We start from the raw sequence: 55,569 nt of genomic DNA, 5'->3' as shown, positions 1-55,569 counted from the left end.
GACCAGGCGCTCGTCCCGCTCGATGTTCTGGACGTACACCTCCAGCTCCGGGCAGACCCGGCTGTCGATGACGAACTGGGTGGAGACGCCGATGAAGGAGGAGTCGGCGATCCTGCCCGTGACCTTGTTGCGGCCGGCGGCGACGGTGTGCTCCTCGGCCGCCGGGACCAGGGAGATCTTCTCGGGGCGCACGCCGACGAGCAGCTGTCCGCCCGCGCGGGGCGTGGTCGAACATCGGGCGGCGGGCAGCCGGAGGGCGGTGCCGGACGCCGAGACGGTCACGTCGGAGCCGGTGGACTCCACGGAGGCCGCGATCAGGTTCGAGGTGCCGAGGAAGTTGGCGACGAAGGTGGTGCGCGGGTTCTCGTACAGCTCGGCGGGGGCGCCCAGCTGCTCGACGCGGCCGCCGTTCATCACCGCGACCGTGTCGGCCATCGTCATGGCCTCCTCCTGGTCGTGCGTGACGTGGACGAAGGTGATGCCGACCTCGGTCTGGATGCGCTTCAGCTCCAGCTGCATCTGGCGGCGCAGCTTGAGGTCGAGGGCGCCCAGCGGCTCGTCGAGCAGCAGCACCTGGGGGTGGTTGATCAGGGCGCGGGCGACGGCCACGCGCTGCTGCTGGCCGCCGGAGAGCTGGTGCGGCTTGCGCTGGGCGAACTGGCCGAGCTGGACCAGCTCCAGCATGTCGTCGACCTGCTTCTTGACGGACTTGACGCCGCGGCGGCGCAGCCCGAAGGCGACGTTCTCGTAGATGCTCAGGTGCGGGAACAGCGCGTAGCTCTGGAAGACGGTGTTGACCGGGCGCTTGTACGGCGGCAGGTGGGTCACCTCGCGGTCGCCGAGGCTGACCGTGCCGGTGGAGGGCTCCTCCAGGCCGGCGATCATGCGCAGGGTGGTGGTCTTCCCGCAGCCCGAGGCGCCGAGCAGGGCGAAGAAGGAGCCCTGGGGGATGGTGAGGTCCAGCGGGTGCACCGCGGTGAAGGAGCCGTAGTGCTTGCTGATCCCGGCGAGGCGGACGTCGCCGCTCGCGGTCTTGTCGGTCATGGGCCTGGGCCTTCGGTGGTGGTGTCGTGGAAGGGGGCGGGGCGCGGGTGGGGGCGCCGGTACGTCGGTCCGGTCAGGCGCCGATGAGCTTGGCGAACTTCTCCTCGTACGCCGTCTCTTCCTCGCTGGTGAGGGAGCGGAAGGCGCGGGCCTTGGAGGCCATCTCCTTGTCCGGGACGATCAGCGGGTTGTCCGCGAGCGCCGGGTCGATCTTGGCGAGCTCTTCCCTGACGCCGTCGACGGGGCAGACGTAGCTGATGAACGCGGCCAGCTGCGCCGCGACCTCCGGCTCGTAGTAGTAGTCGATGAGCTTCTCGGCGTTGGCCTTGTGCCGGGCCTTGACGGGGACCAGCAGGTTGTCGCTGGAGGTGATGTATCCGGCCGCCGGGATCGCGTACTTGATGTCGGGGTTGCCGGCCTGGAGCTGGATGACGTCGCCCGCCCAGGCGAGACAGGCCGCCAGGTCCCCCTTGTCGAGGTCGGCGGTGTAGTCGTTGCCGGTGAAGCGGCGGATCTGCTTGGTGTCGACGCCCTTCTGGAGCCGGCCGATCGCCGCGTCGTAGTCGGCGGTGGTGAAGTGCGCCGGGTCCTTGCCCTGGTCGAGCAGGGTCATGCCGACGGAGTCGCGCATCTCGGTGAGGAAGCCGACGCGGCCCTTGAGGGAGGGGTCGTCGAGGAGCTGGGTGACGGAGTCGACCTTCTTGCCGTCGGTGGCCTTGGAGTTGTAGGCGATGACGGTGTCGATGCCGGTCCAGGGGTAGCTGTGGGCGCGGCCCGGGTCCCAGTCGGGGTTGCGGAACTGCGGGATGAGGTTGGCGTAGGCGTGCGGGAGGTGGGAGGGGTCGAGCTTCTGCGCCCAGCCGAGGCGGATGATGCGGGCGGCGAGCCAGTCGGTGACGACGATCAGGTCGCGGCCGGTGTCCTGGCCGGCGGCGAGCTGCGGGCGGATCTTGCCGAAGAACTCGACGTTGTCGTTGATGTCCTCGGTGTACTTGACCTGGATCCCGGTGCGCTTGGTGAACTCCTCCAGCGTGGGACGGGTCTTCTCGTCGTCGCTGGTGTCCATGTACTCGGTCCAGTTGGAGAAGGTGATCTCCTTCTCCTGGTCCGAGTGGTCGTCGGACGCCACCGCGCCGCCCTCGCGCCTGGCGGGCGGGATGCCGCAGGCGGTGAGGGCGGAGAGGCCGCCCAGGGTGAGCGCCCCGACTCCGGAGGCGCGCAGCAGGGAGCGGCGGGTGAGGGCGCCGCGCCCGCTGGTGAGGCTGCGCCGCATCGCGGCGAGTTGCGCCGCCGAGAGACGGTCGGGCTCGAACTGCTCCATGCGCGTTGCCCTTTCGGGATTCGTGGCCGCGGGTCGGGCGGCAGGCTTCTATCGGTCCCCGAAGACGGTGCGGTGCCAGTCCTTCGCGGCGACCGCAGTATTGTCGAACATCACATGCTTGACCTGCGTGTACTCATCGAACGAGTAGGCGCTCATGTCCTTCCCGTAGCCACTCGCCTTGTAGCCGCCGTGCGGCATCTCGCTGATGATCGGGATGTGGTCGTTGACCCAGACGCAGCCCGCCTTGAGCTCGCGGGTGGCGCGGTTCGCCCGGTAGAGGTCCCGTGTCCAGGCGGAGGCCGCGAGGCCGTACGGGGTGTCGTTGGCCAGGGCCAGGCCCTCGTCGTCGGTGTCGAAGGGCAGGACGACCAGGACCGGACCGAAGATCTCCGACTGGACGGCCTCGCTGTCCTGGGCCGCGCCGGAGATCAGGGTCGGCCGGTAGTACGCGCCTTCGGCGAGGCTGCCGCCCCCTTCGCCGGCCTGCGGGATCTCGCCGCCGGTGACGACGGTGGCGTACGCGCGGGCGCGCTCGACGAACGCGGCGACCCGGTCGCGCTGGGCGTGCGAGACGAGCGGGCCGAGGTCGGTGCCGGGGGCGAAGGGGTCGCCGAGGCGGACGCCCTCCATCAGCTCGGCGACGCGGGCCGTGAAGGCGTCGTGGAGGGGGCGCTGGACGTAGGCGCGGGTGGCGGCGGTGCAGTCCTGGCCGGTGTTGATCAGCGAGGCGGCGACCGCGCCCTGGGCGGCGGCCTCCAGGTCGGCGTCGTCGAACACGACGAACGGCGCCTTGCCGCCCAGCTCCAGGTGGAGCCGCTTGACGGTGGCGGTCGCGATCTCGGCGACGCGCTTGCCGACCGCGGTGGAGCCCGTGAAGGAGGTCATGACCACGTCCGGGTGGCCGACCAGGTGCTCGCCGGCGTCCCGTCCGGCGCCGGTGACGATGTTGACCACGCCGTCGGGGATGCCCGCCTCCTGGGCGGCCTGGGCGAACATCAGCGAGGTGAGCGGGGTGAGCTCGGCCGGCTTGAGGACGATGGTGTTGCCCGCGGCGATCGCCGGGAGGATCTTCCAGGCGGCCATCTGGAGGGGGTAGTTCCAGGGGGCGATGGAGCCGACGACCCCGATGGCCTCGCGGCGTACGTAGGAGGTGTGGTCCCCCGAGTACTCGGCGGCCGCCTGGCCCTGGAGGTGGCGGGCCGCACCCGCGAAGAAGGCGGTGTTGTCGATGGTCCCCGGCACGTCGAACTCCGTCGACAGCTTGAGGGGCTTGCCGCACTGGAGTGACTCGGCGTACGCGAAGTCCTCCGCCTGCGCGGCCAGTACGGCGGCCAGCCGGTGCAGGGCGTCCGAGCGCTCGCCGGGGGTGGCGCCGGACCAGGCGGGGAAGGCCCGCTTCGCGGCGGCCACGGCCTCGTCCACGTCCGCCGGGCCGGCCAGCTCGTAGGTGAGCACCTCCTGGCCGGTGGCGGGATCGACGACGGTGTGCGACCGCCCCGAGGTGCCCGACCGGAGCCTGCCGTCGATGTACTGCGCGCCGTCTGCGAAGCGGTCCTTGACCTGGAAGCGGTTACCCATCGCTCTCACGCTCTCCGTAGCTACAGCTCGAATTGAGTGCCGATCCTGACAGAGGCGCCCTCCCCCGCCAAGTGATTCCGTTGTTGCCTTTTGATTACGCGACGGAATCGGTCGACCATATGTCGAGGCATCCCCGAAATCCCGTACGAAGTGTCAGTGGTGACTGCCAGACTCGCGTGCATGGAGATGATCGACGACTTGATCCGGCAGGTCAGCCGGGGTGAGCGGGTGAAGTACCTGCCCTTCTGGGGCCACCGGCCGCAGCCGGACGGGAAGCTCGGGCGGAGCTGCCTCAGCCAGTGGTGGCCGTCTCCCTTCACTGTGGGTGACGTCCGGTACGCGACGGCCGAGCACTGGATGATGGCCGGCAAGGCGCGCCTGTTCGGGGACGCGGAGGCCGGGCGAGCCGCGCTGGAGGCGCGCAGTCCGGCAGCGGCGAAGAAGGCCGGGCGGCTGGTGCGGGGCTTCGACGAACAGGTCTGGCAGCGGGAGCGGTTCGCGCTGGTCGTCGAGGGCAGCGTGCACAAGTTCGGCTCCGACCCGGCGCTGCGCTCCTACCTGCTGGGCACGGGGTCGCGGGTGCTGGTCGAGGCGAGCCCGGTGGACCGGATCTGGGGCATCGGGCTGGCGCCCGACGACGAGCGGGCCCTCCAGCCGGCCCGCTGGCGCGGCCTGAACCTGCTGGGCTTCGCCCTGATGGAGGCGCGGGAGCGGCTGCGCTCGCAGGCCGCGTGACGGGCCGGCTCCGGGTGGCGGCCGTCATCGTGCGCGAGGGCCGCGTCCTGATGGTGCGCGAGCGGGGACGGGGGCCGTCCGGGCGGCACGACGGGGCGCAGTACTGGACGCTGCCGGGGGGCGGTGTGGAGCCCGGCGAGGATCTGGAGGCGGCGGTCCGGCGGGAGGTGGCCGAGGAGACGGGGCTGCGCCCCCTGGAGGTGCGGTTCGCGTACGAGGCGCCCTACCCCTCCGGGTGGACCACCTGCTTCCGGGTGGAGGTCGCCCCCGGCGAGCCGGTGCTGGGGGTCGACGGCGACCTGGACTGCGCCTGCCCGCGGATGGTGGGGCTGACCTGGGTCCCGCTCCCCCGCGCCGCCCCGGACGGGCCGTACATGGTCCCGACCCTGCTGTCGGCCGTCCCGCGGTGACCGGGGCCGGGCCGGGCCGTCCGGGCGGGCGGATCAGACCCGTTCGCGGGCCCGGGTGTCGACCTGCGAGACCGAGGACGGGGCGTCGCCGCCGTCGTCGGAGTCGCCGACCTCGGGCAGGACGAAGACGAGCAGCGTCATGCCTATGCCCAGCACGATGCCGACCGCGCCGAGGATGAGGCCGGCCAGGGCCACGCCCCCGTTGGTCGCCTCACCGCGGGCGGCCTTGCCCCGGCCCAGCGCCCCGAAGACCACGGCCGCGATGCCGAGGGCGATCGGCCCGATCATGGTGGCGCAGGCCATCACGGAGATGATGCCGAGCACGAGGGAGGCGACCCCGAAGCCGTTGCTCGCGGGCGGCGCGGCGTAGGGGTACGGGTACCCGGGGACTCCCGGCCCGCCCGGGTATCCGGGGTACCCGGGGTGGCCCGGCTGCACCGGCCCGCCGGGGTAGGCGTACGCTCCGGGGCCCGGCTGGGCCGGGTACCCGTACGCCGGCCCGGGAGCCGGCGGCTGCGGGTACCCGGGGTGCGGGGCGGGCGAGGGCGAGGGGTACGCGGAAGGCGCCGGCGCGGGCGGCGGGTACGCCGAGGGGGCGGCGGCGGGCGGCACTCCCGGCATCCCCGCCATCGTGGGCTGCTCGTGCACCGGCGGCACCGGCCGGTCCGCCGGGCGCCCGCCGGGATCGGCCGCGGGTCGCTCGGGCGGCGCCCACGGGTCGCTCGGTTCAGGGCTGTGGTCGGTCATACGGCGCCCCCCTCTCGTACGGCCATGCTAAGCGCTGCCACCGACACCGCCGGGGCCTGCCTACGATGAACCCGACCTGCCCGCACGCGTGTCCTCCCGGAGGCCTCCATGTCCGACCTGCACCCCTTCATCGCGGGGCTGCCCAAGGCCGAACTCCACGTCCACCACGTCGGTTCCGCGTCCCCCCGCATCGTGGCCGAACTCGCCTCCCGCCACCCCGACTCGAAGGTCCCCACCGACCCCGAAGCGCTGGCCGACTACTTCACCTTCACCGACTTCGCCCACTTCGTCGAGGTCTACCTGTCGGTCGTGGACCTGGTCCGCACCCCGGAGGACGTGCGCACCCTCACCTTCGAGGTGGCCCGCGACATGGCGCGGCAGAACATCCGCTACGCCGAACTCACCATCACCCCCTACTCCTCCACCCGCCGCGGCATCGACGAGCAGGCCTTCATGGAGGCCATCGAGGACGCCCGCAAGGCCGCCGAGGCCGAACTCGGCGTCGTCCTGCGCTGGTGCTTCGACATCCCCGGCGAGGCCGGCCTGGAGGCCGCCGCCGAGACCCTCCGCCTCGCCGTCGACCTGCGCCCCGAGGGCCTGGTCTCCTTCGGCCTGGGCGGACCCGAGATCGGCGTCCCGCGTCCGCAGTTCAAGCCGTACTTCGACCGGGCGCGCGCCGCCGGCCTGCACAGCGTGCCGCACGCCGGCGAGACCACCGGCCCGGAGACCGTCTGGGACGCCATCCGCGAGCTGGGCGCCGTGCGCATCGGCCACGGCACCAGCTCCACCCGGGACCCGGAGCTGCTGAAGTACCTCGCGGAGCACCGCATCGCCCTGGAGGTCTGCCCCACCTCCAACATCGCCACCCGCGCCGTGACCGACCTGGACCGGCACCCGGTCAAGGAGATGGTGGCGGCGGGCGTGCTCGTCACCGTCAACAGCGACGACCCGCCGATGTTCGGCACCGACCTCAACAACGAGTACGCGGTCGCCGCACGCCTCCTCGACCTCGACGAGCGCGGCCTCGCCCAGCTCGCCAAGAACGCCGTCGAGGCCTCCTTCCTGGACGCGGCCGGCAAGGCGGAGCTCATCGCGGAGATCGACGCGTACACCGCCGAATGGCTCGCCCGCTGAGTCCACTTGACCGCCGGCGCCCCTGAGAATGGGGGCATGAGCACCCTGACTGCCGTCGGCCACCGCGGCGATCCCTACCGTTTCCGTGAGAACACCCTCGCCTCCGTCCGCTCCGCCTTCGCGCGCGGAGCGGACGCGGTGGAGATCGACGTACGGCTCACCCGCGACGGCGTGCCGGTCCTGCTGCACGACGAGACGCTGGAGCGGCTGTGGGGGCACGACGTGCGCCTGGACGCCGTCACGGCCCCGCAGTTGAAGGAGCTCGCGCAGGGCGGGATCCCGACCCTGCGGGAGGCGCTGGCGGAGGCCGCGGCCGGGGACGGCCGGCTGATGATCGATCTGCCGGGTGCCACGTACGAGGCGGTGAAGACCGTCGTCGACCTGGTGCGCGAGTGCGGGGCGCGCGACCGTACGTACTACTGCGCCGGGCCGAACACCATGCTCGCGGTCCGCGCCGCCGACCCGGGCGCGGAGATCGCACTGACCTGGACCACCCTCTCGCCGCCGCGCCGGGTGCTGATCGACGCCGTGGCCCCGCGGTGGCTCAACTACCGCTTCGGGCTGGTCGGTCCGGAGCTGACGCGGGCCCTGCACCGCGACGGGCTGCTGGTGTCGGCCTGGACCGCGGACACCAAGCGCTCGATGCGGGCCCTGCTGCGGGCCGGGGTGGACTCCGTCACCACCAACAGGGTGGACGTGCTGGCCGCCGTGCGGGCCGAGTCCGGCCGGTGATACGCGGCCTCGGCGGCCTCGGCGACCGGATCCGGCGGGCCGATCCGCGCCGGCAGGACCTGGGCCTGACCCTGCTGGTGCAGCTGGCCGTGACGATGCCGTTCGTCGTGCCCCGGCCGCCCGGGCTGCCGGCCGTGACCTGGACCTCGTACGCGCTGACCACGCTCGCCGTGCTGCCCCTGATCTGGCGGCGCCGGGCACCGGTGGGCGTGCTGGCGGCGGTCATCGTCATCGGCGGGATCTACAACGTCGCCGTCGACGGGCCCGGCCAGCCGCTGCCGTACGCGGGTCTCATCGCCTTCTACACGGTCGCCCTGCTGTGCACGCCCCCGGTCCGCGCGGCCGTGGGGCTGGCCACGGTGGTGGCGGTCGCGCTGTCGGTGGGCTGGGAGACGGGGACGGCGCGGGAGCTGCTCTTCACCCTCTTCGTCTCGGCGGCGGCCTACGCCCTCGGCCGGCTCCAGCACACCCGGCAGGCCTACACCGCGGCCGTCGAGGCCCGCGCCGCCGAGCTGGAGCGGGCCAACCGGATCGAGGCGGAGCAGGCCGCGGCACGTGAGCGGGCCAGGATCGCACGGGAGATGCACGACGTCCTCTCGCACGCGGTCAGCCTGATGATCGTGCAGGCGGAGGCCGGCCCGGTGGCCGTGCGCAGGGCCCCGGAACGGGCCGAGGCGGCGTTCGAGGCCATAGCCGAGACGGGGCGCGACGCGATGGCGCAGCTGCGGACGATGCTCGGTGTGCTGCGCACGGACGAGGCCCCGCCGAGGAGCCCGCAGCCGGGGATCGCGGGGCTGGCGGAGTTGGTGGACCGGGTCCGGGCCGGCGGCCTGAGGGTGTCGTACGAGCGGACGGGCGCGGTGCGCGAGCTGCCGGCCGCGCTGGAGGCGACGGTGCACCGGGTGGTGCAGGAGGCGCTGACCAACGTGGTCAGGCACGCGGGGGCCGCGGCGGTGGAGGTGCGGCTGGAGTACGGGCCGAGGGAGCTCACGGTGACGGTCGCCGACGACGGCCGGGGGCCGGTTCCCTCCCCGGGCGGCGGGCACGGACTGATCGGCATCCGCGAGCGGGCGGCGGCGCACGGCGGGACCGCGCAGGCCGGCCCGGGGCCGGGCGGGCGCGGCTTCGCGGTGCGGGTGGTCCTCGCGTCGTCGGTACCCTCGCCGCTGGAGGTGGGGACGTGACGATCCGTGTGGTGGTGGCCGACGACCAGGAACTGGTGCGCAGCGGCTTCGCGATGATCCTGGACGCCCAGGAGGACATCGAGGTGGTCGCGGAGGCGGGCGACGGCGCCGCGGCGGCCGCGGCGGTGGAGCGGCTGGCGCCGGACGTGGCGCTGCTGGACATCCGGATGCCGGTGCTGGACGGGATCGAGGCCTGCCGGGCGATCACGGCGCGCGGTGGCTGCCGGGTGGTGATGCTGACGACCTTCGACTCGGACGAGTACGTGTACGAGGCGCTGCACGCGGGGGCGAGCGGGTTCCTGCTGAAGGACGTGCGGCGGGACGACCTGGTGCACGCGGTGCGGGTGGTGGCGGCGGGCGAGTCCCTGCTGGCGCCGTCGGTGGCGCGGCGGCTGATCGAGGAGTACACGGCGGCGACGGCCCGGCCCGCCGCGCCCGCCCTGGCCGCCGGCCGGCTGGAGGTGCTGACGGCCCGGGAGCGGGAGACGCTGCTGCACCTGGGGCGGGGGCTGTCGAATGCCGAGATCGCGTCGGCGCTGGTGGTGAGCGAGCACACGGTGAAGTCGCACGTGGGGAACGTGCTGGCGAAGCTGGGGCTGCGCGACCGGATCCAGGCGGTGATCTGCGCGTACGAGACGGGGCTGATCGCGGCGGGTACTCCCTCTGGGGAGTGAGGGACGGCGTGTCGCCTCCCTCGCGCCGGTGAGTTGTCGTACCGCTGAAGACCCCTCTCGGTGGTGATCCGCACCTACCCGTGTGAGCGGCAGCATTGAGGTCATCGGGGGGCAGCGGGCCCCGCGGATCGCACACAGGGGGACCGTCATGAAGGCACGTACGCGCACACTGCTCGCCGCCGCTCTGGTTCTGGGCGTCGCCGCCGGGCCGGTGGCCGGCGCGCAGGCCGCTCCCGCACCGGCTCCGGTCTCGGCGCCCGCGCCCTCGCCCGTGTTCAGCACGCCGCCGGATGCGGCGGCGCTGTGGAAGGCCATCACGGGTCTGGGCGCGGGGCACCGGGAAGCGACGGCCGCCCTGGTCCGGGTGGGTGGTACGAGCGGCAGCTGGCGCGGGAGCTCGGGCGTCGCGGACGTCCGCAGCGGGCGCCCGGCGATCGAGGACGCCCGGTTCCGGGCCGGTTCGGTGACGAAGACCTTCACGGCGGCGGTGGTGCTCCAGCTGGCCGCCGAGGGCAGGGTGGGCCTGGACCGGCCGGTGCAGGAGTACCTCCCCGGCCTGCTCCCGGGCGGCCCCAAGGGCTTCAAGCCGGTCACCGTGCGGCAGTTGCTGAACTACACCAGCGGCCTGCGGTCCGCCGACGGTCCCGGTGACACCTTCGAGGACGAGTACGCCCACCGGTTCGACGTGGTCGACCCGCGGGCGCTGATCGCGGGGGCGGTGGCCAAGGGGCCCGAGTACGACCCGGGGACGAAGCAGCGCTACAGCAACATCCACTACACGGTGCTGGGCGTGCTGATCGAGAAGCTGACGGGGTCGGCGTACGAGAAGGCCGTCTCCGACCGGATCCTCAAGCCGCTTGGCCTGCGCCACACCTCGTTCCCGTCCCGCACCCAGAACCGCATACCGGGCCCCCACCACCACGGCTACCAGGCGGTGGAACGGCCCGACGGGAGCCGCGCGCTGGTCGACGTGTCGGAGTGGAACTCCTCGGCCAACTGGGCCGCGGGGGACCTGATATCGACCACCGCGGACCTGGAGCGCTTCACGGTGGCGCTGTTCGGCGGGGCGGTCGTACCGAAGGCGCAGCTGGAGGAGATGTTCACGGTGCCGGACGTGCCGGACGCGGCCGGCGAAAAGGGCGAACACGCCGTGCACACGGCAGGGATGGCGGAGTTCGTCCTGCCGGACGGCACGAAGGCCTACGGCAAGACGGGCTCCCGGCACGGCTACAGCACGGTCATCGGCGGCACCCGGGACCTGTCCCGGACCCTGGTGTTCTCGGTGAACTCCACCGATGCCAAGGGGCGTGACCTGAACGGGACGACCTACGGCATCGTCGCGGCGGCCTTCTCCAAGTAGCCGGAGCCGCAGTCTCCTTGAAGCGCCTCCAGGCGCTTGATCAGCCGGCGCAGGACCAGCAGGGGCAGGATCCCGAACACGCCGAACGACATGTCGATCACCGACCACCAGAAGGGGATCCCCCGGATCGGCGCGCAGATCACGGCGAGCGGGATGATGCCGACGCAGGCGACCATGGCCGCCTCGACGATCCAGATGTTGCGGACCGGGTCCCGGAGGACTCCGTAGAAGAACACCGCGATCACCAGGTGGGCGAAGGCGAGCCAGTCGGTGCCGTAGAGCAGGAAGGGGTACTCGGCGTCGGCCCGGTCCAGCCCCTCCCCGACCCGGCTCAGCCAGTCGTTGGATATCAGGGCGTTCGCCCAGTGGAGTTCGGTGACCAGGGGGAAGGCGGTGATGCCGCTGAGGGCCAGGCAGATGACGAACAGCACAAGCCAGGCACGGATCCGCCGCTCGAGGGCGTTTCTCTCACTCATGGAAGGGAGCCTACACACAGAATTGAACATGTTCAGCCAATGTGCTGAACATGTTCAGTTCCGCCAGGCCGTGATCACAGTCCGACGATGGCGTTCCAGCGCTTGGCGAGGGCGGGGCGCTCGGCCGAGGAGATGTCCCGGGCCACGGCGAGGCGGGAGCGCATCGCCTCGTCGGGGAAGATCAGCGGGTTCTCGGCGAGCCGGGCGGTCTCCTCGTCCGGGGAGGCGGCCAGGACCTCGCGGGCGGCGGGCACGGGACAGACGTAGTTGACGGCCGCCGCGAGCTCCGCCGCCACCGCCGGGTCGTAGTAGTGGTCGACGAGCGCCTCGGCATTGGCCTTGTGCCGGGCGAGGTTGGGGACGAGCAGGCTCTCGGCCCACAGCTCGGCGCCCTCCTCGGGAACCACGAACTCGATGTCGGGGTTGTCGGCCCGGAGCTGGATGACGTCGCCCGAGTAGGCCTGGCAGGCCAGGACGTCGCCCTTGCCGAGATCGGAGGTGTAGTCGTTGCCGGTGAAGCGGCGGATGTGCTTCTTGTCCACCATGGTTTCGACCTGGTCGCACATCCGGTGGAAGTCGGCTTCGGTCCAGCGGGTGACATCGGTGCCGTTGCCCTGCATCAGCAGGGCGAAGGACTCGTCGAGCCCGGAGAAGAGGGTCACCTTGCCGGCCAGGTCGGGCTGCCAGAGGTCCCGGACGGACTTGATCTCCCGGCCGAGCGCCTTGCGGTTGTAGGCGATGCCGGTGATCCCGGACTGCCAGGGGACGGTGTGCAGGCGGCCCTCGTCGAAGGCGGGGGAACGCAGCTGCGGGTCCAGGTACCGGGTGACGTTGGCCTGGGCCGCACGGTCCATCTTCTGGGCCCAGCCCAGGTGGACGAAGCGGGCGGCCATCCAGTCGCTGACCACCACCAGGTCGTGGCCGGTCGGCTGGTGGTTCATCAGCGACGGGCTGACCTTGCCGAAGAACTCGTCGTTGTCGTTGATCTCCTCGCTGTAGCGGACCTCGATGCCGGTCTTCCGGGAGAAGGACTCCAGCGTCGGGCGGCTCTCCTCGTCCTGGTGGTCGGTGTCGATGTAGAGCGGCCAGTTGGAGAAGGAAAGGGCGCGGTCGCGGTCCGAGAGGTCCCGGCCCCGGCGCCGGTCCTCCGGGACGTAGGCCGCGGGCACGCCGCAGCCGGCGAGGGCGGCGAGCAGGCCCGCGGCACCGAGGCCGCGCAGCGCCGCGCGACGGGAGACGAGTTCAGGCATGGCCTCAGCCTCGGCCAGCGCGAAGGGGCGGGCAATAGACATGATGTCTACTGCCCGCCCCGTCAGGACCCTTCGGTGATCAGTGCGCCGCCGACCGCGCGCGGCGGCCGCGGATCAGCCGTCGAGCGAGGTCATGACGTGCTTGATGCGCGTGTAGTCCTCGAAGCCGTAGGCGGAGAGGTCCTTGCCGTAGCCGGACTTCTTGAAGCCGCCGTGGGGCATCTCGGCGACGAGCGGGATGTGGGTGTTGATCCACACGCAGCCGAAGTCGAGGTTCTTGGACATGCGCATCGCGCGGCCGTGGTCCTTGGTCCACACGGAGGAGGCGAGGGCGAACTCGACGCCGTTGGCGTACTCCAGGGCCTGGGCCTCGTCGGTGAAGGACTGGACGGTGATGACGGGGCCGAAGACCTCGTTCTGGATGATCTCGTCGTCCTGCTTCAGGCCGGAGACGACGGTCGGGGCGTAGAAGTAGCCCTTCTCGCCGACCTGGTGGCCGCCCGCCTCGACCTTGGCGTGCGCGGGGAGGCGCTCGATGAAGCCCGCGACCTGCTTGAGCTGGTTCGGGTTGTTCAGCGGGCCGTAGAGCACGTCCTCGTCGTCCGGCTGGCCGGTCTTGGTCTCGGCGGCGGCCTTGGCGAGCGCGGAGACGAACTCGTCATGGATGGACTCGTGCACCAGCACGCGGGTGGCGGCGGTGCAGTCCTGGCCGGCGTTGAAGTAGCCCGCGACGGCGATGTCCTCGACGGCCTTGGCGATGTCGGCGTCCTGGAAGACCACGACGGGGGCCTTGCCGCCGAGCTCCAGGTGGACGCGCTTGACGTCCTTGGAGGCGCTCTCGGCGACCTGCATGCCGGCGCGCACCGAGCCGGTGATGGAGGCCATCGCCGGGGTGGAGTGCTCGACCATGGCCTTGCCGGTCTCGCGGTCGCCGCAGACGACGTTGAAGACGCCCTTGGGAAGGATGGAGTCGATGATCTCGGCCATCAGGACGGTCGAGGCCGGGGTGGTGTCCGAGGGCTTGAGGACGACGGTGTTGCCCGCCGCGATGGCCGGGGCGAACTTCCACACGGCCATCATCATCGGGTAGTTCCACGGCGCGACCTGGGCACAGACGCCGACCGGCTCACGGCGGATGATCGAGGTCATGCCGTCCATGTACTCGCCGGCCGAGCGGCCCTCGAGCAGGCGCGCGGCGCCCGCGAAGAAGCGGATCTGGTCCACCATCGGGGGCAGTTCCTCGCTGGCCGTGAGCGCCAGCGGCTTTCCGGTGTTCTGCGACTCGGCGGCCACCAGCTCCTCGGCGCGGGCCTCGAAGGCGTCCGCGATCTTCAGCAGGGCCTTCTGGCGCTCCGAGGGCGTGGTGTCGCGCCAGCCCGGGAAGGCGGCGGCGGCGGCCGCCATGGCGGCGTCGACGTCGGCCTGGCCCGAGAGCGGGGCGGTGGCGTACACCTCGCCGGTCGCGGGGTTGACCACGTCGGTGGTCCGCCCGTCGGCGGCGTCCTTGAACTCCCCGCCGATGTAGTTGCGCAGACGACGCAGTTCGGTGGTCACTACAGCCACTCTCCTGATCACATGTCCAATGATTGAGACGACTCTCCAAGCCTAGCCCCTCGGCCGACGCTTTCGACAGAGCCAGACCTCACCAACTACGAAATCCGTTCATTCAGAGATCGCACACAACGGATTTCATCGATTACGGGTTGCGGAACAGACGACTCCTCGTGCACAGTGAGGTCGTGGTCAGTCGAAGCGCAGATTCCAGGAACAGACAACCGTCCCCTTCGGTCGATGCTGTGTCCCTGGCGATCATCGAGCAACTGCAGGAGGACGGCCGCCGTCCCTATGCATCGATCGGCAAGGCCGTGGGCCTCTCCGAAGCGGCGGTGCGCCAGCGCGTGCAGAAGCTGCTCGACCAGGGCGTGATGCAGATCGTCGCCGTCACCGACCCGCTCACCGTGGGCCTGCGACGCCAGGCCATGGTCGGCATCAACGTCGAGGGAGATCTCGACCCGGTGGCCGATGCTCTGACCGCCATGGCCGAGTGCGAGTACGTCGTGATGACCGCGGGGTCGTTCGACCTGATGGTGGAGATCGTCTGCGAGGACGACGACCACCTGCTCGAAACGATCAACAAGAAGATCCGCACGCTCCCCGGCGTGCGATCAACCGAAAGCTTCGTTTACCTGAAGCTGAAGAAGCAGACCTACATGTGGGGAACCCGATAGCCCGTGAGCCAAGACCTCTCCAAGACCGCGTACGACCACCTGTGGATGCACTTCACCCGCATGTCGTCGTACGAGAACGCACCCGTCCCCACCATCGTGCGGGGTGAAGGCACCTACATCTTCGACGACAAGGGCAAGCGCTACCTGGACGGTCTCGCCGGACTGTTCGTGGTCAACGCCGGTCACGGCCGCAAGGAACTGGCCGAGGTCGCCTACAAGCAGGCCCAGGAGCTCGCGTTCTTCCCCGTGTGGTCGTACGCGCACCCCAAGGCCGTGGAGCTCGCCGAGCGCCTCGCCGACTACGCCCCGGGCGACCTGAACAAGGTCTTCTTCACCACCGGTGGCGGCGAGGCCGTCGAGACCGCCTGGAAGCTCGCCAAGCAGTACTTCAAGCTGCAGGGCAAGCACACCAAGTACAAGGTCATCTCGCGTGCGGTCGCCTACCACGGCACCCCGCAGGGCGCGCTGTCCATCACCGGCCTGCCGGCCCTGAAGGCCCCCTTCGAGCCGCTGGTCCCCGGCGCGCACAAGGTGCCGAACACCAACATCTACCGCGCCCCGATCCACGGCGACGACCCCGAGGCCTTCGGCCGCTGGGCCGCCGACCAGATCGAGCAGCAGATCCTCTTCGAGGGCCCCGACACCGTCGCCGCCGTCTTCCTGGAGCCCGTGCAGAACGCCGGCGGCTGCTTCCCGCCCCCGCCCGGCTACTTCCAGCGGGTCCGCGAGATCTGCGACACCTACGACGTGCTGCTCGTCTCCGACGAGACCATCTGCGCGTTCGGCCGCCTCGGCACGATGTTCGCCTGTGACAAGTTCGGCTACGTGCCGGACATGATCACCTGCGCCAAGGGCATGACCTCGGGCTACTCCCCGATCGGCGCCTGCATCGTCTCCGACCGCATCGCGGAGCCGTTCTACAAGGGCGACAACACCTTCCTGCACGGCTACACCTTCGGCGGACACCCGGTGTCCTCCGCGGTGGCCATCGCCAACCTCGACATCTTCGACAAGGAAGGCCTGAACCAGCACGTGCTGGACCAGGAGGGCAACTTCTTCGACACCCTGAAGAAGCTGCACGACCTTCCGATCGTCGGCGACGTCCGCGGCAACGGCTTCTTCTACGGCATCGAGCTCGTCAAGGACAAGGTCACCAAGGAGTCCTTCACGGACGAGGAGACCGAGCGCGTGCTCTACGGCTTCCTCTCCAAGGCGCTCTTCGACAACGGCCTGTACTGCCGCGCCGACGACCGCGGGGACCCGGTCATCCAGCTGGCCCCGCCGCTGATCGCCGACCAGGGCACCTTCGACGAGATCGAAGGCATCCTGCGCTCGGTGCTCACCGAGGCGTGGACCAAGCTCTAGCCGGCCCCGGCCCCACCGGCCCGCCCACACGGCCCGGATCCTCCGTTCGAGTAGAACGCGGGGGTCCGGGCCGTGTGCTGTCACCATTCAAGACGTTCATCTCTTTACATCTCATTGCGGCGCCAGTGACCGAACGGGCTCCGCTTCGTTCCCCGGACGGAGGTGTACGCCATGGTGGCTCCACCGGACACAGCCCGACCCCCCGACCCTGCCCCGCCGCAGGACGACCTGGTCTGGGCACGGTCCCTGCACTACTCCCACAGCGGTACGCCCGGCCTGATCGGGGTCTCCGCCGGAGCCCGCCAGGGTGAGATCCTCGCCGTGACCGGCCCCCGCGGCAGCGGCAAGAGCACGCTGCTGCGCTGTCTGGCCGGGCAGCTGGTGCCCGAACAGGGCGAGGTCTGGTTCGACGGCGTCCCGGTCCACACCCTGAACGCCTCGGCCCGCGAGCGCCTGCGCCGCGACCGGTTCGCCTGCATCGGGCCGGAACCGCAACTGCTGCCCGAGCTCAAGGTGTGGGAGAACGCCGCCCTGCCCCTGCTGATCCGCGGCGCCTCCCACCGCACCGCCCGGCGCGCCGCCCGCGCATGGCTGGAGCGCCTCGACATCGACGGCTTCGCCGGCAAACGCCCCAGCGCCCTCAACCGCGCCGAGTCCCAGCGGGTCGCGCTGGCCCGCGCCCTGGTCGCGCAGCCCGCGGTGCTCTTCGCCGACGATCCGACCGCCCCGCTGCACAGCGCCGAGCGCGCGCTGCTGCTGCGTACGCTGACCACGGCCGCCCGCTCGCACGGCATCACCGTCCTGCTGGCCGGCCACGACGAGGAGACCGCGGCCGCCGCCGACCGCACCCTGGAGCTGCTCGACGGCCGCCCGGCCGGCGCCGCGGCCGACGGCTCCCCCGGGACGACGGAGGACCAGGCCGCGTGCTCGCTCTCCGCCTAGTCCGCGGCTCCCGCCCGGTGGTCCAGCTGCGCCGGCTGCTGGTCGCGGCCGCCGCCGCCGGGAGCGGGTTCCTGCTGCTGTACGTCCTGGAGGAGGCGGCCGTCTCCGGACCGGCCGGATCCGCCGCGTCGTCCGCCCGCCTGCTGTGGGCGCTGGTACCGCTCGCCGCCACCGTGCAGCTCGCGGTGGCCGTGGCCCGCACCGACCCGGCGGCGCGGCCCCGCGAGGGGCTCGACGCCGCCGGGCTCGGCCCCGTACGGCTCGCGCTGGTCGCGGCGGTCTCCAGTGCCGTCGCGTGCGCCCTGGGCAGCGCCCTGGCCCTCGCCGCCTTCCTCCACCTGCGGGGCGACCTCGCCGGGCTGCCCTTCGACGGCGCCGGTGCCGGGCTGCTGCACGCCGGACGGCCGCTGCCGGTGGCCGCCGCCCTCACGCTGCTGGCCCTGGCCCCGCTGACCTCCGCCGCCGCGACGGCCCTCGCGCTGCGGCCCCGGCCGGCGCACGCCGGACTGGCCCCGCAGACCGGCGTGCCCTGGGGGGTGGGGATCGCCGCCTGCGGGCTCGCCGTCCTGGCGTACTCCCCGGCCACCGGAGCCGCCGTCCCGGCCGGCGGGATGCTGGTCGCGGCCGGACTCGCCCTCGCCGGTCCGGGGCTGGCCTACGCGTGCGGGACCCTGGTGCAGGCCCTGCGGCCCGGGCTGCTGCGGCTGCTGGCCGGGCGCGGCCTCCAGGAGGACGCGCCCCGGCTGGGACGGCCCCTGGGCGTGCTCGCCGCCGTCGGCGCGGCCGCCCTCACCGCCCTCGCCCTGCGCGGCCGGGGCGAGCCCCTCGCCCCGCTGGGACCGCTGACCGGGCCCGCCGCCGCCCTGGTGGCCCTGTGTGCGGCCGCGACCCTGCTCACCTCCGCGATCGAGTCGCGCCAGGCCCGCTCGCCCGCCCGGGAGGCGCTGGCCGGCCTCGGCACGCCGGGCGCGGTGCTGCGCAGCGCCGTGGTGCTGCGGGCGGCGGCGCTGCTCGGGGCCGCCGCGGCGCTCGGCTGGGGTGTGGCGGAGCTGACGGTGCCGGCGCTGACCCGCTGAGGCGGCCTGCCCTTAGGGTGGGCCGAATGGCCCACGCAGACATCGAGATCGAGACGCTCGCCGAGTTCGACCGGGTCGTCGCCCGGGGCTCGCTGAGCGGCTACCGCGTCCAGTCGCTCAACCTCCTGGAGCGGACCTTCGCGCTGCTGTCCGCCGACACCTCCGCGGCCGTGTTCCTGGGCTGCGCGATGGAGCCCGACGCCTCGGTGAAGGTCCGCGCGGACGGCGCGCTCGTCTTCCCGCCGGTACCGGACCTGCCGTTCAACCCGTACCGGGGTCTGCTCTACACGGCCGAGGAGCTGTTCGCCGGCCTGGAGGGGGGCTACGAGGCCACCCCGGACGCGCAGGCCTACGCCTGGTTCCAGGAGACCGGCTCGGACGGCGACGTCTTCTCCTCGATGCTCCGCTCCCTCCACGACGACGCCGTCTCCGACGCCCTCGGCGAGCACCTCGCGGGCGCCCGCGTCGTCGGCGTGATGGGCGGCCACGCCATGGTCCGCGGCGCGGCGGACTACCGCGGCGCCGCGGAACTCGGCCGGGCGCTCTCCCGCTCCGGGCTGACGGTCGCCACGGGCGGCGGCCCCGGCGCGATGGAGGCCGCCAACCTCGGCGCCTACCTGGCTCCCGCCCCCGACGAGGCCCTGCCGCAGGCGCTGGAGCTGCTGGCGGAGGTCCCCTCTTTCACCCCGTCCGTCTCCGACTGGGCGCGCGCGGCCTTCGCCGTGCGCGAGCGCTGGCCCCGGGGCGGCGACTCGGTCGGGATCCCCACCTGGTTCTACGGGCACGAGCCCCCGAACGCCTTCGCGGCGCAGATCGCCAAGTACTTCGCGAACGCCACCCGCGAGGACGGGCTGCTCTCCCGGTGCAACGCGGGCGTGGTGTTCCTGCCGGGCGCGGCCGGCACCGTGCAGGAGGTCTTCGACAACGCGACCCCGAACTACTACCGGTCGCGGTCCGAGCCGACTCCGATGGTCCTGGTCGACCGGGCCCACTGGACCGGGCACCTGCCGGTCTGGCCGCTGCTGCGGGCGCTGGCGCGGGGACGGGAGATGGAGTCCCGGATCGCCCTGGTGGACTCGGTGGACGAGGTCCCGGACGCGCTCGCGGCCATGGCCTGAACGGCGGCCGGGCAAAGAACCGGTCAACGCGTTCTCTTGCGGAGGCAACTTCCGGACGCGTTCCGACGTCTGGCAGAGGTACCGCCTTACCTGCCAGACGTTGAACGGAGCCCTCTGTGCTCATAGGCCTGCTGACCGCCGTCGCGGCGTCCATCTGCTACGGGACGGGCTCTGTCCTGCAAGCCGTCGGCTCCCGCCGCGCCGCCCGGACGTCCCCGGCGGCCGCCGGGGTGACCGCCCACGGTGGACCGAACCTGACCTCCACCGCCAAGGCCGCGATGACCTGGGAGTTCATCGTCGGCACCGTCCTGGACTTCGTGGGCTTCGCCCTGGGCGCGCTGGCGGCCCGCCTGCTGCCCCTGTTCCTCTCCCAGACGGTGATCAGCGCCAACCTGGTCATCACGGCCGTGCTCAGCGTGAAGATGCTGGGGATCCGGCTGAGCCGCAAGGAGTGGACCTCGATCGGAGTCGTCTGCGCCGCGCTGGTGCTGCTCGCGACCGCCGCCGGCCACGAGGGCGACCACCACGCCCCGATGGCCACGCACTGGTGGCTGCTGGCCGTGACCCTGCTGATCATCGTCGGCGGCACGGTGGCCGTACGCCTCCTCGGTGCCCGCGCCGCGATCCTGGCGGGCCTGCTGTCGGGGCTCGCCTTCGGCGCGCTGGGCGTGGGCGTGCGCATCCTCGACGGCGTGGACCCCTTCGACCCGGTGACCTTCCTGACGGACCCGGCCCTCTACGCCATCCTGGTGGCCGGCATCGGCGGCATGTACCTGCACACCGTGGCCCTCCAGATCGGCTCGGTGAACGGCGCCACCGCCGCCCTCGTCGTGGGCGAGACCGTGCTGCCGGGCGCGATCGGCGTCCTGTGGCTCGGCGACGCCTCCCGCCCGGGCCTGGCGTGGCTCGCGGTGACCGGCTTCGTCCTCGCGGTCGCGGGCGCCGTCGCTGTGGCCTGGTACGGCAACCACGACGGGGCCGAGGAGCCCGCCGGAGAGCCGGCTTCCGTTCCGGTGGCCTGACGCCCCGGGCCCGGCATCCGCGCCCGGATTCACTCCCGTGGGGCCGCCCGGGTGGCGGGGGCCCGGCGGGTACCGCCTGCTGGAGGCATGGAGTCGACCACCAGGCGGATGCGCACCCCACGGGCCGCCGGGGCGGCCGGGCTCGTCTTCGCCGTGCTGCTCGCGGCGGCGATCGTCCTGATGCGCATCGCCGTCCCCTCCGGGAGCCCGGCCGACTCCCCCGTCGCCGAGGACGACCGCTGGGCGGTCCGCCTCGCGCTGGAGATCGTCCCCTTCGCCGGGATCTTCTTCCTGTGGTTCATGGGAGCCCTGCGCGAGCACGCGGGCGAGGGCGAGGACCGGTTCGTCTCGACGGTGTTCCTCGGCAGCGGCTGCCTCTTCGTCGCCACCCTGTTCGTCGCGGCCGCCGCGGCCGGGACCGTGCTCCAGGAGCCCGTTCCGCCGTCCGGGTTCGGCCGCCCCTTCGCGTACACCGTGCTGACGACGTACGCGATGCGCATGGCGGCCGTCTTCGTCTTCGTCACCTCGACCATCGGGCACCGGCTCGGCGTCTTCCCCCGTCCGCTGGTCGTGCTGGGCCTCGCCACCGGGCTGGTGCTGCTCGCCCTCGGCTCCGGTGTGCCCTGGGTGGAGCTGGTCTTCCCCTTCTGGGTGCTCGTGGTCAGCCTGCACCTGCTGCGCACCCAGCTGCGGCGGCCGGCCTGATGGCCGGGTGGTCCTGGTCCCCTCCGGCGGGCGGCGGCCGGGGCGCGCGCGCATGCTGGAGGTCGGGAGGGCGTCGGGGGCAGCGGGGGTCAACAGGTCACGGAAGGGCTGATGCCTCATGAGGCTTGTCGTCGACCTCAACCGGTGCCAGGGCTACGCCCAGTGCGCGTTCCTCGCACCGGACGTCTTCGCCATGCACGGTGAGGAGTCCCTGCTCTACGACCCGCAGCCCGACGAGGAGCACCGCGACGACGTCGTCCGCGCCGTGCACGCCTGCCCCGTCAGGGCCATCCTGCTGGACGCGGTGAACGGGTCCCTGTCGACGGCGGAGGCGCGCGGTGAGCGGTGACGCAGCCCTGGAGCGGCTCAAGCGCGAAGGCCGCATCGTCGTCGTGGGGGCGTCCCTCGCGGGGCTGCGGGCCGCCGAGACGATGCGCGAGAAGGGGTTCGCCGGTTCCCTGACGATGATCGGCGACGAACCCCACGAACCGTACGACCGGCCCCCGCTGTCCAAGCAGGTGCTGCTGGGCAGGACGACGCCCGACCGGACGCTGCTGCCGCGCACCCGGGACATCGACGCCAAGTGGCGCCTCGGCGTGCCCGCCACGGGCCTGGACATGGCGGCCAGACGGGTGAGGCTCGCCGACGGCGACGAGGTCGAGTACGACCGGCTCCTCATCGCCACCGGCGTCCGGGCCCGGCGCTGGCCGAACGAGGAGGAAGCCGCCCTGGAGGGCGTCCTCACCCTGCGCACCCGCGACGACGGGCTCGCCCTGGAGCGCCGGCTCGCCGCCGGTCCGCGCCGGGTGCTGGTCATCGGCGCCGGGTTCACCGGCTCCGAGATCGCCTCCGCCTGCCGCGAGCGCGGCCTGGAGGTCACCGTCGCCGAGCGCGGCGCCGCACCGCTGGTGGGCGCGCTGGGCGGGGTGATCGGCGAGGTCGCGGCGGAGATGCACCGCGAGCACGGCGTCGACCTGCGGACCGGGATCATGGTGACCGCCCTGGAGGGCGACTCCTCCGGGCAGGTGCGCGCCGCCCACCTGTCGGACGGCACCGTCCTGGAGACGGACACCGTGATCGTCGGCCTCGGCGCGCAGCGCAACACGGAGTGGCTCGCCGGGTCAGGGCTCGGCGCGGGGCCCCGGGGCATCGCCTGCGACGCGGGCTGCCGGGCCTTCGACATCCGCGGCATCGTCACCGACGACATCTACGTGGCGGGTGACGTGGCCCGTTCCCCGCACGCCCTGTTCGGATACCAGTTCCTGTCGCTGGAGCACTGGGGCAACGCCGTGGAGCAGGCCCGCACGGCCGCGCACAACATGCTGAGCGAGAGCTCCGACCGGCGCCCGCACCTGTGGGTCCCGGCCTTCTGGTCCTCCCAGTTCGGCGTGAACATCAAGTCGGTCGGGGTGCCGTCGATGGGCACCGAGATCCTCTTCACCCAGGGATCGCGCGCCGAGCGCCGCTTCGCCGCGGTCTACGGCTACCAGGGGCGCGTCATCGGCGCCGTCACCTTCGACAACTGCCGCTGGCTGCCCTTCTACCAGGAGCAGATCGAGCGGACCGCGCCGTTCCCGCCGCCGTTCGCGACGGTCGACCGCAGGCCCGAGGGCAACAAGCCGGTCCCGGCCGACTTCCCCGACCCGTCGGTGCCCACGCACGGCCCGACCATCACCCTCAGCGGCTACTCACCGGCCGACCGGAGGATCACCTTCAACCCGGCGCGCCCCTGAGCACGAGGACCCCAGATGACTCAAGAACTCCTGCGGCAGATCATCGACTACTCCAGCCGGGCCAATCCGTACCCGCTGTACGAGGAACTCCGCAAGACGCCCGTCTCGCACGACGGGAGCGGGCCCTACGTGGTCAGCGGCTACTACGAGATCCGGAGCCTGCTGCACGACCCGCGGATCAGTTCCGACGCGCGGAACCTGAAGTCGGCGGACGGTGACCCGCTGGCCGATCCGGAGCAGGAGGAGGAGGCGGTGCTGCCCCCGGCCTTCCTGCGGCTCGACCCGCCCGAGCACGACCGGCTGCGCCGGATGACCAACCGGCCCTTCGGCCCTCCGCACTCCCCGCACCGCGTGCACGACATGCGCGGGGAGCTGGGCGGCATCGTCAAGGGGCTGATCGACGGCATCGCGGAGTCCGGCCACCTGGACCGGATCGACCTGGTCGAGCAGTTCTCGTACCCGTTCCCGGTGACCGTCATCTGCCGGCTGCTGGGCGTGCCCCCCGAGGACGAGGCCAGGTTCCACGTGTGGGCCGACACCCTCGCCGCCAGCCTCGACCCCGATCCGGACGCCCCCGACCCCAAGGGCCGGGCCAAGAAGTCCAAGGACGCCCGCATGGAGCTCGGCATGTACCTGGCCGGGCTGATCGAGGAGCGCCGCAAGCACCCCACCGACGACATGCTCTCGGAGCTGGCCACGGCGCAGGGCCCGGACGGCGCCATGACCACCATGGAGCTGCTGAGCACCTCGGCGCTGCTGCTGATCGCCGGGCACGAGACCACGGTCAACCTCATCACCAACGGCATGCTGACCCTGCTGCGCCACCCCGAGGCGCTCGAACGGCTGCGCTCGGACCCGGCGCTGGCGGTGCCGATCGTCGAGGAGCTGCTGCGCTACGAGCCGCCGGTCCAGCTGGTCCCGCAGCGCACCGCCCTCGCGGACATCGAGATCGGCGGTGTGACCATCCCGCAGGGGGCGTCCATCTGGCTGGTGCTGGCCTCGGGCAACCGCGACCCCAAGCGGTTCCCGGATCCGGACCGGTTCGACCCGGACCGGGAGGACGTCCAGCACCTGGGCCTGGGCAGCGGGATCCACAGCTGTTTCGGGGCGCCGCTGGCCCGGCTGGAGGCCGCACTGGCCCTGAGCGAGCTGGCCCGCCGGCTGGAGAACCCGCGGCTGCTGGAGGACCCGCCCCCGTACCGGCAGAACGCGGTCCTGCGCGGCCCGCGCCACCTGCCGATCGCCTGCGACGGCATCCGGGCCTGACGGGTCTGCTCCGGTCCGGCGTCGGGTACCGGGTCAGGACGACGGGAGGACGACCACCTCGGACGGTCCGAAGGCCACCGCGACCCGGTCCCCCACGGCCGGCGCGGCGGCCAGCTCGCACTCGGCCTCCAGCACCGGCCCCGACTCGGGCAGCAGCCGCAGGGCCACGTGGGTGCCGCGGAAGGTACGGGACTCCACCCGGCAGTTCAGCCCGGCCGCGCACAGCACCACGCCGGCCGGGCGGACCAGCAGCCGCCGCTCCCCGTCGGGCGTGCCGGCCGGCACCGGGATCCTGCCCCAGGGGGTGGCGGCGACGCCCTGGACCACCGTCCCCGGGACCACGTTCTCGAAGCCGAGGAACCGCGCCACGAACTCGGACGCGGGCCGCTGCCACACCTCCAGCGGGGTACCGGCCTGCGCGATGCGCCCGTCCCGCATCACCACCACCCGGTCGGCCAGCGCGAAGGCCTCGCCCTGGTCGTGGGTGACGGCCAGGACGGTGGTGCCCAGGCGGGAGAACAGCCCCTGCAACTCGACCACCAGCCGCTCGCGCAGCCCCCGGTCCAGCTGGCCGAGCGGCTCGTCCAGCATCAGCAGCCGGGGCGAGGGTGCCAGGGCCCGGGCCAGGGCCACCCGCTGCTGCTCGCCGCCTGACAGGGAGGCGACCGCCCGGCGCTGGGCGCCCGGGAGCCCGACCAGCTCGAGCAGCTGCGCGACCTGGGCCCCGTACGATCCGCCGGCCGAGCCCCGCATGCGCAGTCCGAAGGCGACGTTCCCGCCGACGTCCCGGTGCGGGAACAGCTGGTGGTCCTGGAACATCAGGCCCACTCCGCGCCGGTGCACCGGCACCCCGGCCTGGTCGGCGCCGCCGAGCAGCACCCGCCCCCCGGACACGGGCTGGAGCCCGGCCACCACCCGCAGCAGGGTGGACTTCCCGCTGCCGCTCGGCCCGAGCACGCACACGGTCTCGTGCTCGGCGACCTCCAGGTCGACCGCGTCGACGACCGCCCGGTCACCGAAACGGACCGAGACCCCTTCGAGCTGGAGCAGGGTCATCAGAACTCTCCCGAGGTCTTGTCGGGTCGCAGTCGCTCCAGCACCAGCAGGGACACCGCGCACACCAGCATCAGAATCGTGCTCAGGGCCATGGCCTGCCCGTAGTTCATCTCCCCGGCCCGCCCCAGCAGCCGCGCGACGGCCACCGGCAGCGTCGGGCGGTCCGGCCGGGCGATGAAGACGGTCGCGCCGAACTCGCCCAGCGAGACCGCGAAGGCGAAGCCGGCCGCGATCAGCAGCGCCCGCCGCACCAGCGGTAGGTCCACCTCCCGCCAGGCCCGCAGCGGCGAGGCCCCGAGCACGGCCGCGGCCTCCCGCAGCCGGACGTCGACGGCTCGCAGCACCGGCAGCATGGTCCGTACGACGAACGGCACCCCGACCAGCGCCTGAGCCAGCGGCACCAGGATCCACGAGGTCCTGAGGTCCAGCGGCGGCTCGTCCAGGGTGATCAGGAACCCGAAGCCCACCGTCACCGCCGACACCCCGAGCGGCAGCATCAGCAGCGCGTCGAAGCCCCGTACGAAGCGCCCTCCGCGCCGGGTCAGGGCGGCGGCCGCGAGCCCGCCGACGGCCAGGGCGACGGCGGTGGCGGCGAGCGCGTACCGGAGGGAGTTCCAGACGGCCTCCAGCGGCGGCACCAGAAACGTTCCGCCGCCGGCGCCCGTCTCCTGCAGCGCCCGGTAGAAGCCGAATCCGTACCCGCCGGGCGCGTCGAAGGACCGCTCCACGAGCACGGCCAGCGGCGCCACGATCAGCAGCACCACCGACAGCAGCACCCCGCCGAGCAGGGCGCGCTGCGCCCGGCCGTGCGGCGGGCGCGCGGTGCGGGCCGGATCCACGAGCCGCAGCGCGGTCTCCCGCCGGCGCACGGTCCGGGCGTGGACGGCGAGGACGCCGGCGATGGCCGCGAACTGGACCATCGTCAGCACGGCGGCCGTCGGCAGGTCCAGCAGCTGCGCCGTCTGCCGGTAGACCTCCACCTCCAGGGTGGAGTACGAGGGGCCGCCCAGGATCTGCACGACGCCGAAGGAGCTGAAGGTGAACAGGAACACCATCAGCGAGGCGGCGGCCACCGCCGGCGCGAGCGCGGGCAGCGTCACCCGCCGCCATGCCGCGAACCGCCCGGCGCCCAGTACCCGGGCGGCCTCCTCCTGGCGCGGGTCCAACTGGGCCCACAGCCCGCCGACCGTCCGTACGACGACGGCGTAGTTGAAGAAGACGTGGGCGAGCAGGATCGCCCAGACGGTGGTGTCCAGCCGGACGCCCCACAGCTCGTCGAGCAGCCCGCCCCGGCCGGCCAGCGCCAGGAAGGCGCTGCCGACGACCACCGTCGGGAGCACGAACGGGACGGTGACCAGGGCCCGCAGCAGCTGCTTGCCCGGGAACTCCAGACGGGCGAAGACGTAGGCGCCGGGCAGCGCCAGCAGCAGGGTGAGGGCGGTCGAGGCGAGCGCCTGCCAGGTGGTGAACCACAGCACACCGGCGATGTCGGGCCGGGCGAGGACCTCGCCGATCCGGCCGAACTGCCAGCCCTCGGCGGTCTTGAGCCCGCGGCCGACGATCGCGGCGACGGGATAGGCGAAGAACAGCCCGAAGAAGGCGAGCGGCACGGCCATCAGAGCGAGTCTGACGGCCGTGGCGCGCCCGCCTTCCCGGTGGCGCTCGCGTCCTACTTCACGACGAGCGAGGACCACGTCTTGACCCACTGCTCACGGTTCTTGGCGATGGCGTCGGGGGCGACCGTCTCCGGCTTCTCGACGACCACGCCGTGCTTCGTGAACAGATCCGGCAGCTTCGCGTCCTTGAGCACCGGGTTCACGAACATCTGGAGCGGCATGTCCTCCTGGAACTTCTTGCTCACCAGGAAGTCGACGAGGGCCTTGCCGCCCTCCTCGTTCTTCGCGCCCTTCAGCAGGCCCGCGAACTCGACCTGGCGGAAGCAGGTGCCGGTGGCCACGCCCGTGGGGGCCTCGGACGGCTGCGGCTCGGCGTAGAGGACCTCGACCGGCGGGCTGGAGGCGTAGGAGACGACCAGCGGGCGGTCCCCCTTGGCCTTCTTGCCGCCGGCGGAGCCGGAGAAGCGCTCGTTGTAGGCCTGCTCCCAGCCGTCGACGACCTCGACGCCGTTGGCCTTGAGCTTGCTCCAGTAGTCCTTCCAGCCCTCCTCGCCGTACTTGCCGACGGAGGCGAGGAGGAAGCCGAGGCCGGGCGAGGAGGTCGCGGCGTTCTCGGTGACCAGCAGGTTCTTGTACTCCGGCTTGACCAGGTCGTCCAGCGTCTGCGGCGGGGCGATCTTCTTGTCGGCGAAGTAGGCCTTGTCGTAGTTGACGCAGATGTCGCCGGAGTCGACCGGGGTGACCCGGTGCTGCTGGTCGAGGACGAACTCCGGCTTCACGCCGTCCAGGCCCTTGGCCTGGTACGGGGTGAAGATCCCGTTGTCGAGGGCGCGCGAGAGCAGGGTGTTGTCGACGCCGAAGAAGACGTCGCCGCGCGGGGAGCCCTTGGTGAGGATCTCCTGGTTGAGGGCCGCGCCCGCGTCCCCGGACTTCAGGACCTTGACGGTGTAGCCGCTCTGCTGCTCGAACTCCTTGAGGACCGTGTCGGTCACGTTGAAGGAGTCGTGGGAGACGAGGGTGACCGTCTTGGACTTCGGGGCGTCGCTCGCGCCCGCGGCCCCGTCCTCGGCGCCGGAGCCGCCGCAGGCACTGAGGGTGGTGACGCCGAGCGCGGCCGCGAGCGTCGCGCCCGCGATCTTCCTGGTGGTGCTCACTGGTGAATTCCTCCTGGGATGACCAGGAGAAGACGCGGCCCCGCCCGGCGCTCTGTGCGAGCGGACGCCGGGCAGGGCGCAACAGCTTGAGTGGTGACCGAACTTCCTACCCCGAATGACCGGGGCGAGGTTCAGAGGGTCTGCGGATGACGGATACCGCACTCTCAGCGCTGTGGCGCTCCCCTGTCGGAATATGCAATTGGTTCGGCCACAGGGTACCCCGCGGCCGAATCAGGCCGGCCGGCGACCGGAATCTAGCGTTCCGAGGCGGCGAGCTGGCCGCAGGCGCCGTCGATCTCCTGGCCGCGGGTGTCGCGTACGGTCACGGGCACGCCGTGCCGGGCGATCGCCTCGACGAAGGCCTTCTCGTCCTCGGGCCGCGAGGCGGTCCACTTCGAGCCGGGCGTCGGGTTCAGCGGGATCAGGTTGACGTGTACGCGCTTGCCCTTGAGCAGGCGCCCGAGCAGGTCGCCGCGCCAGGCCTGGTCGTTGATGTCGCGGATCAGGGCGTACTCGATGGAGATCCGGCGCCCGGACTTCTCCGCGTACTCCCAGGCCGCGTCGAGGACCTCGCGGACCTTCCAGCGGGTGTTCACGGGGACGAGGGTGTCGCGCAGCTCGTCGTCCGGGGCGTGCAGGGAGACCGCGAGGCGGCACTTGAAGCCCTCTTCGGCGAAGCGCAGCATGGCCGGGACCAGGCCGACGGTGGAGACGGTGATGCCGCGCTGCGACAGGCCCAGGCCGTCGGGCTCCGGATCGGTGAGGCGGCGGATGGCGCCGACGACGCGCTTGTAGTTGGCGAGCGGCTCGCCCATGCCCATGAAGACGATGTTGGACAGGCGGGCCGGGCCGCCGGGGACCTCGCCGTCGCGCAGGGCGCGCATGCCGTCGACGATCTGGTGCACGATCTCGGCGGTGGAGAGGTTGCGGTCGAGGCCGGCCTGGCCGGTGGCGCAGAACGGGCAGTTCATGCCGCAGCCGGCCTGGGAGGAGATGCACATCGTCACGCGGTCGGGGTAGCGCATCAGCACCGACTCCACGAGCGTGCCGTCGTGCAGCTTCCACAGGGTCTTGCGGGTGGTGTCGTCGTCGCACGAGATGTGCCGGACGACGTTCATCAGCTCGGGCAGCAGCTCCTGCTGGAGCTTCTCCCGCGAGCCCGCCGGGATGTCGGTCCACTCGGCCGGGTCGTGCGCGTAGCGGGCGAAGTAGTGCTGGGAGAGCTGCTTGGCCCGGAACGGCTTCTCGCCGATCGCGGCGACCGCCTCGCGGCGCTCGGCCGGGGTCATGTCGGCCAGGTGCCGGGGCGGCTTCTTCGCTCCGCGGGGCGCGACGAAGGTGAGCTCACCCGGGACGGGACGGGGGGCCATGCTGTACTCCTCAGTGCGACGGGGTGGGGGTCACCCCGCGCGTGCAGGGCCGGTCCGCGGCGCGGCCGCTGGACGGAAAAGGCGCGCCGCGTACACGCGGCGCGCCCTCCAGGATAACCCGGCCCGGGCCGGTCAGCCCGTGCCGACGAACGCCGCCAGCAGCAGCCACACCACCGGGGCGGTCGGCAGCAGCGAGTCCAGCCGGTCCATGATGCCCCCGTGGCCGGGGAGCAGCGTGCCCATGTCCTTGATGCCCAGGTCACGCTTGATCATCGACTCGCCGAGGTCGCCCAGGGTGGCGCTGACCGCGACCGCGAGGCCCAGCAGCAGGCCCTGCCACCAGGAGCCCCCGTCGATCAGGAACTCCATGCACAGGGCGCCGGCCGCCATGGCGAAGGCCACCGCTCCCACGAGCCCTTCGCGGGTCTTGCCGGGGCTGATGCGCGGCGCGAGCTTGGTCTTGCCGAAGCGCCAGCCCACCGCGTACGCGCCGGTGTCGCTGACCACCGTCAGGACCAGGAAGGTCACCACCCGCTGCGGACCGTCGTCGGGGGTGAGCAGCATCGCGACGAAGGTGGCCAGGAAGGGCACGTAGAACGCGGCGAAGACGCCCGCGGTGACGTCCTTGAGGTAGTCCTCGGGCGGTTCCGTCATCCGCCACACCAGGACGGCCAGCGCCGTGAGCGCCATGGCCACCCAGGCGCCCTCGGCCCCGCGCACGTAGCCCGCGATGATCATCGCCGCGCCGCCGACCGCGAGCGGGACCAGCGGCGCCTTGATGCCCTTCTTCTCCTGGAGCCGGGAGGTGAGCTCCCACAGGCCGACGACGACCGCGACGACGATCACGCCGACGAAGACGGCCTTGACGATGAACAGCGACGCGAAGATCACCGCGCCGAGGCCGACGCCGACCCCTATGGCGGCGCGCAGGTCCCGCCCCGCGCGCTTCTTCTGCGGCGGGGGCGAGGCGTCGTGCGGGGCCGGTGAAGGCGGAGGCGGGGGGCTGGGCATGGGCTCCTGCAACGGCGTCTCGGCGCGGAACGGGGGGCCGCCCACGAAGGCGGCCCCCCGATCGCGTGCTTCCCGGTCGTCGAAGGCACGGCCGGCGGCATCGGGCACGATGGGCATGGGCGCAGTGTGCGGGCCCACCAGCGCATCGTATGCGGGACCCGCCGGAACCGGCTCCGCGGCCCAGGGAGAGTCGTTCATCAGACCTCGAGGAGCTCGGCTTCCTTGTGCTTGAGCAGCTCGTCCACCTGCGCGACGTACTTCGCGGTGGTGTCGTCGAGCTCCTTCTCGGCGCGGCGCACCTCGTCCTCGCCGGCCTCCTTGTCCTTGACCAGCTTGTCGAGGGCGTCCTTCGCCTTGCGGCGGACGGCGCGGATGGAGACCTTGGAGTCCTCGGCCTTGGTGCGCGCGACCTTGATGTACTCCTTGCGGCGGTCCTGCGTCAGCTCGGGGAAGGTCACCCGGATGATGCGGCCGTCGTTGCTCGGGTTGACACCGAGGTCGGAGTCGCGGATGGCCTGCTCGATGTTGCGCAGCGCGGACGCGTCGAACGGCGTCACGATCGCCATGCGCGGCTCGGGCACCGCGAAGGAGGCCAGCTGGTTGATGGGCGTGATGGCACCGTAGTACTCCGCCACGATCTTGTTGAACATCGCCGGGTGCGCACGGCCCGTGCGAATCGCGGCGAAGTCGTCCTTGGCGACGTTGACGGCCTTCTCCATCTTCTCCTCGGCCTCGAGGAGGGTTTCTTCGATCACCACGTGCTCCTGCATGTCAGATGTGGATGGTTCAGGCGGGCGGGCCGGCCGGGCGCCCGGACCGGGCCCCCGGGGCCCGGCGGCGGACCGCTCAGGCCCGGGTGCCCTGGTCGCTCACGAGCGTGCCGATCTTCTCACCCTTGACGGCGCGGGCGATATTGCCCTCGGCGAGCAGTTCGAAGACCAGGATCGGCAGCTTGTTGTCGCGGCACAGCGTGATGGCCGTGGCGTCGGCGACCTTGAGGTCCCGGGACAGCACCTCGCTGTACTCCAGCGCGTCGAACTTCACCGCGTCCGGGTTGGTCTTCGGGTCGGAGTCGTAGACCCCGTCGACGCCGTTCTTGCCCATGAGGAGGGCCTCGGCGTCGATTTCCAGGGCGCGCTGGGCGGCCGTGGTGTCGGTGGAGAAGTACGGCATGCCCATGCCGGCGCCGAAGATCACGACGCGGCCCTTCTCCAGGTGGCGCACGGCGCGCAGCGGGATGTACGGCTCCGCGACCTGGCCCATGGTGATGGCGGTCTGGACACGGCTGTCGATGCCCTCCTTCTCCAGGAAGTCCTGGAGGGCGAGGCAGTTCATGACGGTGCCGAGCATGCCCATGTAGTCGGACCGCGCCCGGTCCATGCCGCGCTGCTGGAGCTCGGCGCCGCGGAAGAAGTTGCCGCCGCCGATGACGATCGCGATCTCGGCGCCGTCGCGGACCACGGCCGCGATCTCGCGGGCGATGGCGTGCACGACGTCGGGGTCGACACCCAGTCCGCCGCCGCCGGAGAAGGCTTCGCCGGACAGCTTCAGCATGAAGCGGCGGCCCTTCTTGCCGTGGTCGCTCTTGTCGTCGGATGCGGTGTGGGGGTCAACGCCCTGATTCATGGAGATCTCCTCGTGCACATACGAAGAAGGCCATTGCCGGTGGGTCCTCGCGGTTCCCTCTGCGGCAATGGCCTCCTCGTCAGATCTGCGGTCGCCTCGCGCGGGCGCGGACGACTGCTTCAGACCCTATAGGGGTCCGGTGTCCGTCGCGTACGGACGGACTCAGATGCCGACCTTGATGCGGGTGAAGCGCTTCAGGGTGACACCGGCCTCGTCCAGAACCTTCTGGACGGACTTCTTGTTGTCCAGCGCGTACGGCTGGCCGAGGAGCGTGACGTCCTTGAAGAAGCCGTTGACGCGACCCTCGACGATCTTGGAGATCGCGGCCTCGGGCTTGCCCTCGGCGCGGGTGACCTCTTCGGCGACGCGGCGCTCGGACTCGACGACCTCGGCCGGAACGTCCTCGGCGGTCAGGTACTTCGGCGCGAAGGCGGCGATGTGCTGGGCGATGCCCTTGGCCAGGTCGGCGTCGGCCTTGTCCAGCTCGACCAGGACACCGATCTGCGGGGGCAGGTCGGGCATGGTGCGGTGCATGTAGGAGGCGACGAAGGCACCGTCGTACTGGGCGAAGCGGTCCAGGACGATCTTCTCGCCGAGGTTGGCGTTGGCCTCGTCCACGAACGCCTGGACGGTCTTGCCGGCCTCGATCTCGGACGCCAGCAGCGCCTCGATGTCCGCCGGGCTGGTCGCGGCCACGTGGGCGGCGAGCTGGTCGGCGACGGCCAGGAACTTCGGGCTCTTGGCGACGAAGTCGGTCTCGCACTTGAGCTCGAGCAGCACGCCGGAGGTGGCGTCCTCGGCGATCAGGGAGGTGACGGCACCGTTCTCGGCGGAACGGCCCTCGCGCTTGGCGACACCCTTCAGGCCCTTGACGCGCAGGATCTCGTTGGCCTTGGTGACGTCGCCGTCGGCCTCCACGAGCGCGTTCTTGCAGTCCAGCATGCCGGCGCCGGTGAGCTCGCGGAGCTTCTTGACGTCAGCGGCGGTGTAGTTCGCCATGAGTCTGTGATTCTCTCTCGAAGTCGTAGATCTACGGCCTGGGGGCCCCTCCCAGCGGTAGCTGGGCGAGGCGGAGGAGCGCGCTCGTGGCGCGGCTCCCCCGCCGTCATCGTCCGTGCTGCGAGTGCCCGGCGCGTGAACGCCGGGCACTCTCAGGGGGTCAGGCCTGCTCGGCGTCGGCGGCCGGAGCCTCGGCGGCCGGGGCCTCGGCCTCGGCGGCCTCGGCGGCCGGAGCCTCAGCGGCCGGAGCCTCGGCCGCGGGGGCCTCGGCGTCAGCCTTCTTCTCGCCCTCGAGCAGGTCGCGCTCCCACTCGGCGAGCGGCTCGGCGGCGGCCTTCTCGCCCGGCTTCGAGTCGCCGGTCGCAGCGCCGGAGCGGGCGATGAGGCCCTCGGCGACGGCGTCGGCGATCACGCGGGTGAGCAGGGTGACGGAGCGGATCGCGTCGTCGTTGCCCGGGATCTTGTAGTCGACCTCGTCGGGGTCGCAGTTGGTGTCGAGGATCGCGACGACCGGGATGTGGAGCTTGCGCGCCTCACCGACGGCGATGTGCTCCTTCTTGGTGTCGACGATCCAGACGGCGCTGGGGACCTTCGACATCTCGCGGATACCACCGAGGGTCTTCTCCAGCTTGGTCTTCTCGCGGGAGAGGACCAGGAGCTCCTTCTTGGTGAGACCCGAGGCGGCGACGTCCTCGAAGTCGATCGCCTCAAGCTCCTTCAGACGCTGGAGGCGCTTGTAGACGGTGGAGAAGTTGGTGAGCATGCCACCGAGCCAACGCTGGTTGACGTACGGCATGCCGACGCGGGTCGCCTGCTCGGCGATGGCCTCCTGCGCCTGCTTCTTGGTACCGACGAACATGATGGAGCCACCGTGCGCGACGGTCTCCTTCACGAACTCGTAGGCGCGGTCGATGTACGACAGCGACTGGAGCAGGTCGATGATGTAGATGCCGTTGCGCTCGGTGAAGATGAAGCGCTTCATCTTCGGGTTCCAGCGACGGGTCTGGTGACCGAAGTGGACGCCGCTCTCCAGCAGCTCCCGCATCGTTACGACGGCCATGGCCATCTCCTTGGTTTTCTCGGTTTTGGTTCCTGACGCCCCACCGCGCCCTGCCCCTGGAGGGACCGAGAGACGCTGTCGCCTGACCGGCTGGACCGGTCGGCGCTGGGGCGTGCGAAGTCGACCCGGTGACCCGGATCGCCACAAGAAGTGTACGGGACCCGGCGGTATGCCGGGTGACGCCGTTGTCCACACCGCTCCGGCCGTCCACAGGCGCGAACGGGGCGCCCCACCCGCGCGGGATCCTGCGACGTATGACGAAGCTGCTGCTCATCCTGCTGCTGGCGCTGCCCCAGCTCCTGCCCGTGCCGCCGTCCCCGCCGGGGTCCGCGGCGCCGGACCCCGGCTCCGCCGCGCCGGCCGGGCCGGTGCACGGGGTGCGCGCGGTGCGCGGAGTGCGGGGAGTGCGCCCCCTGCCCGCGCCGCTGTCGGTGGTGCGCTGGTGGGACCCGCCGCCGACCCCGTACGCGGCCGGGCACCGCGGGGTGGACCTGTCGGCGCCCGCCGGTACGCGGGTACGGGCCGCCGGGCCGGGGCGGGTGCACTACGCCGGGCAGGTCGCCGGCCGGGGAGTGCTCTCGCTGACCCTCCCGGGCGGCCTGCGGACGACGTACGAGCCGGTGCGGGCACTGGTCGCGCAGGGGGAGGCCGTGGAGGCGGGCCAGGTGGTGGCGGTGCTCACCGAGGGCTCCCACTGCGCGACGCCCTGCCTGCACTGGGGGCTCCTGGAGGGCGAGGACGCCTACCTCGACCCGCTGGCCCTGCTTCCCCGGCCCACGCCCCGGCTGCTGCCGGCCGCCGCGCCGTGAAGCGCCGCGACGCCGGATCCGGTCAGAGGGTGACGCCGCGCAGGGCCATGGAGACGGCCGTCTCGGTGATCACGGCGGGGTCCTCGGCGGCACCGAGCTCGATGCGCCGGGCCGCGGCGTCCACCACGCCCTGGAGCAGCATCGCGGCCAGCCGGGGCTCCGGCAGCCCGAGGGCGCCCAGAGCCTCGACGATCATCGCCACCAGGCCGCCGTGCGCGGCGCGGATCTTCTCCCGCGCGCCCGCGTCCAGCTCTCCGGCGGAGATCGCGACCACCGCGCGGTGGCGCCGGTCCCCCACCAACACCAGCTGGGTGCGGACGTACGCCTCGATCTTCGCCTCCGGCGTGGCCGCCCGTTCCATCGCCGCCTCGATCTCGGCGGCCCAGACGGGGAAGTCCACCGCGCACAGCTCTTCGACGACGGCCGCGCGCGACCGGAAGTACTCGTACACGGACGACCGGGCGAGCCCGGTCCGCTCCGCGAGGGCGGGGAAGGTCAGGGCCTCGGTCCCGCCTTCGGACAACAGGGAACGGGCGGCGTCCAACAGGGCGCCGCGCTGCATCGACCGGTGCTCGGCCACGGAGGCCGCTCGAATCCTGGGCACGTCACCACTGTACGGAGGTGGCGCAAGGGGGGGGCGGCTCCGCTGCGGCCGCCGCGCGCTCAGCGGCCGACGTCGGCGAGCTTGGCCCGGAGCTGGAGCACGGACTTGGTGTGGATCTGGCTGACCCGGCTCTCGGTGACGCCCAGCACGTTGCCGATCTCGGCGAGGGTCAGGCCCTCGTAGTAGTAGAGGGTCACCACCGTCTTCTCCCGCTCCGGGAGGGTGTTGATGGCCCGCGCGAGCAGTCTGCGCAGCTCCCGGTCCTCGGCCACCTCCACCGGGTTGTCGGCGGCGGTGTCCTCCAGGGTGTCCATCAGGGAGAGGCGGTCCCCGCCCTCCCCGCCCACGTGCAGCAGCTCCTCCAGGGCGACCACGTTGGCCAGCGACAACTGGCTGAAGACCGCGTGGAGTTCCTCCACCGCGATCCCCATCTCCCCCGCGACCTCGCACTCCGTCGGGGTCCGCCGCAGCTGGGCCTCCAGCGTCGCGTAGGCGCGCTCCACGGCCCGCGCCTTCTGCCGCACGGAGCGCGGGATCCAGTCCAGCGCGCGCAGCTCGTCGATCATCGCGCCGCGGATGCGGGTGATCGCGTACGTCTCGAACTTGATGGACCGCTCGATGTCGAACTTCTCGATCGCGTCGATCAGACCGAAGACGCCGGAGGAGACGAAGTCGGCCTGTTCCACGTTGGGTGGCAGCCCCACGCTGACCCGCCCGGCCACGTACTTCACCAGCGGCGAGTAGTGCAGGATCAGCTGCTCCCGCAGCCGCTCGTCACCCGTGTCCTTGTATGAGCGCCAGAGCAGCTCCAGGGACGAGGGCTCGGTGGACCGCACGCTGCCACGGGCAGCGGGGGGCACCGCAGCGCGGTCGGACCCTGAGGTGTGCTGGGGCATGCTTCGCCTTTGCCGGAGCGGGATTCCTTGGGAGCGTAGCGTGACGGAAGTGTCGCGGTGCGCGAAGAGTACGGGATGGCGCAGGGGCGCAGGCGCGCCCGTCCTCGCACGGGAGGCCCGGGACCGGCGCCTCGCGCACGGTCCCGGCGACTGCAACCGGGAGGACCGCGTCTCTCATCGCCTTCACTCTTTCACCGGAACTCCCCAGGTCAACGACCGCCTCGCCGGTCGGCCCCGGATTGGGCCCCCTCCCGGGATGTCCGCGGGGTCAACCGCCAGCCGTCGCCCTGCCGTTCGACGAACCCCAGAGAGTGAAGTTCGTACAGTCTGCCGATGACTTCATCGGTGCCCGCGGCCGCCGCGAGGGCGATCTCGTCCAGACCCGCGGGCCGGCCGGCCGGGAGCGCTTCGAGTACCCGTGCGGCCTCGGGGGCCAGCAGGTCCCGGGGCAGGACCGGGCCGCGGCGGACGGGAGCCAGCTCGCCCATGTCGCCGACGAGTTCGACCACCTCGTCGGCGTCGGTGACGAGCACCGCCTCGCCGCGCAGCAGCTCGTGCACGCCGGCGGAGAGGCCGCTGGTGGCCGGCCCGGGCACGCCCATGGTGAGGCGGCCCAGTTCCCGGGCGCGGCGCGCGGTGACCAGGGAGCCGCTGCGGTGGGCGGCCTCGACGACGACGGTTCCGCGGGTGAGGGCGGCGATGACCCGGTTGCGCAGCACGAACCGGCTGGGGGTGGGGTGGCTGCCGGGCGGCAGTTCGCTGACCACCAACCCCTGGCGGGTGATCCGGCCCAGCAGCCCGGCGTGGCCGCGCGGGTAGACGGCGTCGACTCCGCAGGCCAGTACCGCCGCGGTGGCGCCGCCGGAGGCGAGGGCCCCGCGGTGGGCGGCACCGTCGATCCCGTACGCCGCCCCGGAGACCACCACCCAGCCGCGCTCGGCGAGGCCGGCGGCCAGGGTCTGCGCCATGTGGGCCCCGTACGGGGTGCACGCCCGGGCCCCGACCACGGCGACCGAGCGCACGGCCCAGGTCCGCAGATGGGGCCCGCCCCGCAGCCAGAGGCCGACGGGCCGGGCGTCGCCGAGGTCGTCCAGCTGGGTCGGCCACTCCGCGGAACCCGGGCAGACGAACCGGCCGCCCGAGCCGGCCGCGTCCTCCAGGTCCCGCAGGGGCTCGGCGGCGGCGGCCCGTCTGCGGTACCCGGCGAGCCGCTCGGCCCCCACCCCGCTCAGCGCACCGCCCTCCGCGCCCGCCGGACCGGTCAGGAGCCGTATCAGGCCGACGGCGCCGAGTTCGCGGAGCCACCGGCCCCCGTGCTCGTCCCCCGGCTCCAGCACCCTGGTCAGCGCGGCCCGGGCGACGAGCTCCGGATCGGGCTGCCCGGCGGCGCTCACGGTCCCGTCTCCAGGGCCTGCGCCGCCCCGCGGGCGATCCCGGTGCGCAGCTCCAGCGCGACGGCCGTGTCCAGCGCGTCGGGGCGGTCGCGGCCCCGCAGGTCGGCCACGGTCCAGGCGACCCGCAGCACCCGGTCGAGCCCCCGCGCGGTCAGCAGCCCGCGCTCCATGTCCCGCTCGGCGAGGGCCAGGGCGCCGGGGCCGGCCGGCCAGCGGGTGCGCAGCTCGTGCCCGGGCACCTCGGAGTTGAGCCGCCACGGGGTGTCGGCGAGCCGGGCGGCGGCCCGGTCCCGGGCCTCGCGGACGCGGTCCGCGACGGTGGCGGTGGCCTCCCCCCGGCCGCCCCGGCCCAGCAGGTCGGAGCGGGTGACGGGCTCCACCTCGACCCTCAGGTCGACCCGGTCGAGCAGCGGCCCGGACAGCCGGGCCTGGTAGCGCCGGATCACGGAGGCGGGACATTCGCAGCCGGATCCGTTCAGGGTGTGGCGGCCGCACGGGCAGGGGTTCGCCGCGAGGACCATGAGGAACCGGGCGGGCAGCCGTACCACCCCGGCGGCCCGGGCGATGACCACGTGCCCGGCTTCGAGGGGCTGGCGCAGCGCGTCCAGCACCTTGCCGCTGAACTCGGCGGCCTCGTCCAGGAAAAGCACCCCTCTGTGGGCGAGGGAGACCGCTCCGGGCCTGGGGATTCCGGCCCCGCCGCCGACGAGCGACTGCATGGTCGCCGAGTGGTGCGGGGCGCAGTACGGGGGCCTGCCGACCAGCGGTTCGCCGGGCGGCAGGATTCCCGCGACCGAGTGGACGGCCGTCACCTCCAGGGAGTCCTGTCGGGTGAGCGGCGGCAGGAGCCAGGGCAGCCGCTCGGCGAGCATCGTCTTGCCCGCGCCCGGGGGCCCGCTGAGGAAGAGGTGGTGGCCTCCCGACGCCGCCACCTCCAGGGCCCGGCGGGCGCTCCGCTGGCCGGCGACGTCGGCGAGGTCGGGGACGTCCCCGGGGTCGCCCCGGCCCGAGAGGCCCGTACCGAGTCCGGCACCGGGCACGACCAGCCCCGCGAGCATCGGGTCGGGACGCCCGGCGCCCGGCGGCGGCTCCTCCTCGGGCACCACCGCGCCGGTCAGCACCGCGATCAGCTGCCGCAGGCTCCGTACGCCCAGCACCGAGACGTCGGGGACCAGGGCGGCTTCGGCCGCGCACTGCTGCGGCACCACCACCTGCCGGTATCCGGCCTCGGCGGCCGCGAGCACGGCCGGCAGGATCCCCCGCACCGGGCGCACCCGGCCGTCGAGGCCCAGCTCCCCGATGAGCACGAGGTCGGCGATCTTCCCGGGGTCGACCACCTCGGCGGCCCCCAGTACGGCCGCGGCCACTGCCAGATCGAAGTGGGCGCCGGCCTTCGGCACGGACGCCGGGCTGAGCCCGACGGTGAGCTTCTTCTGCGGCCAGGGCGCGCCGGAGTTCACCACCGCCGCCCGTACCCGGTCCCGGCTCTCGACCAGGGTCTTGTCGGGCAGGCCCACCAGGGTGAAGGCGGCCACGCCCGGCTCCAGGTCGGCCTGGACCTCCACCAGTACGCCCTCGACGCCCACCAGGGCCACCGAGCAGGCCCGCGCGAACCCCATCAGGCCGCCCCCCTGACGTGCTCCACGACGGGCGCTCCGCGCCGGGGCAGCAGCACCCCGACGAGGTCGATCCGCACGCCTCCCGGCGGCGGCCCCCCGTGGTCGGCGAGCCAGCGCCCGGCGAGCCGGCGCAGCCGCTCGGCCTTGCCCGCCCTGACCGCGGCCATGGGATGCTCGAAGTCACCCTCGCGGCGCGTCTTGACCTCGCACACGACGAGGGCGTCCCCGTCGCGGGCGACGATGTCGATCTCCCCCGCGCGGCACCGCCAGTTCCTGGCGATCACCGTCATCCCGGCCTCGGTCAGTCTCCGCGCGGCGAGCTCCTCGCCGTACCGCCCCAACGCCTGCCGTGCCACGCCCTTCGCGTCCATCCGGCACCACCTCCGGCACCGACGGTCCCGCGTTCCGGCCCACCGAGTGGATCTTGGTGGACAACCCTGGCGCTGTGGACAACCGGCTCACCCGCCGGGGTGAACCGGCCCTCAGCCCGGCAGGTCGCCGCCCGGCAGCTCGAGGTCGCTCTTGTTGAGCTCCTCGATGTTCACGTCCTTGAAGGTCAGCACGCGCACCTGCTTGACGAAGCGGGCCGGGCGGTACATGTCCCACACCCAGGCGTCGGCCATCGTGACCTCGAAGAACACCTCTCCCTGGACCGAGTGCACCTGCATCTCGTAGTCGTTGGTGAGGTAGAAACGGCGTTCGGTCTCGATGACGTACTTGAACAGCCCGACGACGTCGCGGTACTCGCGATAGAGCTTCAGCTCCATCTCGGTCTCGTACTTCTCGAGGTCCTCGGCGCTCATGGCATGTTCCCCTTCAGCCGTGCGTCCCCCTATTGTGCGCCAGTGCCGTACGCCCCTAAACGATTTCCGGGGCGAGGGCCACCGGAGCACCCGGGGGACCGTCGTCGAGCAGCGTCCGGAGCAGCTCGGCCAGTCTGGTCGGGTACACCGTCTCACGGGCCGCGAGAAGTTCCTCGGAGGTCCACCACCTGGCCCCCGTGACGCTGCGCCGCTCCAGCTCCGTGAGCCCGCCCATCGCGGTGGCGGTCTGGGAGGTACGGGCCAGGAAGTACCACTCGTCCTGCTCCCAGCGCCTGCCGGCGAAGGGGAAGGAGCAGTACCGGTGCCACAGCACCGGCCCCAGCTCCACCTCCGTGATCCCGGTCTCCTCGGCGAGTTCCCGCAGCGCGGCCTGCTCCCGGGTCTCGGCGCCCTCCAGGCCGCCGCCGGGGGTGAACCACCAGTCGACGGCGGGATCGTCCGGTTCGCAGCCGTGCAGCAGCAGGATGCGGTCCTCGGGGTCCAGCAGGATCACCCGGGAGACCTTGCGCGCAGGCGTGCCGGACGGCTCAGCGGCCATCGGAGCCCGCCCGTCCGCGCCCGCGGCCCAGCAGCCGGGCGAGGGGCCCGTAGGCGGCGCCCACCAGTACGAGGGCCGCGCCGGCCAGGACCGCGGCCACCTGGAGCCGCAGCGGCCCGGGGGCGGAGATCCCGCCGGGCAGGGCGGCGAAGAGCTGCGGCCGCTCCAGCATCTCCATGGACGGCCACGCCAGCGCGTCGACCCGGGCCACGACCGCCGACCGGGGCACCGTCCCCTGGCCGGTCTCCTGCAGGTGGGCCCGGGAGTCCAGGGAGCCGCCGCGCCGGTCGCCCATCAGGAAGAGGTTGCCCTCGGGCACCTTCACCTCGAAGGAGGTGGTGCCCGCGGCCGCCGCGCCGTCGCCCTCGCGGTCGACGTACGGCTCGTCCAGCGGCGTGCCGTTCACGGTCACCCGGCCACCCTGGCCGCAGCAGCCGACGGTGTCGCCGCCGACGGCCACGACCCGCTTGACCATGGGCGAATCGCTCCACAGGGAGTCCTTGAAGACGACCACGTCGCCGCGCCGCACCTCGCCGCCGCCGATCCGCTGCGCCAGCACCCGGTCGCCCGGCCGCACCGTCGGCACCATCGAGTCCGTCGGCACCGTGTACGGCTGGTACACCAGCGCCCCCCAGACGAAACCGCCCAGGAAGAGCACGAAACCGATGGCCACGGCGATCCCCGACAACGTGTTGCCGAAGCCGCCGCGGCCATCCTTGCGCGCGCGTATTGCCTGCGTTCCGCCCATTGCAGCGCTCCCCACCGGAGATCGTCGACCTGGGCGGCACCCTACCCGGCGGTACGCCCCTTGGTCAGCCTCCGCCGGCGCCACATGACGAGGGGCACGGCTCCGACGAGTCCCAGCGCGGCCGGGCCGACCCCGGCCGGGCCCAGTGCGCCGGCCTGCGGCGAGTGCAGCGGAGCCGGGGGCTGGTTGCCGATGCCCGGCTGGTCGAAGGTGTCCGGAACGGGGAGGGTCGACCAGCGGGTGACCGGCCACGCGACGACCACGGCCCGCCCGACGACGTCCTTGACCGGGACGAAGCCCTGGGTCGAGTCCTGCTGGTGGTAGCGGGAGTCCTGGGAGTTCTGCCGGTGGTCGCCCATCACCCAGATCTTGCCCTTGGGCACGGTGATCGGGCCGAAGGGGAAGTCGTCGCAGGCGGAGTTGCCGGGGAAGATGTAGGGCTCGTCCAGCGCCTTGCCGTTGACGACGACCGGGCCGCCCTTCTTGCACTCCACGGTGTCCCCGCCGATGGCGATGGTCCGCTTGATCAGGTCCTTCTCGTCGGCGGACGGCATGAGACCGATCTTGCTCAGGATCTGCTGCGCGATGTTGGGCTCCGGGGTGGCCTCACCGGCGAGCCAGTTCGCGGGGTCGTGGAAGACCACGACCTCGCCGCGCTCGGGCTCCGAGCCGAACCACGGCGTCAGCTTGTCCACCAGCACCCGGTCACCGCGCTGCAGGGTGTCCTGCATCGAGTCGGACGGGATCGAGAACGCCTGCACCAGGAAGGTCTTGATCAGCAGGGCCAGCAGCAGGGCGATACCGATGAGGAGCGGGAGCTCCTTCCAGAAGGAGCGCTGCGGCTTGCCCTCCTCGGCACCCTCCTCCCCGGTCTCGTGCCCGACGGCGTCGTCCGGCCGCTCCTCACCCTCATCGCGTCCGGATCGTGCGCCTACCGCCACATCCCCCACATCCACTCCTCACTCGGAAAACCGCCGCCCGCACCGGATCAGGCACGGGCCCTCCCCTCCCCTAACGAGCGGGAGTTCCCTAAGGCGCGGGAGACCAAGGCCACACTATGCGACCGGGGTCCCCCGGCGGCGCCCGCCGGGCCCGCGCCGCCGCCCCCCGCGTACCGGATCCGGAACCGACAGGAAGGTCGCCGGCTGGTCGAGTCCGTGCCAGTGGTCGAAGGGCCAGGCGATCACCACGGCCCGCCCGACCACGCCCTTCACGTCGATCGTCCCCTCGAAGGCCTCGTCGAGGTGGTAGCGGGAGTCGGCCGAATTGGCGCGGTGGTCCCCCATCACGAAGATCCGCCCGGCGGGTACGCGCACCTCGAAACGGATCTCGGAAGGCGCGTTGCCGGGTGACACGTACGGCTCATCGAGCGGCGCCCCGTTGACGGTCACCCGGCCCCGGCCGTCGCAGCACTTGACGGTGTCCCCGCCGACGCCGACGACCCGCTTGATCAGATCCTGCTCGTCCGCGGAGGGCAGCAGGCCGATGAAGGTCAGGACCTGCTTGACCTGCTTGACGCCGGCCGGGTCCGGGGCGGGCCGCGCGGCCTCGCCCTGGAGCCAGCCGCCCGGGTCCTTGAACACGACGACGTCGCCGCGCTCGACCTGCGAGCCGAACCACGGCGTCAGCTTGTCCACCAGCACCCGGTCGCCGATCCGGATCGTCTGCTCCATCGAGCCGGACGGGATGAAGAAGGCCTGCACGAGGAAGGTCTTGAGCACCAGGGCGATGCACAGCGCGACCGCCACCAGCAACGGCAGCTCGCCCACCCGGCGGGTACGCCTGCGGCGCCGGACCTTGCGCGCCAGCCGGCGCCGCTCGGCCCGCCCGCCGGGTTCCGCGGCCGTGCCGTCGGCGGCTCCGGCCTCCACCGGCTCCACGGGCACGGCAGCGCCCGCCGGCTCCGGCGAAGGCTTCGGCCCGGGCCTCGGTCCGGGATTCGGCCCGCGATCCGGCCCGCGACCCGGTCCGCGATCCGGCCCGGGCTTCGGTCCGGGTCTGCGCCGCGGCCTCTCCGGTTCGGGTTCCCGCTCCGGCTCCGGCCGGCGCCCGCCTCTCGGGCGGCCCCGGCTACCCATGCGGGCCGTCCCCGGTCCGCGCGCCGGGCACCGAGCCCCAGCGGGACACGGGCCAGCCGATCCAGTCGGCCCGCCCGATCACCTTCTCCACCGGCACCATCCCCCCGCCCGGCTCGCCCAGGTGGTCGCGGGAGTCCCGGGACTGGGACCGGTGATCGCCCATGACCCACAGGGTGCCCAGGGGAACGACGATCCGGAAGGGCACCTTCGAGGGAGCGTCACCGGCGTACAGGTACGGCTCCGCCTGCGGGACCCCGTTGACCCGGATCCGGCCGCCCGCGTCGCAGCACACCACGTCGTCCCCGCCGACCCCCACGACCCGCTTCACGAAGTCGGTGTCGGAGGGCTCCGCGAGCCCGAGGGCCGAGAGCGCGCCGTGCACGGCGTCCCCGACCGGGTTGCCGCCCGCGGGCTCCCGTACGAAGGACCCGGCGCCGTCGAAGACCACCACGTCACCCCGCCGCGGCTCGCCGCCGAAACGGTACGCCAGCTTGTTGACCAGGACCCGGTCACCCACCCCCAGGGTGGGCTCCATGGACCTGCTCGGGATCTGGAAGGGCTGCACGACGAAGTTGGCGAACAGCAGCAGGAAGACGGCGCAGAGCACCCCGAGCAGTCCGGCCCGCCGCCAGGGCCCCGGCACCCGGCTGAGCCCGGAAAACGCAGAACGCGGCCGCCCCTCCCCCTGCTCGGGAGAGGAGTGGCCGCGCTGTGTGAGCTCTGCTTCGGTGTCCATCGGGTGCGAGCCTATCCGCCCGTCCCCGGGACCCGGAGGGGAGATCAGCGGTCGCGCTTCTCCTTGATCTTCGCGGCCTTGCCGCGGAGCTCACGGAGGAAGTACAGCTTGGCGCGACGCACGTCACCGCGGGTGACGAGCTCGATCTTCTCGAAGATCGGGGAGTGGACCGGGAAGGTGCGCTCCACGCCGACGCTGAAGGAGACCTTGCGGACGGTGAAGGTCTCGGAGACGCCAGAGCCCTGGCGACGGATGACAACGCCCTTGAACTGCTGGATACGGGAGCGGTTGCCCTCGATCACGCGGACGTGCACGTTGATGGTGTCACCGGGGCGGAAGGCCGGGACGTCCGTGCGCAGGGAGGCGGCGTTGACGCCATCGAGCAGGTGAGACATGTTGTTCGTCTGCTTTCTTCGCACGACGCCACAGGTCGCCGGTGCGGGTTTCCGGAGAGAATTCGGGAGCCGTGCCACTCCCCGTACGGCGATCCCCCTGTGGCAGGAGCGTACGGAAGCACACAGCAGCCGCCTATTCTTCCACGGCCTGCGGCCTGCGCCAAAATCGGCCGTCCTCCGACGGCTTCCAGCCCAGGATGCTCAGGATCTCGCGGTCCTTCTTGTCGAAGGCCGAGGCCTCGCAGCGCTCGATCAGGTCCGGGCGGTTGCGCGCGGTCCGGCGGAAGGCCTCGTCGCGGCGCCAGCGGGCGATCTTCCCGTGGTGGCCGCTGAGCAGCACCTCGGGGATCCCGCGGCCCCGCCACTCGGGCGGCTTGGTGTAGACGGGGCCCTCGAGCAGGTTGGCCATCTCGCCGGGGGCGAAGGAGTCGTCCCGGTGCGACTCGGCGTTGCCGAGCACCCCGGGCAGCAGCCGGGCCACCGCCTCGGTGACGACCAGCACGGCCGCCTCCCCGCCCGCCAGGACGTAGTCGCCGATGGAGACCTCGTACACCGGCATCCGCGTGGCGTACTCGTCCATGACGCGGCGGTCGATGCCCTCGTACCGGGCCGGGGTGAAGATCAGCCAGGGGCGCTCGGAGAGCTCGACGGCCAGTTCCTGCGTGAAGGGCCGGCCGCTGGGGGTCGGCACGACCAGGACCGGGCCGTGGGCGCCGGACTCGTAGCCGTCGGCCAGCGCCGAGTCGAGGGCCTCTCCCCACGGGTCGGTCTTCATGACCATGCCGGGGCCGCCGCCGTACGGGGTGTCGTCGACCGTGTTGTGCCGGTCGTACGTCCAGTTCCGCAGGTCGTGCACGTGTACGTCGAGCTGCCCGCGCGCCCGCGCCTTGCCGACGAGGGAGACGTTCAGCGGCTCGAGGTACTCGGGGAAGATCGTGACGACGTCGAGCCGCATCAGGCCTCGTCTCCGGTGTCCGCGCCCTCCGCGCTACCGGCGGCGTCAGCGGCCTCGGCGTCCCGCGCGGAGGCGATCTCGGCGCGGTCGTCGATCAGCCCGGGCGGCGGGGTGATGACGCAGCGCTGCTCCTCCAGGTCGATCTCGGCGACGATCTCCGCGACGAAGGGGATCATGACCTCGGTGCCGTCGGGGCGCTCGACGATGAAGAGGTCCTGCGAGGGCAGGTGGGAGATCTCGGTGATCCGGCCCACCTCGGTGCCGTCCTCGAGTACGACGTCCAGGTCCATCAGCTGGTGGTCGTAGTACTCGTCCTCCTCCTCGGGCAGTTCCGCCGGGTCCACGTCCGCGATCAGCAGGATGTTGCGCAGCGCCTCGGCGCCGGTGCGGTCCTTGACGCCCTCGAAGCGGAGCAGGAGCCGCCCGCTGTGCACCCGGCCCGTCTCGATGGTCAGCGGACCCGCCGACGCGGGTTCCGTCCGCAGCACGGCGCCGGGCGAGAGCCGCAGCTCCGGCTCGTCGGTCCGCACCTCGACGGTGACCTCACCCTTGATCCCGTGGGCGCGGCCGATCCGCGCGACTACCAGCTCCACCTGATATCTCCTGTTCAGACGACGACGGGCCGGGGCGGGCACGTATGCCCTCCCCGGCCCGTGCCGGTGTTCAACTGCTCAGCGGACCTGGTCCACGTCGACGAGGTCGACGCGGATGCCCCGGCCGCCGATGGCGCCCACGACGGTACGCAGAGCACGCGCGGTGCGGCCGTTGCGGCCGATCACCTTGCCGAGGTCGTCGGGGTGCACCCGGACCTCGAGCACCTGCCCGCGGCGCAGGTTGCGCGAGGCGACCTGCACGTCGTCGGGGTTGTCCACAATGCCCTTCACGAGGTGCTCAAGAGCCTCCTCGAGCATGCTCAGGCCTCGGTCGACTCGGCGGCGGCCTCGGCCTCGTCCGCCTTCTTGTCGGCCTTCTTCTTCTGCGTGATGGCCTCGCCCTTGCCCTCGCCGACGCCCTCGAGGGCCTTGGCGAACTCGTCGAAGGAGCGACGCTTGTCTTCCTTCGTCGCCGGCTGCAGCAGCGGCGCCGGGGCCGGGAGGCCCTTGTGCGCCTGCCAGTCACCGGTGAGCTTCAGAATGGCGAGGACGGCCTCGGTGGGCTGGGCGCCCACGGACAGCCAGTACTGCGCGCGCTCGGCGTTGACCTCGATGCGCGAGGGGTTGTAGGTCGGCTGGTAGATGCCGATCTCCTCGATCGCGCGACCGTCCCGGCGGGTGCGTGCGTCGGCGACGACGATGCGGTAGTGCGGGGAGCGGATCTTACCGAGGCGCTTGAGCTTGATCTTGACTGCCACTGGAGTGGTGTCTCCTGAACTTGACGTGGTTGGGCACTTGAGATGCCACGTGGGGTTGCGGTACTCGGGTGCCCGATGGACGCGTCAGCCGGAGGAGAGAGGGGTCCTATGCGACTGTCGAGTACAGCTGCCCATTGTGCCACACGCCTGCGGCGCCACCGAGCGGCAGGATCCCCCGCCCCGCCCGGCGGCGGCGCGGCCCGCCGCCCGTGTCAGGAGGCGGCCGCGGTGGCGACCTCGGGGATGCGGAAGGGCTTCATGCAGCCGCCGCACACGATCGGCGCCTGCGCCAGCACGGAGGGGACCACCCGGACGTTGCGCCCGCAGTCGCAGACCGCCTTGACGCGCACGCCGCCGCCCGAGGAGCCGTGCCGGGCGGCCGGACCGCGGAAGCTGCGCTTGGTGTCGGCCGCGGTGGCCACCGTATGCGCCTTGAGGGCGCGCTGGAGCCGCTCGATGGTGGGGCGGTAGCGCTTCTTGGCCTCGGGGTTGAGGCTGACCAGGGAGAACCCGCTGCTGGCGTGCGGCTCCTCGGAGTGGTCGAGCCCCATCTCCTCGGCGATCGCGAGGAATCTGCGGTTGTGGTAGCGGCCGGCTCGGGAGGTGTCGCGCACCCCGCGGGCGGCGGCGATGCCGTGGACTGCCTCGTGCAGCAGTCGCTCGAAGGAGAGCTCGGCGCCACAGGCGGACGAGGACTCTCCGATCAGGGACTCGGGCGCGGCAAGGTCAGGCAGCTCGGGGTGGTACCGCTGAATGTCGGCCCACGCCTGCGCCAGCTCTGCGGCGAGAACAGGTGGTGTCGTGCTCACGTCGTGACAACGAGCCGGGGTGCCCCGGTGTTCCGATTCCGGGCCATTCCAAATTTTTTGCACGTACCAGTCAGTTCACTCTGATGCGTCCTGACGAGGACGGGTGCGCATATCCCAGGAGGAGTCGGTACGTAACGAAGGCCATCGACGGCCGACGCCCCCGGCGCGCGGCCGGAGCCGCACGCCAGGGGCGTCCCTGGCCGATCAGTACGAGCGCGCGACGATCGCGAGCGTACCGGGGGCGTCGTCGGCCACCGGGACCGATCCGTCCTCGGCCACCAGGCAGCGTACGGAGACGGCCTGCTCGGCCAGCTTCGCCTCGCCCTCGGGGCCCAGGTCGGCCCACGGGATCCGCGCCCAGCCGCCGGCGATCGCGGCCTCGGCGGCCTCCTCGAGGGTGGCGACGTCGCTCGTACGGGCCTCACGGCGCTCGCGGGACTCGCGCAGCAGCTGCGCCTGGTCCTCGTCGAGCACCTTGGGCAGCAGGTCGGCGAGCGCCTCGATCTGCACCGGGGTCTTCCCGCCCGGGATCCGGCGCGCCAGCATCGCGGTACCGGCCTCCAGGTCGCGGGGGCCGATCTCGATGCGCACGGGGACGCCCTTGAGCTCCCAGTCCACCGCGCGGCGGCCGAAGGGGGTGTCGACGCGGTCGTCGACCTGGACGCGGATGCCCGCGGCCTTGAGCTGGGCGCCGAGCTCGCGGACCTTGGCCACGGCCTCGTCGCCCTTGATCGCCATGACGACGACCTGGACGTGCGCCAGGCGCGGCGGGACGCGCAGGCCGTTGTCGTCGCCGTGGGACATGATCAGGCCGCCGACCATACGGGTCGAGACGCCCCACGAGGTCTGCCAGACGAGCTCCTGCTTGCCTTCCTTCGACAGGTACTGGGTGTTGAAGGCCTTGGCGAAGTTGGTGCCGAGCTCGTGGCTCGTGCCCAGCTGGAGGGCCTTGCCGTCGCCCATCATGCCCTCGAGGGTGAGGGTGTTGATGGCGCCGGCGAAGCGCTCCTTGGCGGTCTTGCGGCCGAGCACGACGTCGATGCCGAGCACGTTCGTCATGAAGTCGCCGTAGACGTCGCGGTGGATCCGGGCGGCGTACTCGCGGGCGTCCTCGTACGTGGCGTGGGCGGTGTGGCCCTCCTGCCAGAGGAACTCGCTCGTCCGGAGGAACACGCGGGGGCGCATCTCCCAGCGGACCACGTTGGCCCACTGGTTGATCAGCAGGGGCAGGTCCCGGTAGCTCTGCACCCACTTGGAGAAGTAGTCGTTGATGATCGTCTCGGAGGTGGGCCGGACGACGACCGGCTCCTCCAGCTCCTTGCCGCCGCCGTGGGTGACGACCGCGAGCTCGGGGGCGAAGCCCTCGACGTGCTCGGCTTCCCTCGTCAGGTACGACTGCGGGATGAACAGCGGGAAGTAGGCGTTCTGGGCACCGGCGTCCTTGATGCGGGCGTCCATCTCCTGCTGCATCCGCTCCCACAGGCCGTAGCCGTACGGGCGGATGACCATGGTGCCGCGGACCGGACCGTTGTCGGCCAGCTCGGCCTTGTTGATCAGATCCTGGTACCAGCGGGGGAAATCCTCCGCCTGCGGGGTGAGAACGGGTGCCTTTGCCATGGCGCGAATGGTACGGCGCCGGGCGCTCGATGCGTGAATCGGGTGGCGCGCTCCTCTGGACGCGGGCGCGAATGGGGAGTTCCCTGGCAACGGGGGCCAGGGGGCGAGACGGAATCAGGAGCGCTCTTTCGATGACACCGACGCCGACGGCGACGCTCGTCGCCCGGGACTGGGCGGAGATCCAGGAACGGATGCTGGTACCGCTGTACGAGGCGGTCTACGACCGGCTGGAGATCGGGCCGGGCGACCGGCTGCTCGGCCTCGACTGCGGGGCCGGGCTGGCCCTGCTGCTGGCCGGAGGGCGGGGTGCCTGCGCCACCGGCGTGGAGGCGGATCCGGCCCGCCGGGCGCTGGCCCGCGAGCGGCTGCTGGAGGTGGTGGCGGCTCCCCCGGTGCCCGGCGCGCGGCCCTACGACGTCCTGCTGGCCTTCGAGCCCACCCAGGCCGCCCTGGCCGGGGCCCTGCCGGCGGTCCGGCGGGGCGGCGCGGTGGTGCTGGCCGGCTGGGGTCCGCCGGAGCGCTGCACGGTGCCGGTGGTGCCGGGCGGCGGCCCGGCGGCCCTGGACCTGGACGCGCTGGCGGCGCGGGCGGGGCTGGTGCCCGACGGGTCGGGGCGGGTGTTCTGCCCGTTCGGGTACGCGGACGTGGACAGCGCCGTACGGGGTCTGCTGTCGACCGGGCTGTACGGCGGCGCGGCGGACCCCGGCCAGGCGGAGAAGGAGCTGGCGGAGGCCCTCCACCCGTACGAGCGCACCGACGGGGCGGTCTGGCTGCCGAACATCTTCCGGTACGTCGTCGCCCGGGTGGCCTAGGGGGTGTCGTCGAAGTGGCTCCGGCGGCCCGAGGGCCGGGAGGGGCTTCGACGGCGCGGCCCGGCGCGGCCCGCTATTTCGCGAGCCGCGGGATTCCGGCCGCCGCGTACGCCGCCTGCTCGTCCAGGGTCTCGGCGGCCAGCAGGGCCTCGGCCAGGGCGTCGAGCTTCGGCCGGTGCTCGCGCAGCAGGCGGCAGGCCTCCTCGTAGCACTCGTCGACGATCCGCCGCATCTCGTGGTCGACGGTGTCGAGCGTGGTGGGGGCGGCGGACAGGCCGTACGGGGCCTGCCCGTCGCCCGGGACGGCGGTCAGCTTGCCGACGCGCTCGCTCATGCCCCAGCGGCCGACCATCCCGCGGACGATGTTGGTGACCTGTTCGAGGTCGTTCTCCGCGCCGGTGGTGACCACGCCGTAGACGCTCTGTTCGGCCGCCATGCCGCCGAGCGCCCCGATGATGCGCCCCCGGAGGTACTCCTCCGTGTACGCGTACCGGTCCGCGTCCGGGGTGGAGAGGGTGACGCCGAGCGCCCGGCCGCGGGGCACGATGGTGATCTTGCGGACGGGGTCGGCGCCCGGCTGGAGCATGCCCAGCAGGGCGTGGCCGCTCTCGTGGTAGGCGGTGCGGCGGCGTTCCTCGAGCGGCATCACCAGGGGCCGTTCCGCGCCGAGCTGGACCTTCTCCAGGGCGTCGGAGAGGTCCGACTGGGTGACCTCGCGCTGCTTGCGCTTGACGGCCAGCAGCGCGGCCTCGTTGGCCAGGTTGGCCAGCTCCGCCCCGGTCATCCCGGGGGTGGTCCGGGCCACCTGGGCGAGGTCGACGCCGGCGGCGAGGGGGATGTCGCGGGTGTGGATGCGCAGGATGGCCTCGCGCCCGTCCCGGTCGGGCGGGGAGACCACGACGGTGCGGTCGAAGCGGCCGGGCCGGGTCAGCGCGGGGTCGAGGACGTCCGCCCGGTTGGTGGCGGCGAGGACGACCACGCCCTCCGAGCCGGAGAAGCCGTCCATCTCGGTGAGGATCTGGTTGAGGGTCTGTTCGCGCTCGTCGTGGCCGCCCATGCCGGCGCCGCCGCCGCGCACCCGGCCGATGGTGTCGATCTCGTCGATGAAGACGATCGCGGGGGCCACCTTGCGCGCCTCGGTGAACAGCTCCCGGACCCTGGAGGCGCCGACCCCGACGATCATCTCGATGAACTCGGAGGCGGACGCGGAGAAGAACGGCACCCCGGCCTCGCCCGCGACCGCCCGCGCCAGCAGGGTCTTGCCGGTGCCGGGCGGGCCGGCCAGGAGGACGCCGCCGGGCATCCGGGCGCCCATCTCCCGGTACTGCTGCGGGTTCTTCAGGAAGTCGACGACGTCGTTGAGCTCGCCCTCGACCTCGTCGATGCCGGCGACGTCGTCGAAGGTGGTGCGCGGCGCGCCGGCCTCCAGTTCGACGGGCTTGGGCGGCCCGCGGCGGCCCAGCCCGCCCATGCCGCCCATCGCCGAGCCCATCCGGCGGGCGATGAGCAGCCAGAGGGCGACGAGGATCAGCATCGGGGCGAGGGAGATGAGCAGGTTGGCCAGGAAGCTGCGCTGCACGACCACCGGGGAGGCGGTGACGGTGACGCCCTTGGAGGTGAGGCTGGACCACAGCTGGTCGTCGGCGAAGGCGGGGCGCTGGGTGACGAACTTGGTGTAGTCGCCCTTGCCGCCGGGGACGGGCTGCTTGCTCTTCAGCTCGCCCTGGATGGCATCGCCCTTGGAGTAGATCTTCGAGACGTTGCCGTCGGCGACCTGTCTGCTGAACTCGGTGTACGAGACCGTCGGCTCGTCGCCCTCGTTGTAGAAGGACAGGACGAGGTTGGTCAGCAGGAAGACGATCAGGGCGGCGAGGACCAGCCCGCGCCAGCCTCCGCCGGGCATCCTCCGCTTGGGCGGCGGGGTGGGCGGGGCGCCTTCCGAGCGCCAGGGGGTGTCGGCCCGGTCGCGTGGCGGTACGGGGGTGGGGCTGGGCACCTGGAGCCTCCTTATGCCGTCCTCCCGGCCGACCATAAGCGACAATCCACACCATTGCCCCCGCAGACGCGGAAGGGCCCCGGCCGCCGTGCGGCCGGGGCCCTTCCGTCCCGGGGCTACTTCATGAACTTCTTGAACTCGTCCGGCAGGTCGAAGTCCTGACCCGGCTGGCCGCCGCCGGCGGGGAGGCCGAACGGGTTGCCGTCCGCGGCGGGAGCGCCGGGCTGCGGGCCCTGCTCGCGGCGGGCCGCGGCCGCGGCCTCCTCTTCCTTGCGCTTCATCGGGTTGCCGCTCTTGCGCTTGCCCTTGGCCTGCTTGACCTGCTTCTTCTGCCGGCCGGGGCCGCCGCCCATGCCCGGGATGCCGGGCATGCCGGGCATCCCGCCGCCCTGGGCCATGCGGGACATCATCTTGCGGGCCTCGAAGAAGCGCTCCACGAGCGACTTCACGGCGCTGACCTCTACGCCGGAGCCCTTGGCGATACGGGCGCGGCGCGAGCCGTTGATGATGTGCGGGTCCTGGCGCTCGGCCGGGGTCATCGACTTGATGATCGCGGCGGTGCGGTCGACGTCGCGCTCGTCGATGTTGTTGATCTGTTCCTTGATCTGGCCCATGCCCGGGAGCATGCCGAGGAGCTTGGAGATGGAGCCCATCTTGCGGACCTGCTCCATCTGAGCCAGGAAGTCGTCGAGCGTGAACTCCTTCGGCCCCTTCGCCAGCTTGGCCGCCATCTTCTCGGCCTCGGCCTGGCTGAAGGTCTTCTCGGCCTGCTCGATGAGGGTGAGCATGTCACCCATGTCGAGGATCCGGCCCGCCATGCGGTCGGGGTGGAAGGCGTCGAAGTCGTCGAGCTTCTCGCCGTTCGAGGCGAACATGATCTGCTTGCCGGTGACGTGCGCGATGGACAGCGCGGCACCGCCACGGGCGTCGCCGTCGAGCTTCGACAGCACGACCCCGTCGAAGCCGACGCCGTCGCGGAAGGCCTCGGCCGTGTTGACCGCGTCCTGGCCGATCATGGCGTCGACGACGAAGAGGATCTCGTCGGGGCTGACGGCGTCGCGGATGTCCGCGGCCTGCTGCATCAGCTCCTGGTCGATGCCGAGGCGGCCGGCGGTGTCGACGATGACGATGTCGTGCTGCTTGGTACGGGCGTACTCGACGGAGTCCTTGGCCACCTGGACCGGGTCGCCGACGCCGTTGCCGGGCTGGGGCGCGTAGACCGCGACACCGGCGCGCTCGGCGACGACGCTGAGCTGGTTGACGGCGTTGGGGCGCTGGAGGTCGCAGGCGACGAGGAGCGGGGCGTGGCCCTGCCCCTTCAGCCAGAAGCCGAGCTTTCCGGCGAGGGTGGTCTTACCGGCGCCCTGGAGGCCGGCCAGCATGATCACGGTGGGCGCGGTCTTGGCGAAGCGCAGCCGGCGGGTCTCGCCGCCGAGGATCGAGACCAGCTCGTCGTTGACGATCTTGAGGACCTGCTGGCCGGGGTTCAGCGCCCGGCTGACCTCCTCCCCGCGGGCCCTCTCCTTGACGTTCGCGATGAAGGAGCGGACCACGGGGAGCGCGACGTCGGCTTCGAGGAGGGCGATACGGATTTCCCGCGCCGCAGCGTCGATGTCCTGCTCGGAGAGGCGGCCTTTGCCCCGGAGGGACTTGAAGGTCGCGCTGAGGCGGTCGGAAAGCGTATCGAACACGGTGGTCGCGATTCCTCGGGTCGGGGGCGTGGTGGTCGTCCCCCAGGGTATCCGGCCCCGCCACCCCCCGGGGGCGGGGCCGCCGGCCCGCTGCGCGGAGCGGTCCCCGACCCTCGCTCAAACGCCGCGCGGGCCGGATGTGCGCAGCACATCTCAGCCCCGTCGGCGTCTGAGGCGCGGGGGTCCGGGGGCGGGGCCCCCGGGGAACGGGCGAAGGGTGGGTCGGGGATCGACGCCCCGCGCACGCGGCGCCTACGTCAGGGCCGCCTGGACCTGGGACGCGACCGCGGTGGCCGCCGGAGGCGGAAGGGGTTTGCCGTCCGGGTCGACGACGTACACGGTGTCCACCGCGTTCGCGCCCAGCGTCGACACGTGCGCGCTGCGCACCCGGACCCCGGCCGACTCCAGGGCCCGCCCGATCCGGTGCAGCAGCCCCACCGCGTCGGGGGCCCGCACCTCCAGGACGGTGGCCAGGGAGGACACCTCCGGGACGACGGTGACCCGGGGCGGCGGCGGGACCACGCCCCGCCGCCGCGGGTACGCGGCCTCGCGGCCGGCGAGCTTGGCCGGGACGTCCAGCGAGCCGTCCAGCGCCCGCACCAGGTCGGTCCGCAGCCGGGCCGCCTGCGGCAGGGCCCCGTACTCCGCCGCCACCCGCCAGCGCAGCACGAGCACCTCTCCGGCCGGCTCCGCGAGCTCCAGGAAGCGCAGGTCGGCCGCCCGCACGGTCAGCCGGTGCAGCGCCAGCACCCCCGCCACGGCCGGGAGGACCCCCGGCTGGTCGGGGACGGCCACGACCAGTTCCACCCCGACGGCGTCGTCCTCCTCCTGGCGGGCGTGCAGCGCGAGCACCGGCTCGCCCGTGCGCAGCGCCTCGACGGACAGGCGTTCCTGCTCGACGGTCGGTATCTGCGGCTCGGTGGCGGCGGGGGCGGTGCCGCGCAGCACGGCGGCGACCCGCCGGACCAGGTCGGCCACCAGCGAGCCCCGCCAGGTGCTCCAGGCGGCCGGCCCGGTGGCCAGGGCGTCCGCCTCGGTCAGGGCGTGCAGGATCTCCAGGGTGGAGAGGGAGCCGACGGCGTCCGCGACCGCCCGCACGGTCGCCGGGTCGTCCAGGTCCCGCCGGGTCGCGGTGTCCACGAGCAGCAGGTGGTGGCGTACGAGCGCCCCCAGCACGGCGACGTCCTGCGCGTCGAAGCCGACCCGCGCGGCCGTGTCCCGCGCGATGGTCTCCCCCACCACCGAGTGGTCGCCGGGCCAGCCCTTGCCGATGTCGTGCAGCAGGGCCGCCATCAGCAGCAGGTCGGGCCGGCCCACGCGGCGGGCCAGCGCGGAGGCCCGTACCGCCGTCTCGATCAGGTGCCGGTCCACCGTCCAGGTGTGCACGGGGTTGTGCTGGGGGCGACAGCGCACCCGCTCCCAGTCGGGGAGCAGCCGACTGATCAGGCCCTCGGCCTCCAGCGCCTCCCAGACCCCCACCATCGGCTCCCCCGCCCCGAGCAGGGTCAGCAGCTGCTCCCGCGCCTCCGCCGGCCACGGCACGGGCAGCGGCCGGGCCTGCGCCGCGAGCCGCCGTACGGCGTGCAGGGAGACGGGCAGGCCCGCCTGCGCGGCCGCGGCCCCGAACCGCAGGGGCAGCACGGGGTCCCGCTCGGGCCGCGCGGCCAGCGCCAGTACGGCCTCCCCGTCGGACTCCACCACCCCT

At 72.5% G+C, this 55,569-nt stretch carries 56 protein-coding genes (2 of these 56 only partly in view); 19 read left to right on the top strand and 37 right to left on the bottom strand.

Features of this window, described 5'->3' with window-relative positions; genetic code table 11:
* The 3 genes from ACZ501_RS32485 to ACZ501_RS32475 form a co-directional block, all read right to left on the bottom strand.
* Nucleotides 1-1,044, bottom strand: partial view of an ABC transporter ATP-binding protein gene (locus ACZ501_RS32485; RefSeq protein ID WP_361597919.1) — the 5' portion only. 105 nt of this gene lie to the left of the window's left edge; the window shows 1,044 of its 1,149 coding nt (coding positions 1-1,044); it begins with the start codon at nucleotides 1,042-1,044; the stop codon falls past the left edge of the window.
* Between the two features lie 73 nt (nucleotides 1,045-1,117).
* A complete protein-coding gene (locus ACZ501_RS32480; protein ID WP_361597922.1) occupies nucleotides 1,118-2,365 on the bottom strand; it encodes an ABC transporter substrate-binding protein in 1,248 nt (415 codons plus the stop codon).
* A 48-nt stretch (nucleotides 2,366-2,413) separates the two neighbouring features.
* Entirely contained in the window at nucleotides 2,414-3,943 is a 1,530-nt protein-coding gene (locus tag ACZ501_RS32475) for a gamma-aminobutyraldehyde dehydrogenase (protein ID WP_468800202.1), read from the bottom strand.
* Between the two features lie 180 nt (nucleotides 3,944-4,123).
* Between ACZ501_RS32475 and ACZ501_RS32470 the strand changes: the two genes are divergently transcribed.
* Both ACZ501_RS32470 and ACZ501_RS32465 read left to right on the top strand, forming a co-directional pair.
* Nucleotides 4,124-4,678, top strand: a complete 555-nt coding sequence (locus ACZ501_RS32470; RefSeq protein ID WP_468800200.1) for an NADAR family protein — start codon at nucleotides 4,124-4,126, stop codon at nucleotides 4,676-4,678.
* Entirely contained in the window at nucleotides 4,675-5,088 is a 414-nt protein-coding gene (locus ACZ501_RS32465; protein WP_468800198.1) for an NUDIX domain-containing protein, read from the top strand. The genes ACZ501_RS32470 and ACZ501_RS32465 overlap by 4 nt, the downstream gene beginning before the upstream one ends.
* A 33-nt stretch (nucleotides 5,089-5,121) precedes the next feature.
* On the opposite strand, the gene ACZ501_RS32460 is transcribed toward ACZ501_RS32465, so the two are convergent.
* The gene (locus tag ACZ501_RS32460; RefSeq protein ID WP_468800197.1) at nucleotides 5,122-5,835 is read right to left on the bottom strand and encodes a DUF4190 domain-containing protein; all 714 of its coding nucleotides are present in this window, start codon (nucleotides 5,833-5,835) and stop codon (nucleotides 5,122-5,124) included.
* A 108-nt stretch (nucleotides 5,836-5,943) separates the two neighbouring features.
* On the opposite strand from ACZ501_RS32460, the gene ACZ501_RS32455 reads away from it, so the two are divergent.
* From ACZ501_RS32455 to ACZ501_RS32435, 5 genes are all read left to right on the top strand, one after another.
* The gene (locus ACZ501_RS32455; RefSeq protein ID WP_361597937.1) at nucleotides 5,944-6,969 is read left to right on the top strand and encodes an adenosine deaminase; all 1,026 of its coding nucleotides are present in this window, start codon (nucleotides 5,944-5,946) and stop codon (nucleotides 6,967-6,969) included.
* A 36-nt stretch (nucleotides 6,970-7,005) separates the two neighbouring features.
* The gene (locus tag ACZ501_RS32450; RefSeq protein ID WP_361597940.1) at nucleotides 7,006-7,701 is read left to right on the top strand and encodes a glycerophosphodiester phosphodiesterase; all 696 of its coding nucleotides are present in this window, start codon (nucleotides 7,006-7,008) and stop codon (nucleotides 7,699-7,701) included.
* Nucleotides 7,698-8,885 carry a sensor histidine kinase gene (locus ACZ501_RS32445; RefSeq protein WP_468800195.1) on the top strand — a complete coding sequence of 396 codons (1,188 nt, stop codon included), beginning with the start codon at nucleotides 7,698-7,700 and terminating at the stop codon, nucleotides 8,883-8,885. The genes ACZ501_RS32450 and ACZ501_RS32445 overlap by 4 nt, the downstream gene beginning before the upstream one ends.
* On the top strand, nucleotides 8,882-9,559 hold the full coding sequence (locus tag ACZ501_RS32440; RefSeq protein WP_362455017.1) for a response regulator transcription factor: 678 nt from the start codon (nucleotides 8,882-8,884) through the stop codon (nucleotides 9,557-9,559). Before ACZ501_RS32445 ends, ACZ501_RS32440 begins: the two co-directional genes overlap by 4 nt.
* Nucleotides 9,560-9,707: 148 nt before the next feature.
* Nucleotides 9,708-10,919 (top strand): serine hydrolase domain-containing protein, encoded by a 1,212-nt coding sequence (locus ACZ501_RS32435; RefSeq protein WP_468800193.1) that lies wholly within the window; start codon nucleotides 9,708-9,710, stop codon nucleotides 10,917-10,919.
* Here the strand turns inward: ACZ501_RS32435 and ACZ501_RS32430 are convergent.
* The 3 genes from ACZ501_RS32430 to ACZ501_RS32420 all read right to left on the bottom strand — a co-directional run bounded on the left by ACZ501_RS32430 (nucleotide 10,886) and on the right by ACZ501_RS32420 (nucleotide 14,199).
* On the bottom strand, nucleotides 10,886-11,395 hold the full coding sequence (locus tag ACZ501_RS32430; RefSeq protein WP_468800191.1) for a hypothetical protein: 510 nt from the start codon (nucleotides 11,393-11,395) through the stop codon (nucleotides 10,886-10,888). The genes ACZ501_RS32435 and ACZ501_RS32430 overlap by 34 nt on opposite strands.
* A gap of 74 nt (nucleotides 11,396-11,469) precedes the next feature.
* Complete coding sequence (locus tag ACZ501_RS32425) at nucleotides 11,470-12,687, bottom strand: polyamine ABC transporter substrate-binding protein (protein WP_468800189.1); 1,218 nt, start codon at nucleotides 12,685-12,687, stop codon at nucleotides 11,470-11,472.
* Nucleotides 12,688-12,759: 72 nt separating this feature from the next.
* Nucleotides 12,760-14,199, bottom strand: a complete 1,440-nt coding sequence (locus ACZ501_RS32420; RefSeq protein ID WP_468800187.1) for a gamma-aminobutyraldehyde dehydrogenase — start codon at nucleotides 14,197-14,199, stop codon at nucleotides 12,760-12,762.
* Nucleotides 14,200-14,369: 170 nt separating this feature from the next.
* Between ACZ501_RS32420 and ACZ501_RS32415 the strand changes: the two genes are divergently transcribed.
* From ACZ501_RS32415 to ACZ501_RS32370, 10 genes are all read left to right on the top strand, one after another.
* Entirely contained in the window at nucleotides 14,370-14,873 is a 504-nt protein-coding gene (locus ACZ501_RS32415; protein WP_007266859.1) for an Lrp/AsnC family transcriptional regulator, read from the top strand.
* A 3-nt stretch (nucleotides 14,874-14,876) separates the two neighbouring features.
* Nucleotides 14,877-16,238 (top strand): aspartate aminotransferase family protein, encoded by a 1,362-nt coding sequence (locus ACZ501_RS32410; RefSeq protein WP_361597958.1) that lies wholly within the window; start codon nucleotides 14,877-14,879, stop codon nucleotides 16,236-16,238.
* A 171-nt stretch (nucleotides 16,239-16,409) separates the two neighbouring features.
* Nucleotides 16,410-17,180 carry an ABC transporter ATP-binding protein gene (locus ACZ501_RS32405; protein ID WP_468800185.1) on the top strand — a complete coding sequence of 257 codons (771 nt, stop codon included), beginning with the start codon at nucleotides 16,410-16,412 and terminating at the stop codon, nucleotides 17,178-17,180.
* Nucleotides 17,162-18,256: a hypothetical protein gene (locus tag ACZ501_RS32400; RefSeq protein ID WP_468800183.1), complete on the top strand. Its 1,095-nt coding sequence runs from the start codon at nucleotides 17,162-17,164 to the stop codon at nucleotides 18,254-18,256. The genes ACZ501_RS32405 and ACZ501_RS32400 overlap by 19 nt, the downstream gene beginning before the upstream one ends.
* A 26-nt stretch (nucleotides 18,257-18,282) precedes the next feature.
* Entirely contained in the window at nucleotides 18,283-19,374 is a 1,092-nt protein-coding gene (locus ACZ501_RS32395; protein WP_468800181.1) for an LOG family protein, read from the top strand.
* Nucleotides 19,375-19,490: 116 nt separating this feature from the next.
* Nucleotides 19,491-20,396: a DMT family protein gene (locus ACZ501_RS32390; protein WP_468800179.1), complete on the top strand. Its 906-nt coding sequence runs from the start codon at nucleotides 19,491-19,493 to the stop codon at nucleotides 20,394-20,396.
* An 87-nt stretch (nucleotides 20,397-20,483) separates the two neighbouring features.
* A complete protein-coding gene (locus ACZ501_RS32385) occupies nucleotides 20,484-21,101 on the top strand; it encodes a hypothetical protein (RefSeq protein ID WP_468800177.1) in 618 nt (205 codons plus the stop codon).
* A gap of 118 nt (nucleotides 21,102-21,219) precedes the next feature.
* Entirely contained in the window at nucleotides 21,220-21,450 is a 231-nt protein-coding gene (locus ACZ501_RS32380; protein WP_468800175.1) for a ferredoxin, read from the top strand.
* Nucleotides 21,440-22,834: an NAD(P)/FAD-dependent oxidoreductase gene (locus tag ACZ501_RS32375; protein WP_468800173.1), complete on the top strand. Its 1,395-nt coding sequence runs from the start codon at nucleotides 21,440-21,442 to the stop codon at nucleotides 22,832-22,834. The genes ACZ501_RS32380 and ACZ501_RS32375 overlap by 11 nt, the downstream gene beginning before the upstream one ends.
* 15 nt (nucleotides 22,835-22,849) lie before the next feature.
* Nucleotides 22,850-24,100, top strand: coding sequence for a cytochrome P450 (locus tag ACZ501_RS32370; RefSeq protein WP_468800172.1), 1,251 nt, complete (start codon nucleotides 22,850-22,852; stop codon nucleotides 24,098-24,100).
* Nucleotides 24,101-24,133: 33 nt separating this feature from the next.
* Here ACZ501_RS32370 and ACZ501_RS32365 read toward each other — a convergent pair whose 3' ends face one another.
* The 9 genes from ACZ501_RS32365 to rpsB all read right to left on the bottom strand — a co-directional run bounded on the left by ACZ501_RS32365 (nucleotide 24,134) and on the right by rpsB (nucleotide 33,992).
* Nucleotides 24,134-25,156, bottom strand: a complete 1,023-nt coding sequence (locus ACZ501_RS32365; RefSeq protein WP_468800170.1) for an ABC transporter ATP-binding protein — start codon at nucleotides 25,154-25,156, stop codon at nucleotides 24,134-24,136.
* Nucleotides 25,156-26,772, bottom strand: a complete 1,617-nt coding sequence (locus ACZ501_RS32360; RefSeq protein WP_361597988.1) for an ABC transporter permease — start codon at nucleotides 26,770-26,772, stop codon at nucleotides 25,156-25,158. The genes ACZ501_RS32365 and ACZ501_RS32360 overlap by 1 nt, the downstream gene beginning before the upstream one ends.
* A gap of 53 nt (nucleotides 26,773-26,825) precedes the next feature.
* Nucleotides 26,826-27,926, bottom strand: coding sequence for a thiamine ABC transporter substrate-binding protein (locus ACZ501_RS32355; protein WP_361597991.1), 1,101 nt, complete (start codon nucleotides 27,924-27,926; stop codon nucleotides 26,826-26,828).
* A gap of 254 nt (nucleotides 27,927-28,180) precedes the next feature.
* Nucleotides 28,181-29,296: a dual-specificity RNA methyltransferase RlmN gene (gene rlmN / locus ACZ501_RS32350; RefSeq protein WP_468800168.1), complete on the bottom strand. Its 1,116-nt coding sequence runs from the start codon at nucleotides 29,294-29,296 to the stop codon at nucleotides 28,181-28,183.
* A gap of 132 nt (nucleotides 29,297-29,428) precedes the next feature.
* Nucleotides 29,429-30,505: a phosphatidate cytidylyltransferase gene (locus ACZ501_RS32345; protein ID WP_362455028.1), complete on the bottom strand. Its 1,077-nt coding sequence runs from the start codon at nucleotides 30,503-30,505 to the stop codon at nucleotides 29,429-29,431.
* Nucleotides 30,505-31,062: a ribosome recycling factor gene (frr, locus tag ACZ501_RS32340; RefSeq protein WP_361607773.1), complete on the bottom strand. Its 558-nt coding sequence runs from the start codon at nucleotides 31,060-31,062 to the stop codon at nucleotides 30,505-30,507. The genes ACZ501_RS32345 and frr overlap by 1 nt, the downstream gene beginning before the upstream one ends.
* 91 nt (nucleotides 31,063-31,153) lie before the next feature.
* On the bottom strand, nucleotides 31,154-31,933 hold the full coding sequence (pyrH, locus tag ACZ501_RS32335) for a UMP kinase (RefSeq protein ID WP_361607770.1): 780 nt from the start codon (nucleotides 31,931-31,933) through the stop codon (nucleotides 31,154-31,156).
* A 162-nt stretch (nucleotides 31,934-32,095) separates the two neighbouring features.
* Nucleotides 32,096-32,932, bottom strand: a complete 837-nt coding sequence (gene tsf / locus ACZ501_RS32330) for a translation elongation factor Ts (RefSeq protein WP_361607767.1) — start codon at nucleotides 32,930-32,932, stop codon at nucleotides 32,096-32,098.
* 160 nt (nucleotides 32,933-33,092) lie between these two features.
* Nucleotides 33,093-33,992, bottom strand: a complete 900-nt coding sequence (gene rpsB, locus ACZ501_RS32325) for a 30S ribosomal protein S2 (protein ID WP_361607764.1) — start codon at nucleotides 33,990-33,992, stop codon at nucleotides 33,093-33,095.
* Nucleotides 33,993-34,246: 254 nt separating this feature from the next.
* On the opposite strand from rpsB, the gene ACZ501_RS32320 reads away from it, so the two are divergent.
* Nucleotides 34,247-34,801: a M23 family metallopeptidase gene (locus ACZ501_RS32320; protein WP_468800166.1), complete on the top strand. Its 555-nt coding sequence runs from the start codon at nucleotides 34,247-34,249 to the stop codon at nucleotides 34,799-34,801.
* A gap of 22 nt (nucleotides 34,802-34,823) precedes the next feature.
* Here ACZ501_RS32320 and ACZ501_RS32315 read toward each other — a convergent pair whose 3' ends face one another.
* From ACZ501_RS32315 to proS, 18 genes are all read right to left on the bottom strand, one after another.
* Nucleotides 34,824-35,381, bottom strand: coding sequence for a TetR/AcrR family transcriptional regulator (locus ACZ501_RS32315; protein ID WP_361607779.1), 558 nt, complete (start codon nucleotides 35,379-35,381; stop codon nucleotides 34,824-34,826).
* An 83-nt stretch (nucleotides 35,382-35,464) separates the two neighbouring features.
* On the bottom strand, nucleotides 35,465-36,301 hold the full coding sequence (gene whiG, locus ACZ501_RS32310; protein WP_361607758.1) for an RNA polymerase sigma factor WhiG: 837 nt from the start codon (nucleotides 36,299-36,301) through the stop codon (nucleotides 35,465-35,467).
* A gap of 209 nt (nucleotides 36,302-36,510) precedes the next feature.
* Complete coding sequence (gene dprA / locus ACZ501_RS32305) at nucleotides 36,511-37,695, bottom strand: DNA-processing protein DprA (protein ID WP_468800164.1); 1,185 nt, start codon at nucleotides 37,693-37,695, stop codon at nucleotides 36,511-36,513.
* Entirely contained in the window at nucleotides 37,692-39,314 is a 1,623-nt protein-coding gene (locus ACZ501_RS32300) for a YifB family Mg chelatase-like AAA ATPase (RefSeq protein ID WP_361607752.1), read from the bottom strand. Before ACZ501_RS32300 ends, dprA begins: the two co-directional genes overlap by 4 nt.
* The gene (locus ACZ501_RS32295; RefSeq protein WP_361607749.1) at nucleotides 39,314-39,685 is read right to left on the bottom strand and encodes a YraN family protein; all 372 of its coding nucleotides are present in this window, start codon (nucleotides 39,683-39,685) and stop codon (nucleotides 39,314-39,316) included. Before ACZ501_RS32295 ends, ACZ501_RS32300 begins: the two co-directional genes overlap by 1 nt.
* 111 nt (nucleotides 39,686-39,796) lie before the next feature.
* The gene (locus ACZ501_RS32290; RefSeq protein ID WP_361607746.1) at nucleotides 39,797-40,117 is read right to left on the bottom strand and encodes a DUF2469 domain-containing protein; all 321 of its coding nucleotides are present in this window, start codon (nucleotides 40,115-40,117) and stop codon (nucleotides 39,797-39,799) included.
* A 55-nt stretch (nucleotides 40,118-40,172) separates the two neighbouring features.
* Nucleotides 40,173-40,676, bottom strand: a complete 504-nt coding sequence (locus ACZ501_RS32285) for an NUDIX hydrolase (RefSeq protein ID WP_361607743.1) — start codon at nucleotides 40,674-40,676, stop codon at nucleotides 40,173-40,175.
* Nucleotides 40,666-41,424: a signal peptidase I gene (lepB, locus tag ACZ501_RS32280; protein WP_468800162.1), complete on the bottom strand. Its 759-nt coding sequence runs from the start codon at nucleotides 41,422-41,424 to the stop codon at nucleotides 40,666-40,668. Before lepB (ACZ501_RS32280) ends, ACZ501_RS32285 begins: the two co-directional genes overlap by 11 nt.
* A 41-nt stretch (nucleotides 41,425-41,465) precedes the next feature.
* Entirely contained in the window at nucleotides 41,466-42,365 is a 900-nt protein-coding gene (gene lepB, locus ACZ501_RS32275) for a signal peptidase I (RefSeq protein WP_361607737.1), read from the bottom strand.
* Nucleotides 42,366-42,479: 114 nt separating this feature from the next.
* Nucleotides 42,480-43,310 (bottom strand): signal peptidase I, encoded by an 831-nt coding sequence (gene lepB, locus ACZ501_RS32270; protein WP_468800160.1) that lies wholly within the window; start codon nucleotides 43,308-43,310, stop codon nucleotides 42,480-42,482.
* A gap of 184 nt (nucleotides 43,311-43,494) precedes the next feature.
* On the bottom strand, nucleotides 43,495-44,238 hold the full coding sequence (gene lepB / locus ACZ501_RS32265) for a signal peptidase I (protein ID WP_361609200.1): 744 nt from the start codon (nucleotides 44,236-44,238) through the stop codon (nucleotides 43,495-43,497).
* A gap of 44 nt (nucleotides 44,239-44,282) precedes the next feature.
* The gene (gene rplS, locus ACZ501_RS32260; protein WP_030227407.1) at nucleotides 44,283-44,633 is read right to left on the bottom strand and encodes a 50S ribosomal protein L19; all 351 of its coding nucleotides are present in this window, start codon (nucleotides 44,631-44,633) and stop codon (nucleotides 44,283-44,285) included.
* Nucleotides 44,634-44,766: 133 nt separating this feature from the next.
* Nucleotides 44,767-45,588, bottom strand: coding sequence for a tRNA (guanosine(37)-N1)-methyltransferase TrmD (gene trmD / locus ACZ501_RS32255; RefSeq protein WP_361609198.1), 822 nt, complete (start codon nucleotides 45,586-45,588; stop codon nucleotides 44,767-44,769).
* Nucleotides 45,588-46,181, bottom strand: coding sequence for a ribosome maturation factor RimM (rimM, locus tag ACZ501_RS32250; RefSeq protein ID WP_361609196.1), 594 nt, complete (start codon nucleotides 46,179-46,181; stop codon nucleotides 45,588-45,590). Before rimM ends, trmD begins: the two co-directional genes overlap by 1 nt.
* Nucleotides 46,182-46,259: 78 nt before the next feature.
* On the bottom strand, nucleotides 46,260-46,499 hold the full coding sequence (locus tag ACZ501_RS32245; RefSeq protein WP_007266827.1) for an RNA-binding protein: 240 nt from the start codon (nucleotides 46,497-46,499) through the stop codon (nucleotides 46,260-46,262).
* A 2-nt stretch (nucleotides 46,500-46,501) separates the two neighbouring features.
* Entirely contained in the window at nucleotides 46,502-46,939 is a 438-nt protein-coding gene (rpsP, locus tag ACZ501_RS32240) for a 30S ribosomal protein S16 (RefSeq protein ID WP_007266826.1), read from the bottom strand.
* Between the two features lie 212 nt (nucleotides 46,940-47,151).
* Nucleotides 47,152-47,748: a hypothetical protein gene (locus tag ACZ501_RS32235; RefSeq protein ID WP_361609193.1), complete on the bottom strand. Its 597-nt coding sequence runs from the start codon at nucleotides 47,746-47,748 to the stop codon at nucleotides 47,152-47,154.
* 204 nt (nucleotides 47,749-47,952) lie between these two features.
* A complete protein-coding gene (proS, locus tag ACZ501_RS32230) occupies nucleotides 47,953-49,365 on the bottom strand; it encodes a proline--tRNA ligase (protein ID WP_361609191.1) in 1,413 nt (470 codons plus the stop codon).
* 131 nt (nucleotides 49,366-49,496) lie between these two features.
* Here proS and ACZ501_RS32225 point away from each other — a divergent pair, with 131 nt between their 5' ends.
* Nucleotides 49,497-50,177, top strand: a complete 681-nt coding sequence (locus ACZ501_RS32225; protein ID WP_468800158.1) for a class I SAM-dependent methyltransferase — start codon at nucleotides 49,497-49,499, stop codon at nucleotides 50,175-50,177.
* A gap of 73 nt (nucleotides 50,178-50,250) precedes the next feature.
* On the opposite strand, the gene ftsH is transcribed toward ACZ501_RS32225, so the two are convergent.
* From ftsH to ACZ501_RS32210, 3 genes are all read right to left on the bottom strand, one after another.
* A complete protein-coding gene (gene ftsH / locus ACZ501_RS32220; RefSeq protein WP_362455039.1) occupies nucleotides 50,251-52,209 on the bottom strand; it encodes an ATP-dependent zinc metalloprotease FtsH in 1,959 nt (652 codons plus the stop codon).
* 80 nt (nucleotides 52,210-52,289) lie between these two features.
* A complete protein-coding gene (gene ffh / locus ACZ501_RS32215) occupies nucleotides 52,290-53,864 on the bottom strand; it encodes a signal recognition particle protein (RefSeq protein WP_361609185.1) in 1,575 nt (524 codons plus the stop codon).
* Nucleotides 53,865-54,116: 252 nt separating this feature from the next.
* On the bottom strand, nucleotides 54,117-55,569 hold the 3' portion of the coding sequence (locus ACZ501_RS32210) for a [protein-PII] uridylyltransferase (protein ID WP_468800156.1). It continues 980 nt past the right edge of the window; the window shows 1,453 of its 2,433 coding nt (coding positions 981-2,433); its start codon lies off the right edge, out of view; its stop codon occupies nucleotides 54,117-54,119.

Source organism: Streptomyces sp. NPDC034085, from assembly GCF_055575555.1.
This window is presented reverse-complemented; position numbering and strand designations above follow the sequence as displayed.

What these genes read in the sequence shown, in the direction of transcription:
- ACZ501_RS32480 (WP_361597922.1), bottom strand. Translation starts at nt 2,365, where the DNA reads ATGGAGCAGTTCGAGCCCGACCGTCTCTCGGCGGCGCAACTCGCCGCG.
- ACZ501_RS32475 (WP_468800202.1), bottom strand. Translation starts at nt 3,943, where the DNA reads ATGGGTAACCGCTTCCAGGTCAAGGACCGCTTCGCAGACGGCGCGCAG.
- ACZ501_RS32470 (WP_468800200.1), top strand. Translation starts at nt 4,124, where the DNA reads ATGGAGATGATCGACGACTTGATCCGGCAGGTCAGCCGGGGTGAGCGG.
- ACZ501_RS32460 (WP_468800197.1), bottom strand. Translation starts at nt 5,835, where the DNA reads ATGACCGACCACAGCCCTGAACCGAGCGACCCGTGGGCGCCGCCCGAG.
- ACZ501_RS32455 (WP_361597937.1), top strand. Translation starts at nt 5,944, where the DNA reads ATGTCCGACCTGCACCCCTTCATCGCGGGGCTGCCCAAGGCCGAACTC.
- ACZ501_RS32450 (WP_361597940.1), top strand. Translation starts at nt 7,006, where the DNA reads ATGAGCACCCTGACTGCCGTCGGCCACCGCGGCGATCCCTACCGTTTC.
- ACZ501_RS32435 (WP_468800193.1), top strand. Translation starts at nt 9,708, where the DNA reads ATGAAGGCACGTACGCGCACACTGCTCGCCGCCGCTCTGGTTCTGGGC.
- ACZ501_RS32430 (WP_468800191.1), bottom strand. Translation starts at nt 11,395, where the DNA reads ATGAGTGAGAGAAACGCCCTCGAGCGGCGGATCCGTGCCTGGCTTGTG.
- ACZ501_RS32425 (WP_468800189.1), bottom strand. Translation starts at nt 12,687, where the DNA reads ATGTCTATTGCCCGCCCCTTCGCGCTGGCCGAGGCTGAGGCCATGCCT.
- ACZ501_RS32405 (WP_468800185.1), top strand. Translation starts at nt 16,410, where the DNA reads ATGGTGGCTCCACCGGACACAGCCCGACCCCCCGACCCTGCCCCGCCG.
- ACZ501_RS32395 (WP_468800181.1), top strand. Translation starts at nt 18,283, where the DNA reads ATGGCCCACGCAGACATCGAGATCGAGACGCTCGCCGAGTTCGACCGG.
- ACZ501_RS32385 (WP_468800177.1), top strand. Translation starts at nt 20,484, where the DNA reads ATGGAGTCGACCACCAGGCGGATGCGCACCCCACGGGCCGCCGGGGCG.
- ACZ501_RS32380 (WP_468800175.1), top strand. Translation starts at nt 21,220, where the DNA reads ATGAGGCTTGTCGTCGACCTCAACCGGTGCCAGGGCTACGCCCAGTGC.
- ACZ501_RS32370 (WP_468800172.1), top strand. Translation starts at nt 22,850, where the DNA reads ATGACTCAAGAACTCCTGCGGCAGATCATCGACTACTCCAGCCGGGCC.
- ACZ501_RS32365 (WP_468800170.1), bottom strand. Translation starts at nt 25,156, where the DNA reads ATGACCCTGCTCCAGCTCGAAGGGGTCTCGGTCCGTTTCGGTGACCGG.
- ACZ501_RS32360 (WP_361597988.1), bottom strand. Translation starts at nt 26,772, where the DNA reads ATGGCCGTGCCGCTCGCCTTCTTCGGGCTGTTCTTCGCCTATCCCGTC.
- rlmN (WP_468800168.1), bottom strand. Translation starts at nt 29,296, where the DNA reads ATGGCCCCCCGTCCCGTCCCGGGTGAGCTCACCTTCGTCGCGCCCCGC.
- ACZ501_RS32345 (WP_362455028.1), bottom strand. Translation starts at nt 30,505, where the DNA reads ATGAACGACTCTCCCTGGGCCGCGGAGCCGGTTCCGGCGGGTCCCGCA.
- pyrH (WP_361607770.1), bottom strand. Translation starts at nt 31,933, where the DNA reads ATGAATCAGGGCGTTGACCCCCACACCGCATCCGACGACAAGAGCGAC.
- tsf (WP_361607767.1), bottom strand. Translation starts at nt 32,932, where the DNA reads ATGGCGAACTACACCGCCGCTGACGTCAAGAAGCTCCGCGAGCTCACC.
- rpsB (WP_361607764.1), bottom strand. Translation starts at nt 33,992, where the DNA reads ATGGCCGTCGTAACGATGCGGGAGCTGCTGGAGAGCGGCGTCCACTTC.
- ACZ501_RS32320 (WP_468800166.1), top strand. Translation starts at nt 34,247, where the DNA reads ATGACGAAGCTGCTGCTCATCCTGCTGCTGGCGCTGCCCCAGCTCCTG.
- whiG (WP_361607758.1), bottom strand. Translation starts at nt 36,301, where the DNA reads ATGCCCCAGCACACCTCAGGGTCCGACCGCGCTGCGGTGCCCCCCGCT.
- ACZ501_RS32300 (WP_361607752.1), bottom strand. Translation starts at nt 39,314, where the DNA reads ATGGGGTTCGCGCGGGCCTGCTCGGTGGCCCTGGTGGGCGTCGAGGGC.
- ACZ501_RS32295 (WP_361607749.1), bottom strand. Translation starts at nt 39,685, where the DNA reads ATGGACGCGAAGGGCGTGGCACGGCAGGCGTTGGGGCGGTACGGCGAG.
- ACZ501_RS32290 (WP_361607746.1), bottom strand. Translation starts at nt 40,117, where the DNA reads ATGAGCGCCGAGGACCTCGAGAAGTACGAGACCGAGATGGAGCTGAAG.
- ACZ501_RS32285 (WP_361607743.1), bottom strand. Translation starts at nt 40,676, where the DNA reads ATGGCCGCTGAGCCGTCCGGCACGCCTGCGCGCAAGGTCTCCCGGGTG.
- lepB (WP_468800162.1), bottom strand. Translation starts at nt 41,424, where the DNA reads ATGGGCGGAACGCAGGCAATACGCGCGCGCAAGGATGGCCGCGGCGGC.
- lepB (WP_361609200.1), bottom strand. Translation starts at nt 44,238, where the DNA reads ATGGACACCGAAGCAGAGCTCACACAGCGCGGCCACTCCTCTCCCGAG.
- rplS (WP_030227407.1), bottom strand. Translation starts at nt 44,633, where the DNA reads ATGTCTCACCTGCTCGATGGCGTCAACGCCGCCTCCCTGCGCACGGAC.
- trmD (WP_361609198.1), bottom strand. Translation starts at nt 45,588, where the DNA reads ATGCGGCTCGACGTCGTCACGATCTTCCCCGAGTACCTCGAGCCGCTG.
- ACZ501_RS32245 (WP_007266827.1), bottom strand. Translation starts at nt 46,499, where the DNA reads ATGCTCGAGGAGGCTCTTGAGCACCTCGTGAAGGGCATTGTGGACAAC.
- proS (WP_361609191.1), bottom strand. Translation starts at nt 49,365, where the DNA reads ATGGCAAAGGCACCCGTTCTCACCCCGCAGGCGGAGGATTTCCCCCGC.
- ACZ501_RS32225 (WP_468800158.1), top strand. Translation starts at nt 49,497, where the DNA reads ATGACACCGACGCCGACGGCGACGCTCGTCGCCCGGGACTGGGCGGAG.
- ftsH (WP_362455039.1), bottom strand. Translation starts at nt 52,209, where the DNA reads ATGGTCGGCCGGGAGGACGGCATAAGGAGGCTCCAGGTGCCCAGCCCC.